Raw genomic sequence first — 55538 nt, forward strand, 5'->3', positions numbered from 1 at the left:
GCAGGCCGACCAGAGCGAGGTTGGCCCCGTTCAGGATCAGGAACATCCCGATGCAGTAGCCCACCGTGCCGGCATACCAAGTCGGCCAGGGCTGGAGATGGAACAGGCCGAAGGCAATGCTGAGGCCGCCGAGGGCCACCGACATCCGCCAGCCGGAAAACTTCAGCAGGCTCGCGATCGTGATTCGGACCAGTCCGTCGGCCACGAAGGCGATGCCGAAGATCATGGCGAGCAGGAAGGTGCTGTGCCGCGTGGCCATCATGATCAGCACGGCCATGACCGACAGTAGCGCCCCCTTGGCGAGGCGCAGGCGGCGTGCGGCGCCGATTGCGGATGCACCGACGGCGAGGGAACTCATGCCCTCGGCAAGCAGGATCAGGCCGAACCACCGGTCCGGCACGTGGAGCGCACCGTCAAGGGAATCGATCACCACGAGGATGCCGAGCGACGACCACAGCAGCCCCATGGCGACGATGAGGTGCCAGTGGCGGCGGACCGCGGACCGCCCGACGAGCAGCATCCAGAGGGGCGCCATCCGGCTGCCCGCCTCCGCGACGCCCGGTCCGGCCGCCTCAAGCGCCGAGAGCGTGCGCGGGATGGAGGTCGAACACGGTCCGGACATTTAGGGTCGCCCTCGAAAGCGTGCGCCGACGAGCCTCTCGCACAGATGCCGCCGTGCCGTCACGGCCGGAGGGAGGCTCCCGACAAGCGAGAGTTTCGCGAAGCGCCCGGGCCGCACGATCCACGACTTGCCTGATGACTTTGTTAATCGCGGCCTTGGCCAGGCGCCAGCGCCGGCGCGCCGGCCGCGGATAACTTTGACGAGGCCCGGGATCCTGCCGCGCCCCGCCTCCCGAAAGCTCGCAGGCCGCAGCGCAACCCTCTCGCGGCGGGGCAGCATCCCTGATCGACCCATATCGCCACGACTGATTCGCACGATCGCAGCCTGTCATCGCGCGCTCGTTCGAAGTCATCGCCGACAGGACGCCGAACCAAATTCCAACGCTGCACAATATTTGCGACGACGTCGAAGCAGGACAACCTCATGTTGCTTCAGAAGAACAGAAAACGTTCAAAGAACATCTTGAGATAAACTCTGGACGAATTGACAAGTCTTTGTATAGTTACGTGCCAATCTTGGCAGACTCGAAGCAGTTTGGCGCATGATTGGGCGATAAATGCCGATCAAACCCTCGGCTTTATCGATGCGTCAACCTCTGTACCTCGACTCTCTGTATTGGGGGATCCATGAATACGATCGATTTGAATGAAAAGACTTCAGATCTGAATACAGACCTGATCAAGTGCACGGCATCACTGGTTGCGGCCTACGTGTCCCGCACTGTGGTGGGTGTGGGCGATCTTCCGGTTCTGATCGACCAGGTACACACGGCCATCTCGGTGCTTCAGGGAAGCGCCTCGGGATCTGGTCCGGGCTGGACCGGTCCAACCGCGGCACAGATCGAGTCCTCGATCCAGCAGGATGGCCTGATCAGCTTCATCGACGGCCGGTCCTACAAGACGCTGAAGCGTCACCTCACGGCACACGGCCTCACGCCGGAGCGTTACCGGGCCAAGTACGGCCTGCCCGCCGACTACCCGATGGTCGCCCCGGGCTACGCCGCCAAGCGCTCGGAGATCGCCAAGGCGATCCAACTCGGCCACAAGGCGGCCTGAGGTGAAGCGGCCTGCCCCGCCCTCCGTCGGCGGCCCGGCCGGGGCGCCATCGGAAGCGGGCGCGGGAGCGCATGACGGCGGATCGCCTGATCCGCCCGTCCCGGTCTCCGCGCTGGGGCTGGGGGCCCCTCACGGCGGCCCACGCGCGGAGTCGGGCTCCGGTGCGGCGCGACAGGACGGATCCCGCGCATTCGCCGGTCGGGCGCGGGTGTCGCTCAGATCCGGGCGACCGCCAGGGTCCCATCGTCGATGGCAATGAAGCGGACACCCGCCCGGCGCAGCGCCTCGACCGCCTGCAAGCGGGAGCGGCTTCCCCGATGCTCGCTGTCCTCCTCCAGACGCCGCACCGTGGAATGCGACAGGCCGCTGGCCTGGGCGAGATTCATCATCGACCAGTCGAGGAGAGCCCGCGGCCCGCAGGTGATGCCCCGTCACGGACTGCTCAAGGCCCTCCTGCAGGGCGACCGTGGGCGGGACGTGGTTGCGGACAGGATATTTGAGTCCGCAGCGGCCCAGATAGGTCCCGTCCGGATCCCAGACCGGCATCGTCAGGATCCGGAAGTGCCAGAGATCGCCGTTGGCGAGGCGCTCGTGGGCCGTCCGCTGGAAGAAGGCCCGGCGCTCGATCTGCTCCAGAGCCGCCGCCCGGAAGGCCTCGCGCTCTTCAGGAACGATCAGGAGATACGGCTCGGCGCAGATCTCCTCGATCGGGAGGCCGTGGACCTGGGAGACGGCGATCGGGATGTCCCGGATGAGGTCGAGCCCCATCGAGAAGGTCGTGATGTGCTCCGTGAGATAGAGCGCGCCCTGCCGGCGGCGCTCCTCGTGCCGCAGACGGGCCATCTGCTCGCGGTCGCTCACGTCGAGCGCCGTGCCATTGAGCGCGACAGGTCGCCCTTCCGCCGAGAACCGCACCTCCATCGTCAGGGAGAGGGTGCGCACCGTGCCGTTCGTTCGGATCACCCGGACGATGACCTCGCGCGGGACGTGTCCCTGCCGGATATCGGCCATCGCCGGCATCAGGTGCCGGTCCTCCGGATGGATCAGGCTCAGCAACAGGTCATAGCGCGCCTTCGCGGCATTCGGAGCGAGCCCGAGCAGCCGGTAGAACCCCGGAGACCAGACCTGCTCCCCGCCGGCGAAAACCCAGCTCCAGGCACCGCTCATTCCCCGACTTTCCGTGAGAGTCAGGAACTCTCCCGAAGAAAACGTCAGAGCACTCAAAGCACTATGGAACATCTCGGCACCGCATAATCTGTGTCATCATATTTTCTGTTCCAACACAAGAACTTTCCGGCATAAAATTCAAAATAATTTCAAACATGTTACGCAAAGTTAGACACATCTTTGCTCACATCATCGTTCCATGCGATAAATCCCAAATATAACAATTGCGAATATTATCTATTTTCGCGCGCATACACTTTTCTTCCATACTCGACGACAAGGGCGGAGCGACGTCCCGGATCTCCCCCTGAAACTCGGGCGAGCGCGGCCGGACACCGCCCAGCAGCGGCGCGACCAACACCCGCTCGAAATCAGCCGCACGTGCGAACACCGCTTTGGCCGATTTCGTGTTTCAGATTTATGATTGTTCACGAAATTTTTTAATATATCGAACAGCACACGACTTCATAATCTGAGTTTTCGATTTCTCTTATGCCGATTTATTGTTCATGATTATTGCTGAATACATCTTAATGACAGAAATTTAACCAGCAAAAAAGCTATGATCATACCCATTCGTGAGCGACATATCATTTCTCATTGCATTCCGCTCCCGAGCGCGCCTATCGGCTCACCTGCTTGCCGGACGGCGCGGACAAGTGCGGATCCGGAATCCAGGCGCCCGCCTGGGACCCGCTCCTTGCCGGATCGACCCGGCGAGACCGGGACCGGCGGGCAATTGACAGGTCGGGCCGAACAATGCGGGGAGACAGGGTCGCGCACCGGGAGGAACCGCATGAGGGTCGCCTGCATCGGCGAGTGCATGGTCGAACTGTCCGAGCGCCCGGACGGAAATCTGGTCCGGGGCTTCGGCGGCGACACGCTGAACACCGCGCTCTACCTCGCGCGCCTCGGCGTCGCGGTCGATTACGTGACGGCGCTGGGCGACGATATCTGGAGCGACGAGATGGCGGCCGCTTGGGCGCGCGAGGGCATCGGGCTCGAGCAGGTCCGGCGGCTGCCGGGCCGGATGCCGGGCCTCTACATCATCCGCACGGATGCCGACGGCGAGCGCAGCTTCCACTACTGGCGCGACCGCGCCGCCGCCCGGGACCTCTTCACCGAACCGCGCGCCGCCGAGACCGAGGCGGAACTCGCACGCTACGACCTCGTCTACCTGTCCGGCATCAGCCTCTCGCTCTACGGCGAGGACGGGCGCGCCGCCCTGTTCGAGACCCTGTCACGCCTGCGGGACCGGGGCGGCCGGGTCGCCTTCGACACCAACTACCGCCCCCGCGGCTGGCCCAACCGGGACGAGGCCTGGGCGGCCTTCCGCACGGCCCTGGCTCTGGCCGACCTGATCTTCGCCTCGGCGGAGGATCTGGACTGGCTCTTCGGCCCGACAGGCGAGGACGAGGTCCTGCGCCACCGTAGCCGGGCGGAGATCGTGCTCAAGACCTCGGACGGATCCGGCCCCGCCGCCCGGGTTCTGCACGACACAGGTGACACCTCCGTGCCGGCCGGGCGGGCGGCGCAGGTCGTCGACACGACGGCCGCGGGCGACAGTTTCGCTGCGGGCTACCTCGCCGCGCGTCTCGCCGGGCTGGCACCGGAGGCCGCCGCCGCCGAGGCGCATCGCCTGGCCGGGGCGGTCATCGGGCATCGCGGTGCCGTGATTCCGCGGGAGGCGATGCCGGTTCTCGCCTTTCGGAAGCCTGGCCCAGGCGCCTGAGGGTCGCCGGGCCAGGGGAGCCCACCCTTGAGGCGGACAAGCGCAACCGCTACCTCTGCCATCGGGGGAGGATCCCCGCAGCTTCATCGCCGCGCGTGGTGCGGCCGAGAGGGCACCCGTGGCGCTGAGTCCCCCGCCGATCCAGGTCCCCGAGCCCGACGCCGCTGCGGCGGGCGGCGCCCCGAAAACGCGGGTCAGTGCACGCGGCCGGCTGCGCACCTACTTCCTCACCGGCATCATCGTGGCCGGCCCGCTGGCGATCACCGCCTACATCACGTGGTGGTTCATCGCGCTGATCGATTCCTTCGTGAAGCCGCTCGTGCCGACGAGCTACCTGCCGGACCATTACCTGCCGTTCTCGATCCCGGGGCTGGGCCTCGTCATCGCGTTCCTGGCGGTGACGCTGCTCGGCTTCCTCACGGCCAACCTCGTGGGTCGGTCGGTGATCGAGTTCGGCGAGGTCCTGCTGGCGCGGACGCCGGTGATCTCGGGCCTCTACAAGGGGCTGCGGCAGATCTTCGAGACGCTGTTCTCGGCCAACGGCACCTCGTTCCGCACGGTGGGGCTGGTGGAGTTCCCGGTGAAGGGTACGTGGTCGGTGGTGTTCCTGTCCGCCCCCGCGGCGCCGGACATCGAGGGCGCGCTGCGCGCCCGGGGCGCCGCCGCGGACGAACTCGTCGGCGTCTTCCTGCCCTGCGCACCCAATCCGACCACGGGTTTCTTCTTCTACCTGCCGCGGGCCGAGGTGGTGGAACTCCACATCAGCGTCGACGACGCGGCCAAGCTGGTGATGTCGGCGGGAGTGATCCAGCCGGAGGACCCGCAAGGGCGCCTCAACGCCATGGCGGCGTCCCTGCGGGCGGCTCATCAGGCGGGCGGCCCGGCACCGCGACGGGAGCCCCAGGACGCGTGAGGGCGTCCCAGCCGGAGACAACAGGTGGGTCTGTCCCATCCTCCAGCTCATCCGGACGCGCCGCGTTGCGAAGGCCCCCAGGATGAGGTTGCGGGTTGGACGAACGTTGTTCAAGCCGTTGCGTCCCGTGATCGGGAAGCACGATCGGCTATGAAAAAAGGCCGCCTCGCGCGAGCGAGGCGACCCTCAAGCCTTCACACTGCCGGAAGCGGCTCAGCGCTGCAGCGAGGCCGTCTGCGGCGCGATGGTCGGCGGGGTTGCCTGCGCAACCGTCACGGCATTGCGGGGCGCCGTCGGGCCCCAGCCTGCGGCGCATTGCAAGGTGAGGGCGAGGCCCAGCGCGATGCAGAGCCCGTTTGCGGCCAGCCAGAAGGGGCGGGCGGCCCGGCGCACGGCGGCCTGCAGCTCGTCCGCGGTCTTGCTCGCCGCCTCGGCGGCCCCATCCGAGATCGGCAGAAGCCAGGGCTCAGTCGGCAGGGCGTGGGCACCGGCCATCTCGTGGGAGCCCGGCAGGCCTTGGAACAGTCCGTTCGACATGTCCGTCCTCCAGATTCGTCCGTGATGTCCCGGCTTACCGGGCCATTCGTTCATCTCCAGTTAAGGGAAGAATGTGGCTGATGCAAGGTCACGAGGCCTGTCCGGAGCCGGCCGGACCGCCCGCACGGCGCTGCCAAGCTTCAGAGGGCCCAGGCTAAGCGCCTGATCATCTTCATCTTTTCAGGAAGTCTGTGACATCGCCGCATCGAACTACCGATCTGGCTGGTCGGGCCCGATGCCGGGTCCAGCCATTCAGGAACGCCGGACTTTCCTGAACGACTCCGTTCATCCGGCCCCGATCAGCCGGATCGCAGCCTCCCGCTCGAACAGGTAGAGTAGGGCTCGGAGCGCCTGCCCCCGCGGGCTCTTCAGCCCAGGATCGCGCTCCACGATCATCCGCGCGTCGTCGCGGGCCGCCTCCAGAAGGGCGGCGTCGCTCTCCAGCCGCGCCAGCCGGAACGCAGCCATGCCGGATTGCCGCGTGCCGAGCACCTCGCCCTCGCCGCGCAGCTTCAGGTCGGCCTCGGCGATGCGGAAACCGTCCTCGCTCGCGCGCATCATCTCCAGCCGGGCCCGGGACACCTGCCCGAGTGGGCCCCGGTAGAGCAGCAGGCAGGAGGAGGCCTTGGAGCCGCGCCCGACCCGGCCGCGGAGCTGGTGCAGCTGCGCCAGACCGAACCGCTCCGCATGCTCGATCACCATGATGGTGGCCTCGGGCACGTCGACCCCGACCTCCACCACCGTTGTCGAGACCAGGAGCTTGGTCTCACCGGCGGCGAACCGTCCCATGGCGGCGTCCTTCTCGGGACCCGGCATCTTGCCGTGGATCAGCCCGACGGCATCGCCGAAATGCTTCCGCAGGTCGTTGAAGCGCTCGGCCGCAGCGGCGAGGTCGACGAACTCCGATTCCTCGACCAGCGGGCAGATCCAGTAGACCCGCTCGCCACCGGCGATCGCCCGGGCGAGGCCGGCCACGACCTCGTCGATCCGCTCGGTCGGCAGCGTGATCGTGCGGATCGGCTGCCGGCCGGCGGGCTTTTCGTCGAGGATCGACACGTCCATGTCGCCGAAGAAGGTCAGCGCCAGGGTGCGGGGGATCGGCGTCGCGGTCATGACCAGGAAGTCCACCGCCTCGCCCTTGGCGCCGAGCGCCAGGCGCTGGTGGACGCCGAACCGGTGCTGCTCGTCCACCACCGCGAGGCCGAGATCGCGGAAGGTCACCGCCTCCTGGAAGAGGGCGTGGGTGCCGACCAGGATGTCGATCTCGCCGGCGGCGAGGTCGGCGAGCGTGCTCTTGCGCTCGGCGGCGCGGTCGCGCCCGGTCATGAGGCGCAGGCGCAGGGACCCCGCCAGCGGCTTCAGCCGCTCGAAATGCTGCCGCGCCAGGATCTCCGTGGGCGCCATCAAGGCGGCCTGGCGCCCGGCCTCCACGGCCGAGGCCATGGCGAGCAGCGCCACCGCGGTCTTGCCCGAGCCGACATCGCCCTGGAGCAGGCGCAGCATCCGCCGGGGCGCGGCGAGGTCGGCGCGAATCTCCGCCACCGCCCGGGCCTGGGCGCCGGTCAGCGCGAAGGGGAGGGTGGATTCGATGCGTGCGCTCAAGGCCCCGTCCCCGGCATTGATGCGGCCGGCCTTGCGCCGCTGGCGGGCGCGCAGGAGCGCCAGGGCCAGCTGCGAGGCGAGGAGTTCGTCGTAGGCGAGCCGCTTCCGGGACGGCGTCGCGGGCGGCGGCTGGAGCGGATCCTCGGCCTTCGGGGGCGCCTCCTCGGGGCGGTGCTCGAGGCGGAGCGCGTCCGCGAAGGCGGGCAGGCGGTTCCGCTCCAGCCAGGCCGGGTCCTGCCATTCCGGCAGGACCGGCAGCCGGTCGAGGGCCGCGACCGCGAGCTTGTTGATCGCCCGCGAGGTCAGCCCCTCGGTGGCGCCGTACACCGGCTCGACGGCGGGCAGCTCGGCGAGCCCCGCCTCGTCGACGATCCGCGACGGGTGGACCATCTGGCGGGTGCCGTCCCACAGGTCGATCCGGCCGGTGATGTAGCGATGCGCGCCGAGCGGCAGCATCTTCTCAACCCGGCCGCGGGGCATGCCGAAGAAGACCAGTGATATGTCGCCGGAGGCATCCTCCACCTGCACCCGGTGCGGGCGCTTGCCCGATCCGATCTGGGCCGGGCGGTGCGCCACCACGGTGACGCCGATCGTCACCGGCTCGCCGGTCGGCGCCTCGCTGATCGAGCCCATGAGCTTCCGCGCCACGCCGCCCTGGGGCAGGTGGAAGAGCAGGTCCACGACCCGCGCCTCGCGCTCGGGGGTGCCGAGCAGCTTCTCGATGAGTGGCGCCATCTTCGGCCCGATCCCCGGAAGGGCCCGGGCCGGCGCGAAGAGCGGATCGAGGATGCTCGGCCGCAGGGCAGGCGCGGGGGCGGCCTCCCCGCCCGGCTCGTCGGCCGCGTCGGGGTCGTTCAAGGCCGGATCCTGAGGCGCGCGTGCATCTGTCATGACGGTTCGGCGGACATGGTGCCGGAGGCGCCTTATCATCCGGTGCATCCCGGCGCGCCAGTGCGTCAGGATGGAGACCGACCCCGGAGATCGATCCCATGGCCCGCGACCTCCTGCCGGGTTTCGACCGGCACCGGATCGAGACCGCACCCGGCGTGACGATCAACGCCCGCTCGGCCGGATCCGGGCCGCCGTTGCTGCTGCTGCACGGCCATCCGCAGACCCTGTCGACGTGGCTCCACGTCGCGCCGCGCCTCGCGGAGCACCGCACGGTGGTGGCGATGGATCTGCGCGGCTACGGCGATTCGGCCAAGCCGCCGGGGGGCGAGCGCCACGCCGCCTATGCCAAGCGCGCCATGGCGGCGGACGCGGTGGCGGTGATGCGGACGCTCGGTCACGAACGCTTCGCTGTCGTCGGCCATGACAGGGGCGGGCGCGTCGCCCATCGCCTCGCCCTCGACCACCGCCAAGCGGTCGAGCGGATCGCGGTGTTCGATATCGCGCCCACCGCGACCATGTACGCGCGCACCGACAAGGATTTCGCCACCCGCTATTTCTGGTGGTTCTTCTTCATCCAGCCACATCCCCTGCCGGAGACGCTGATCGGGGCCGATCCGGAATACTTTCTGCGCCACCATGTCGAGGGCCAATCCAAGACCCCCGGCTCGACCCCGCCGGACCTCTTCGCCGAGTATCTGCGCTGCTATGCCGACCCGGCCTGCCGCCACGCGATCTGCGAGGATTACCGGGCGGCGGCCGGGATCGACCTCGAGCACGACGCCGCCGATTCGGAGGCCCGGATCACGGCGCCGCTGCTGGCGCTCTGGGGAGCGAAGGGCGTGGTCGGCCAGACCTACGACGTGCTGGAGACGTGGCGTGAGAAGGCGGTCGATGTCTCGGGCCGGGCCCTTGATTGCGGCCACACCCTCCAGGAGGAGCGGCCGGACGCGGTTTTCTCGGAGCTGGCGGCGTTCCTGCGCTGAGGCAGCCGCCGGCCCGGAACAGGTCGACCGCGAGATGGGCCGTCATGGTCTCGCCCGGGGCTGCCGCGCCGACGGAACCTGGCCCCGCACAGCACTCGGCGAAGAGCCACTCGCTCAGGGAACAGTTCGGCGGCGATCGACTGTAGCAGGTGCGCCGCCGAGCTGCGGCGCTGTGGCCTTCGCGGATCGGGCTTGGCAGAGATACCCGAAAGCTCAGATACGGGCACGGGCCGCGCGGATGCCGGACCGCGAGCCCGGCCTGTTCGAGGGCCGCGGCGATGCGGGTCGGCGGCCCGACGAGCGGATGGAGAGCGTGCGGGGCAGCATGTCCGAAGGAGCCAAGTTCGAGGGAACCGGGGCCGCAGGGCCCGAGGCCGGAGCGGCCGGCACACCCTTCGCGGTCGCCGTCGTCGGGGCCGGGGCGGCGGGGCTCGCCGCCGCGCTGGCGGTCGCGCGCGAAGGAATCCCCACGGCGCTGGTCGGCCGCCACGCCCCGGTGGCGGACGGGCGGACCGTGGCGCTTCTCGACGGGTCGGTGCGCTTCCTGGGGGCGCTCGGCGCCTGGGCCGCGGTGGCGCCGCAGGCGAGCCCGCTCTGCGAGCTCCAGATCGTCGACGACACCGGCAGCCTGTTCCGGCCGCCGCCGGCGCGCTTCCGCGCCGCCGAGATCGGCCTCGACGCCTTCGGCTGGAATGTCGAGAGCGCCCGCCTGGTCGAGAGCCTGCGCGCCTGCGCCCGGGCGCAGGACAACCTCACCCTGGTCGAGGCGGATGCCGCCAGGGCCGTGCCCGGTGAGACGGCCGCGTGCATCGCGCTGGCAGATGGGGGCGCGGTCGAGGCCCGGTTGGTGGTGGGGGCCGACGGGGCGCACTCGCCGCTGCGGGCCGCCAGCGGCGTCCGCGTGCGCAGCTGGGCCTATCCACAGAGCGCGATCACCACGATCCTCGCCCATGAGCGCCCGCATCGCGACGTCTCCACCGAGTTCCACACCCGGTCCGGACCCTTCACCCTGGTGCCGCTCCCGGGCGGCCACCGATCCAGTCTGGTCTGGGTGACCGGGGAGGGGGCGGCCCGGCGGCTCGCCGCCCTCGACGACGCGGCGCTGGCGCAGGCCGTGGAGCGGCAAGCCCGGGCGATGCTCGGCGCCATGCGGGTCGACGGCCCCCGGGGCCTTGTGCCGATGCGCGGCCTCGCAGTGGCGACCCCCGTGGCACCGCGGCTGGCGCTGATCGGGGAGGCGGCCCATGTCTTCCCTCCGATCGGCGCGCAGGGGCTCAATCTCGGCCTGCGCGACGCCGCGACCCTGCGCGACGCGGTGCTGGCCGCCACCCGCGACCGCCGCGATCCCGGATCACGCCCGGTGCTCGACGGCTACGCGCGGTCGCGCCGCATCGACACGGCGGCGCGCACCGCCGCGGTGGATCTCCTCAACCGCAGCCTGCTCACCGACCTGCTGCCCGTGGATGCATTGCGCGGCTTCGGGCTTCTCGCGATGACGCAGCTCGGGCCGCTGCGGCGCCTGGTGATGCGGGAGGGCGTGCTGCCCCGAATCGGCGCGCCGGGATTGATGCGCGCGGCGCGCTAGCGGACTCCGCCCGCAGGGTCGCCGTCCTTGTGAGTGGAGAGAAGCAATCCAGGCGGCGCTACGATGCCGGATGTCGCTGTGCCCGTCATTCCTTCGTTCGCGCGCAGAACCGAAGCGCCGTCACGGCGGACGCTCTGCCGAGAACCGAAAGGAGAACGTCAGAGGTCCGGCTGGGCGGCCACGTAGGCGCCGAGGCGGGTCGCGAGATCAACCGGGCCGCCGGCTCGGGCCTCGCTCGAATCACCGATGAGAATCACCGGGATGCCGCGGTCGCGCAGATGACCGCGCAGGCGGGCGGCGCGGCGAGCATAGGCGGGATCGCGGCGGGTGGGCGCCTGCAGCAGCACGGCAGCCGGGCGGGCGATCACGGCAAGGACGTCGTCCGCCGCCTCCATCGAGGCGGTTACGCTCGCATATCCGAGGCTGGCCAGCTCGCCCGAAAGGGACCGGTCCACGGCGCGGACGCCGTCGTCGACCACGAGCACTTGTTGCAGCGCACCCATAAGCTTGAGCGGTACTCCATCCGGGCCGGCTTGGAAAGATAGCCGTCACGACAATCCGATGCAGAACCCGCGAACAGGCGGATCGGATCCGTCGGCCCGTGTGCAGATGCGAGATTATCTGCGCAGCCTGAGCGCCGGATGAACCGGCGGCCGGCCGCCGTTCAGGCTTCCGCAATGGACACGGCCGTTCCACCCGACAGGAGCGGCCTGTAGCCCGTGCTCCGCCACGCCAGTGGATCCGTCCGAGGGGTCTCGCCGCGGGGGAGCGCGGTCGCCGCGCAGGCAAGCCCGCGACAGGCGAGGTCGCCGTCCACCCCGCGCGCAAGGTCCAGAAGCTCGCGGGGCAGGAGGGCCTGCTCCGGATCGGCCAGGGTCGCGGCGACGTCGTCCAGACCGGGGCGCGTCAGCACCGCCGCCTCGCCCAGCACCAGGGAATCCAGGCGCTGCGGCCCCGCGAGCCCGATGGTCCGCAGGGTCAGCCGCGCGGGCGCGCGGTGGACCACGTCGAGGACGCGGACAGTCCAGGGCAGCGGCAGGGTGGCGAGGGCCGATTCGAACAGGGCCGGAACCACGAGCCGGGTCGGCACCGGCCGCAGCAGGGCGGCACGGAACCCGGCCTCGTCGAAGGGCAGCACGCTCTCCAGGCCGGCGCCGGCCGCCAGGACGGCGCCGAGGCCGGTCACGAGGCCGCGCAGGTCGTGGCCGGGCAGGAGCGTCAGGACCCGCTCGTCCGCAGTCAGGGGCAGCGCGTCGAGATGGGCGGCGACCGCCGCCGCGAACGCCGCGGCGGTGCGGTAGACCGGCCGACCGGGGTCACCGCCCGCGAAGGTGACGAGCCCGCGGCTCGCCGCCGGCTCGACCACGCCCCGCTCCAGGGCCATGGCATCGAGGCTGATCACGCCGTCCGGCACGCTCGGACCGAAAGCCGCAAGGTAGCGCAGGCCGAAATGGCGCATGGCCGCGCGGGTGAGGTCCTCCGCGGGCCGGCGCGCGCCGCGGCGGCCCTCCGTCAGCACGGCCACGAGGCCTGCCGCCTCGATCCCGGCGGAGAGTTGCGCGCAGTCCCAGAGGGCAGGCATCGCACAGGGCAGATGGCCCGCCGCCTCGACGGCGAGGTGGGCGAGGGCCGATTCGGCGCCTCCGGAGAACCACAGGCCGATCCGGCTGCCGGCCGGAAGCCGCCATGCACCGATTCCGCGGGCGAGCCGCCCGACGATCTCGGCGGCGGCCGCGTAGGTCCAGGTGATGGACGGGCGCCCGCACCATGCGACGCGGTCGCCCGAATCACGCAGGATCGTGCGCTGCGGGCCCGCAAGCGCCGCCGCGAACAGGCCGGTCGCGAGACCGTCGGACAAGCCGCCGAACAGGCTGCCGGACGGATTCCCGGATCGCGCGGGTGCGTCCGATGTGGCGTCGGCCGCCCACTCCGCCACCGCCAACGCGCTCACCCCGCCCCCGCCATCCTGCAGAACTCCCACCATGGTCGACCCGGCAGGGTTAACCGACCGCTAAGAGGGCCGCGGCCGGAGGGCGCCGACGGTGCGGTCCGATCACGCGCTCGTGCCTCGCGCCGGCACAACGTCGTGCTTGCGGCGGGGCGGATGGGAGCCTATCGGGGGCCGGGCGCGGCCAGGACGGTTCTGACAGCCTCCTCGGCCGCGGTGTCATGCCTTCGCCTCATTCGAGGGGAAAGGCAGGCCGCCCGGTCGCCGGGGTGAGGGATGCGCGCAGACGGGCGCCCGTCCCGCCCGATGGCCGGACCGATTCATCCGGAGTTCCGGGCGGCACGCCAACGCGGCGGGCATCCGGACGCTCCGGCGGACCTGCCGCCAGGCCGGATCCGCATCCTGCCAGCCACACCACGTCTCTTCCAAGGGGTCAGAGCCGATGTCCTTCACCCGCACCGCGACGCTCGCGCGCGCCGCCCTCCTCGGCCTCGCGGGCCTCGGCCTCGCGGCCGCGCCGGCCCTGGCGCAGCCGAAGAAGCCCGCCGCTCCCGCACCGGCCGCCCCGGCGCCGACCGCCCCGGGCACCCCGGCGGCCAACACCCCGGCCGCCCAGACCGGCCCGCAGATCGTCGCCGTCAAGTCCGAGCCAAGCCAGGCCGACTGGACCAAGGTCTGCGGCAAGGATCAGGGTTCGGGTACCGACATCTGCTACACGACCCGCGACTTCGTGTCCGACCAGGGCCAGCCGGTGCTGGCCGTGGCGGTCTACGAGATGAAGAACGCCGCCCAGAAGCAGGAGGTGCGCGTGGTGCGCTACCTGCTGCCGCTGGGCCTGCTGCTGCAGCCGGGCATCCGCTTCAGCGTCGACGGCCAGGCGGCGACCGCCGGCCGCTTCGCCGTCTGCTTCCCGAACGGCTGCTTCGCCGAGGCCGGCGGCGTCGATGCCGGCGTGATCGCCGCGATGAAGAAGGGCACGACCCTCAACGTCTCGGTTCAGAACCAGACCCAGCGCGAGGTCACCTTCGCGGTGCCGCTGGCCGGCTTCGGCAAGGCCTTCGACGGCCCGGCCATCGACCCGAAGGTGCTCGAGGAGCAGCAGAAGAAGCTCCAGGCCGAGTTGGAGAAGCGCTCCGAGGATATGCGCAAGAAGCTCGAGCAGCAGCAGGGCGCCGCTCCGGCCGCCGGTGCCGCGGCTCCCGCCCCGGCCGCCAAGTAAGCGCTTCGCACCCGCGTTCCTCCGGGATCGCCATCGACCCGCCGCGCGGCGGGTCCGTATCCGGGGCCGGGCCGCGAGGTCCGGCCCTTCGCGTTTGATCCGCCCGGCGGCGGGATCTACCGCTTCACCAAGGTTCCCGGATCCGGCTGGACGAACAGCACGCGCAGGTCTTGATCGGGAACGTAGTCCCGGGCCTCCCAGCGGAACGTGGTCGGCCCGGTCTTCCGGATGTCCGTGCGGCAGAAGCTCACGACCGCCTCCGGACTGCCCCTGTCGACCGTGAGGGTGAAGCCGACGAAGCCCGGGCTGTCGGGCTGCGGCAGCGCGAGGGCCGAGAAGCTGAGTTCCCGCCCCTCGATCGGCAGCAGCGGGAAGGCGATCCGGACCGTGCGCGGCTCCTCCACCTGATTGCGGAACAGGCACGTCACGCTGATCCGGTCGCTGGCGATCGACAGGTCCGCGCTCACCAGCACGATCCCAGGCTCGCGCCGCAGGACCAGGCCGCCGGCACCGCGTTCGGCAGCGCTGTCATTGGCGCGGGCCAGGCTCGTGAGCAAGCCGGCAGCCAGAAATGCGGCGGCGCAACGGGTCTTGGCGGCCATCGAGCGGGCTCGTCGAGCGGCACCAGCCGCCGCCTCGGCCTAGCGCACTGCGCTTGCCAGGCTCTTGATGAGTTCCGGACCGCTCAGTTCGTGGCGCGGTCGCGCATCCGGTAGGCGCCCGCGGCGTCGCGCTCGAACATCTCGGCGATGCCGGCGTGGCGCAGGGCCTCGCCCGACGTGTCGGGCAGAAGGTTCTGCTCCGACACGTAGGCGACGTATTCCGTCTCGGCGTTCTCGGCGAGCAGGTGATAGAATGGCTGATCCTTGCGCGGCCGGACCTCCTCGGGGATCGCCAGCCACCATTCCTCGGTGTTGTCGAACACCGGGTCGACGTCGAACACGACCCCTCGGAACGGGTAGATCCGGTGGCGCACCACGGCGCCGATCGCGAATTTCGCGGTTCTGAGTGTTACGTCCGACATGGTTCAACCCGTCCAGATCGGACAGATAGGTCTGATGACGGATCGTGTCACCCGGTCGCCGCGGAAGTCGGCGCTTCCGCGGTGCGTGCCAGGCGGTCCCGGACGGCGATCGCCTCCGGCAGCGGCCGCCACAGGACGGTCATCTCGGCGATGCGCCCGGCCGCGTCGAGGCGCCAGTAATCCATCCCGTCGAGCCGGTGGGGGCCGGCCGTCGCGCCGAAGAAGGCGGCGGCGTGCGCGGGGCCTTCCAGGATCTCGCGGATCTCGAAGGCGTCGACCGCCGCCAGCAGGGCGTCGACCACCGGCCGGATCGCCGCCTTCCCGCGCACGGGCTCGGCGGCGAGCGGGGTGTTGAGCACCACCCCCTCGGCCATCTGCGCCAGCATGGCGTCCCGGTCCTTCGCCGCCAGCGCGGCCGCGAAGGCGCGAACGTGGGTGAGATCCATGGGAAGTCTCCTACGGGATCCGGATACCGAGCTCGGTCGCGATCGCCCGGGCGGTCGCCTCGCGCCGGACCGTGATGTCGGCCGCCGCCGCCCGCGCCTGCGCCACGATGGCCGGGGAGGCCGTGCGCGGCGTGCCACTGTCGAACGGGGGCTCGGGGGCGTACTGCATGCCGAGCTGAATGGTCCGGCCGGCCTCCTCGCCGCGCAGCGCGGCGGCAAGTTGCAGCGCCCCGTCGATGCCCGCGGTGACGCCGGCCGCGAACACCCAGGTGCGGTCGTCTGCATCGCGGTCGATCACCACGCGTGCGTCCACCGGCTCGGCGCCGAAGAACGGGAGCAGGTGCACGGCGTTCCAGTACGTCGTAGCCCGCCGCCCCACCAGCAGGCCGGCCGCGCCGAGGATGAGGGCGCCGGTGCAGACCGAGAGGACGTGGCCGGCCCCGGCCACCTGGTCGCGGATCCAGCCGAGCACGGCCGCGTCCCGCATCAGGGCCTCCTGGCCCGTGCCGCCCGGGACGTGCAGCACGTCGAGCCGCGGGGCCTCCGCGAGCGTGGCATCCGGCAGTATCCGGAGGCCGCGGACGTCGCGGACGGGTTCCGGGCCCGGCGCGTAGACCCGGTAGGTGCTGTTGGGCACCCGGGACAGGACCTCGAACGGTCCGGTGAGGTCGATCTGGTCCAGCCCCTCGAACAGGAGCGAGCCGATCTGCAGGTGGGTGTCGGGCGGGATCATGCCGGGCCTCCATGGTGGACAGGGAGATCCTAGCGCGTCAGGATCTGGCCGAAATGCCAAAGAGCCCTCGTTTTTCGCCAGATCCGCCGCGACCGGTCGAGGTGCTGGCCTTCCCGTCGGTGCAGCTCCTCGACGTGGCCGGGCCGCTCCAGGTCTTCGCCACCGCCAACGAGCACGGCGGCGCCGGAACGCCCTACGCGCCGCGGGTGATCGCGGCCGGCGACCCGGGGCTCACCGCCTCGGCGGGCCTGCGGCTGGTGGCCGACCCGCTGCCGGATCCCGACGCGCCGGTGGACACGCTGGTGATCGCGGGCGGCCCCGGCGTCGTCGCGGCCTGCGACGACGCCGCCCTGGTGGCCTGGGTGCGGGCCCGGGCGGGCCGGGCTCGCCGGGTCGCCTCGGTCTGCACCGGAGCGTTCCTGCTCGGGGCGGCGGGGCTCCTCGACGGGCGGCGAGCCGTGACCCACTGGACGCAGTGCGGGGCGCTCGCCGCGCGCTACCGGCGCGCCCGGATCGAGCCTGACCCGATCTTCGTGCGCGACGGCCCGGTCTGGTCCTCAGCGGGGGTCACGGCGGGCATCGACCTGACCCTGGCGCTCGTCGAGGAGGACCTCGGCCGCGCGACCGCCCTTGCGGTGGCGCGCCACCTCGTGATGTTCCTCAAGCGCCCCGGCGGGCAGGCGCAGTTCAGCGCAGCGCTGGCCCTGCAGGCGGGCGAGGAGCGGTTCGGGCGGCTCCACGCCTTCATCGCGGAGAACCTGTCCGGCGACCTGTCGCTCCCGACGCTGGCCGCGGCGGCCGGGATGAGCGCGCGCAGCCTGAGCCGGCACTATCTGGAGGCGACCGGCCTGACCCCCGCGAAGGCCGTGGAGCGCCTGCGGGTCGAGGCCGCCCGGTGCGCGCTCGCCGAGACGGCGCAGCCGGTGAAGCGCGTCGCCCGGACCTGCGGCTTCGGGTCCGAGGAGACGATGCGGCGCAGCTTCCTGCGGCACGTCGCGGCGACGCCGCAGGAGTACCGGGCGCGGTTCGGCGGGTGAGGGGCCTAGACCGTGTCGCGCCGTCGCGATGGTCGTGGATGTCCGCGTTCGGGATGCGGAGCAGGGCGAAGCCGAGCGATTCGAGGATCTCGGTCCGCGCCGCATCCCGGGCGATCTCGCTGGCGGTCGCGTGGGTTGCCCCGTCGACTTCGACGATCAGCCTCGCCTCGAGGCAGGCGAAATCGACGACGAACCGGTCCGCCGGGTGCTGGCGGCTGAACTTCCAGCCGTTCAGGGCACGGTTTCGCAGAACGCGCCAGAACTTGGCCTCGGCCGACGTCTAGCTGCGGCGCAGCGTGCGGGCTCTCGGGATCGATCTGCTCACCGCTCAGTTCCGGCAGCGCGGTCGCGGATGATGCGGATGCCTCGCTTGCGCGGGGCTGCCCCGATGAAGCGCACGGGTTCAGCGACGACACCGGTCCAGACCGGCGCGACGCGACCCCTCTCCCGTGCGGGAGAGGGTGGGGGTGAGGGGCGAGAACGCTCAGGATCAAGCACGCGATCGACGCGCCGACAGGGCGCGCCTCTTCCGGACAGACCTGATCCCTCACCCTGTCCCTCTCCCGCACGGGAGAGGGGCCTCGCGATTCGTCCTGTCGCCGCAGGAGCGCACACGACGCCTGACCGGCAGCCCGCTCACCCCAGCTTGTAGACCGCCGCCAGCTCCGGATCCTTCGCGGCCACCAGCTTGGCGAGGTCCACGATGACCTTGGCCTGCTTCCAGGTGGCGTCGTCCTGCATCTTGCCGTCGAGCATCACGGCGCCGGTGCCGTCCGGCATGGCCTCGACGATCCGGGCCGCGAAGGCCACCTCGGCGGGGTCCGGCGCGAAGACCCGCTTGGCGATCGCCACCTGGCTCGGATGCAGCGTCCAGGCGCCGGCGCAGCCCATCAGGAAGGCGTTGCGGAACTGCGCCTCGCAGGCCTCGCCGTCGGAGAAATCGCCGAACGGGCCGTAGAATGCCTTGATGCCGTTGGCCATGCAGGCGTCGACCATCCTGGCGATGGTGTAGTGCCAGAGGTCCTGCTGGGCGCTCGCCCGGGGCGCGTCGCCCGCCGGGTCCGCGATCACCCGGTAATCCGGGTGGCCGCCGCCGACCCGGGTGGTCTTCATGCCGCGGGACGCCGCGAGATCCGCCGGCCCGAGGCTCATGCCGTGCATCCGCGGCGAGGCCGACGCGATGGCGTCGACGTTGGCGACGCCCTCGGCGGTCTCCAGGATCGCGTGGACCAGGATCGGCTTCGTGACGCCGTGGCGCGCCTCGAGCTGGGCGAGCAGCTGGTCAATGTAGTGGATGTCCCACGGCCCCTCGACCTTGGGCACCATCACGACGTCGAGCTTGTCCCCGACCTCGGCCACGATCGTGAACAGGTCGTCGAGAATCCAGGGCGAGTTGAGGGCGTTGATCCGGGTCCAGAGGCCTGTGCCGGTGGCGGCGAAGTCGGTGGCCTGGGCCATGGCGACGAAGCCCTTGCGGGCCGCCTCCTTCTGGTCGGCCGGGACTGCGTCCTCCAAGTTGCCCAGCACCACGTCGACCGTGCCGGCGAGCTCCGGCACCCGGGCGCGGACCTTGTCGTTGTGGGGCGGCACGAAGTGGATCATCCGCTCCAGCCGCACCGGCAGCTCGCGGAACGGAGCCGGCGCGCCGGTGGCGAGGGGCTGGAAGAAGCGGCGGGGCAGTTTCATCGGGTGCCTCTTGTCAGGGCTGGCGTCTGAGCCCCGTTAAGGCAGCTTGGGCGGGCGCGTAAAGCCGCGCCGCGCCAAAGTGATCTCGGACTTTAGTGATCTCGGACTTTCGGCCCCGCGCGCCGCCGGGGCCGCCGATCCTCAGCCCCGGCCGCCGCGGCGGCCGATCATGCCGATCCGGTTGAGGATGCCGCCGGCCTCGCTGCCGGCGACCACCACGAGGCGCCGGACCTCGCCCCGCAGGAAAGCCTGCAGGAAGCGATTGTAGTCGCGGAACGAGACGCAGCCGTTCGAGGCGCCGGGCTGCCGCAGCATGTAGGTGTGGGCCAGCAGACCGTCGCGGCCGTGGATCGCGGCGCTGCCGCCCACGGGGTTGAGGCGAATCGCCCGGACCCCGTGGAACAGGCGCTCACGCTCGGTCAGCGTGTAGGTGCCGGGCGGGGTCGAGCCGCGCATGCGCAGGTGGACGTAGCGCGGGTTGTCCATGGCCTCGCCGAGGCCGGAATGGGCCTCCAGCACCTCGCCGGAGGGCAGCGTCACCGTGCGGGCGCTGATGTCGTACACGGCCGTGCCGGCCACCGAATCGGGCTCCGGGCTGATCCGGGTGCGCGGCGCCTCCTGCGGCAGGGCGTCCGGGCTCGCATAGGCCAGCACCTGACGGGGCTCCTGGCGGTTATCCTGAGACGGCGCGGCGGCGCCGACCCCGAACAGCTTCTCGAAGAAGGACGGCTCCTCGGCCATCGCGGCGCGGAACACGTCGCGGGTCCGGGGCAGGGCGCGGCTCGCCACCCGCGCGGGCGGCGCCGCCGGCGTGCGCCGCAGCTCGGGCGGGCGCGCCACCGGCAGCGGCACGAGGGCGGGGGTCGGGGCGAGGGCGGCGGGGGTGGGCTCGGCCGCGGCCATTCGAACCGGCACCCCCGCGCCCCTCTCGCCGGCCTTCTCGGCGGCCTTGTCCGCCGATTTCTCCACGGCCCTGGCCTGGGCCATCCGGACCTGGGCGGCCCGCGCCTGCTCGGCCCGGGCGACCTGCCGGGCGATCTCCCGGACCGCCGGGGACGGCGCGGCGGCGGCGATCTGGAAGGTGGCAACCGGCAGGGACTCGCCCCCGAAGGCGGTGGCGGAGCCGGAGCCCAGCGTCGGACTCCGGTCGAGCATCCAGGCGAGGCTCGGCCGCGGCGCCGCCACGGCCTGCGGGACCGGGGCGGCGGTCGGCGCGGTCGCGGCGACGGTCTGCGCGTCGGTGCGGGCCGGCCCCTGCGGGTGGCTGAACACAGCCCAGCCGGCCAGGGTCATGCCGGTGAGGGAGATGAGCGCCGTCAGCCGGGCGCGGCGGCGGGCGCGCCGCATGGCGCTCGGGTAGGGCGCCCGGGTGCGGACGACCGGGTCGTAGGCGGTCTCGACGTAGGTGAGGCGCGGGGGCGCCGGTCGCACCGGATCCGCGCTCGCATAGGCGGACTGGAAAGCGGCTTGGGACAACGCAGCCTGGGCCATTCGGGAACTCGCGTACGCGCTTCCCCTAAGCAGCCGCCGCCATTCGCCCGCGAGAGCCGTTCTCGCGCACGTGGCCTGGGTCGCCCGTCTGGGGAGGACATCAACCGTCCGCCCCATTAAGCCGCGGTGTGGTTAATCCCCGCTAAAGAGACACTTTCCGCGCGCGTTCCCGTGTTGGGACACAGCTTCAGGTGGCCTGACCGGGCGCGTCCACAGGCGCCTCCATCGGCCCGTGGCGGCGCGCGACCAGCAGGCAGAGCAGGGCTACCGGCACGCCGATCAGGGAAGTGCCGACGAAGAACCATGCGAAGCCGGTCCGCTCGATCACGAAGCCCGAGAACCCGGCGAGCAGGCTGCCGGGCAGGGCGCAGAGCGAGGTGAGCAGGGCGTACTGGCTCGCTGCGTGGGCGGTGGCCGAGAGCCGCGACATGTAGGTGATCAGCACGATCGACGCGAAGGCGTAGGCGAAGCCGTCGATGCCCACGGTCAGCGCGAAGGTCCAGAACGCCGCCCCGCCATGGCCGCCGTGCCACGCGAGGTAGGCCAGCGCGAGGTGCGAGGCCGAGGCCGTCACGGTGCCGATGAGCAGGCTCGCCATCATGCCGATCCGCGGGATGATGGCGCTGGCCAGGAAGGTGCCGCCGAGCGCGATCCAGAAGCCGAACAGCTTGGTCACCGTGGCGATGTCGGTGTTGGAATAGCCGAGCGTCTTGAACAGCGGGATCGCCATGGCGTTCGAGACGTAGCCCGGCATCCGGAAGCCCGCGACCAGCGCCAGCACCGGCACGGCGAGCGGCCCGAGCCGCGCGAGGAGGTCGCGGATCGGCGCCCAGACGGTCTCGACGAAGCCGCCGGTCGCCGGAGTCTCGGGGGCAGGGGGCTCGGGCGCCAGCAGGGCCGCGACCGTGCCCGGCGCCATCAGCGCCGCCATGCACAGGTAAGCGGCGCGCCAGCCATAGGCGTCGGAGAGGTAGAGGGCGCCCGCACCCGCCGCGAGGTTGCCGATCCGGTAGCCAATCTCCGACCACGACGACATCAGCGCCTGCTGCTCGGGGGGCGCGGCGGTGATGCGCCAACCGTCGATGACCACGTCCTGGGTGGCGCCCGCGACCCCGAGCGCCAGGGAGAACGCCACCGTCCAGGCGAGCCAGTGGGCCGGGTCGCCGAAGGCGACGCCCGCGAGCGCCAGGGCGACGAGGATCTGCGTGGCGACGATCCAGCCGCGGCGGCGCCCGAGCCAGCGGCCGATGAGCGGCGCATCGTGGCGGTCGAGGAACGGCGCCCAAAGGAACTTGAGCTTGTACGCAATGGTGAGCTCGCTCATCAGCCCGATCGTGGCGAGCGGCACCTTCGCCTGGACCAGCCACGCCGACTGGGTCGCGTAGACGAGCAGGAACGGGATGCCCTGTGCGAAGCCGAGCCCGAGCACCGCGGCGATGCGCCGGTCGGTGAACAGGGGCGTGAGGAATGCGCCTGTCGCGGCCTTCACCGGCTCGGGCGCGCCGGTGACCTGCGCCGGGTTTGCCATCCACGCGTCTCCTGGGTTCCGCGGTCGGTGAGAGCAGAGAGGCGCTGTCGGCGCAACGATCAGGCGACCGTCCCAACCGCCCCCTCATCCTGAGGTGCCGGAGCGCAGCGGAGGCCTCGAAGGAGACCTCCGGAAGCCTGTGTGATCCCTGAAGCCCACCTTCGAGGCCCGCTTCGCGGTCACCTCAGGATGAGGAGGCCTGCCGAGAGGATCGTCACGCCGCCTTCTTCCCCCGCCCGGCGATCGTGACGAGGCTGCGCAGCACCTCGGTGGCAGTCTTGAGCCGGGCCGGAACCGTGTTCAGCTCGCGCACGAACACGACGCTCATGTCCGGCCGCACCTTCGCGAAAGACGCCTGCTCGGCCACGTAGGCCACCAGCCCCTGCGGGTTGGCGTAGGACCGGTCGCGGAAATGGACCACCACGCCCTTCGGCCCGGCCTCGACCTTCTCGACATTGGCCTTGAGGCAGAGGATCTTGATCGTGCCGATCTTGAGCAGCTGCTCCACCTCCGGCGGCAGCGGCCCGAACCGGTCGATCATCTCGGCGCCGAAACTCTCCATCTCGGCGTCGTCCTGGAGGGTGGCGAGGCGCCGGTAGAGCGCGAGCCGCACCCCGAGATCCTCGACGTAATCCTCCGGGATCGTGACCGGCGCGCCCAGCGCGATGGTCGGCGACCACGCCTCCTCGGGCACGTCCTCGATGCCGGCCTTGAGCGCCGTCACCGCGTCCTCCAGCATCTGTTGGTAGAGTTCGTAGCCGACCTCCTTGATGTGGCCCGACTGGGCGTCGCCCAGGAGATTGCCGGCGCCGCGGATGTCGAGGTCGTGGGAGGCGAGCTGGAAGCCCGCGCCCAGCGTGTCGAGGCTCTGGAGGACCTTGAGCCGCTGCTCGGCCTGGGCGGTGAGCTGGCGGTTCGCCGGGGTCGTGAACAGCGCGTAGGCCCGCGCCTTCGAGCGCCCGACCCGGCCGCGCAGCTGGTAGAGCTGGGCCAGCCCGAACATGTCGGCCCGGTGGACGATCAGCGTGTTGGCGGTGGGGATGTCGAGGCCCGATTCCACGATCGTGGTCGAGAGCAGGACGTCGAACTTGCCCTCGTAGAAGGCGGTCATCACGTCCTCGAGCTGGCCCGCCGCCATCTGACCGTGGGCCACCGCGACCTTGATCTCTGGCATCTCGGCGTCGAGGAATTTCTTGACCTCCGCCAGATCCTCGATGCGCGGGACGACGTAGAAGGCTTGTCCGCCGCGGTAGCGCTCCCGCAGCAGAGCCTCCCGGATGGTCAGCGGGTCGAACGGCGTCACGAAGGTGCGCACCACCAGCCGGTCGACCGGCGGCGTCGCGATGATCGAGAGCTCGCGCACGCCCGTCATGGCGAGCTGGAGCGTGCGCGGGATCGGGGTCGCCGACAGCGTCAGCACGTGGACATCCGCCTGGAGCGCCTTCAGCCGCTCCTTGTGGGCCACGCCGAAATGCTGCTCCTCGTCCACGATGATCAGGCCGAGATCCTTGAAGGCGATGTTCTTCGCCAAGAGCGCATGGGTGCCGACCACGATGTCGACCGTGCCGGCGGCAAGGCCGGCGCGGGTCTGCTTCATCTCGGCCGCGGAGGCGAAGCGGGAGAGCTGCGCGACCTGAACCGGCAGGCCCTTGAAGCGCTCGGCGAAGGTCCGGAAATGCTGGCGGGCCAGCAGCGTCGTGGGAACGATCACCGCCACCTGCTTGCCCGAGATCGCCGCCGCGAAGGCGGCGCGGAGCGCCACCTCGGTCTTGCCGAAGCCGACATCGCCGCAGACCAGCCGGTCCATGGGCCGGCCGGCATTGAGGTCGTCCAGCACCGCGTCGATGGCGTTGGCCTGGTCCTCGGTCTCCTCGAAGGGGAAGCGGGCGGCGAACTCCCCGTAGAGGCCCTCGGGCGCCTTCAGGGCCGGAGCCTTCCGGACGAAGCGCTGGGCCGCGACCTTGATCAGCTCGCCCGCCATCTCGAGGATGCGGCGCTTCATCTTGGCCTTGCGGGCCTGCCACGCGCCGCCGCCGAGCCGGTCCAGCGCGACCTCGGCATCCTCCGAGCCGTAGCGGGTCAGGAGCTCGATATTCTCCACCGGCAGCAGCAGCAGGCCGCCGGTATATTGCAGCTCCAGGCAGTCGTGCGGGGCGCCCGCGGCGTGGATCGTCTTCAGGCCGACGAATCGACCGATTCCGTGGTCGGCATGAACCACGATGTCGCCGGGCTGGAGCGCCTGCACCTCCAGGATCACGTCCTGGGGCCGCTTGGCCTTTCGCTTCTGGCGGACCAGCCGGTCGCCCAGGATGTCGCCCTCGGAGACGACGGCGAGCTCGCCCGCGGTGAAGCCCGCCTCCAGGCCCCAGACCGCCACCGCCGCGTCGGTGCCGCGCTTGAGCGCGTAGACGTCGGTGAGCCGGGTGATCGCCACGGGCTTCTTCAGGCCGTGGTCGGTGAGCACGCCGCAGAGGCGGTCCCGGGATCCGTCGGACCAGGCTCCCAGGATCACGTGATGCCCGGATCCCTGGAGGTCGCGGATATGCGCCACCGCGGCGTCGAACACGCTGGTATTCTCGTCGGCCCGCTCCGGCGCGAAGTTCCGTCCGGCTTTGGCGCCGCAATCGATCACCGCGCGCTCGGACGATTCGGGCTGCGCGAACGGCGTCAGCCGCGCCACCGTGGCGGCGGCGATCCGTTCCTTCAGCTCGTTCGGCATCAGGTAGAGGGCGCGCGGGGGCAGGGGCTTGTAGGGGGCGACGCCGGCCTGCGGCGTCTTCATCGCGCCCTCGCGCGCCTGGTAGTAGTCCTGGACGAGGCTGATCCGCTCGGCGGCGGCGTCCTCGACCTGCGGGTCGAAGACCAGCGGCACGCCGCCGAGATAGTCGAACAGCGTGTCGAGGTGGTCGTAGAACAGCGGCATCCAGTGCTCGAGGCCGGCGTAGCGCCGCCCCTCGCTCACCGTCTCGTAGAGCCGGTCGTCCCGGGTCGCCGCCCCGAAGCTCTGGATGTAGCCCTGGCGGAAGCGCCGGATCGTCTCGGTGGTGAGCTGGACCTCGCTCATCGGCATCAGGTCGAGGGAGCGGAGCTGCCCGGTGGTGCGCTGCGTCTCCGGGTCGAAAGCGCGGATCGATTCCAGCGTGTCGCCGAAGAAGTCGAGGCGGATCGGCGCCGGCAGGCCCGGGGGCGACATGTCGAGGATGCCGCCGCGGACCGCGTACTCGCCGGTGTCGCGCACCGTCCCGGTGCGCAGGAAGCCGTTGGCCTCCAGCCACGCGACCACGTCGTCCATCGCCACGACGTTGCCGATCGCCGCCGAGAACGCCTCCTTGGCGATGTGGGCGCGGGGCGGGACCCGCTGCACCAGAGCGTTGACGGTGGTGCAGAGGATGCGCGGGCGGTCCTCGGCGGAGCGGGTGCGGGCCAGACGGGCGAGCGCCGTCATCCGGGCGGCGGCGACCGCCGTGGTGGGCGAGACCCGGTCGTAGGGCTGGCAGTCCCAGGCCGGCAGGCTCATCACGTCCATCTCGGGCGCGACGAAGCTCAAGGCCGCCTGGAACGACGCCGAGCGCCCGGAATCGCGCGCCACGTGGACCAGCACGGCCGGCGCGTCGACGGTGGGCGCCAGGGCGCGAGCGAGGTCGGCGAGCGCCAGCGCGTCGAAGCCCTCCGGGGCGTTCGCCAGCACCGGGCTGTCGCCGCGCTTCAGGGCGTCGACAGCCCGGGCGAGCGCGGAGGATTTCGGCAGCGCGAAGCGCGCGACCGGCGGCTTGGCAGCGGGGGCGGGGGGCTTCGGCTGAGGCTTGGCCATCGGGTCTTTCGCGGGAAATCCCGCCGGGCGCGTCAGGGGTGGTGATCAGGTGGCGTTAGCCGATCGGGCCGCCGCGATAAAGCACGGCGCCGGCGGCCGGGTGGCGGGACAGAGCCTATATGGAAGCTCCGTCGCGGCAGGGAACGGCCCTGCGCCGATGTGCGGCCGATCGTCGGTCAGGGCGTCGGTCAGGGAGCGCGGGTCCCCTCCCCCTTGCGGGAGAGGGACAGGGTGAGGGGCGTGCCCAATCCGGAGATGGCGGATCCCTCACCCCAACCCTCTCCCGCACGGGAGAGGGGGCGTGTCGCGCCGCGTCGGAGGCCGGAGCGTGAGGATTTCCGGGCCCGCGCCCCTCACGCGTCCGGCCCGACGATCTCCGCCAGCGCCGCCTCGACCCGGCCGCGGAAGAAGTCCGCGTTGGGCATGTGCTCGGTCATCGCGGCGGCGCGGACCGTCGCCTGCCGCAGGATCTCTCCGCGGAGCGCCGGGTCGGAGCGCTCCATCATCTCCAGCATGATCCGCACCACCAGCTCGGTGGCGATCGACCGGGCGGGGTGATCGTAATTGGGCTTGGGCTCGTCCATCGCGGGCTCTCTCGACCGGTCGCTCTCAGGAATGGATCGGCGCGTCGTGCCGGTGGAACGCCCGCACCCGCCGCCAGACCGCCGTGTCGTAGTTCGAGGGCGTCTCGACCTCTCCGGTGAGCCACTTGAACAGGTCGCGGTCCGGCACCTCGATCAGCGCCTCGAACTGGTCGAGCTCCGCCTCCGACAGGTCGCCGATCGCGGCATCGGCGAAGCGGCCCATGATCAGGTCCATCTCGCGGATGCCCCGGTGCCAGGCGCGGTAGAGGAGGCGGCGGCGGCGCGGATCGAGGTCGGCGCTCGTGCGGGTGGTGCCGGACATGGCGGTCGGACCTCGGCTCGAACAGGGGCAGGGCCTAGATAGGCGCGCGGCGCCGGCGGATCCAGAATGGGGCTGTCGCCGGGCGAGTTACAACTGGAGCGCGAGAGAGCAAAAAGAAATTGCCTCCCGCGGGCGCTCCGTTATCTCGAAGGCCAACGCCCCCGGGTGGGGCGGCGAGCGGGAGTACGACGATGCCGAAGGCGATCCGGGTCTACGAGTACGGCGGCCCCGAGGTGATGCGCTTCGAGGACGTGCCCCTGGCCGAGCCCGGCCCCGGGCAGATCCGCGTCAAGCAGGCCGCCATCGGCGTCAACTTCATCGACATCTACTTCCGCACCGGCGCCTACAAGTCCCCGCACCTGCCCTACACCCCCGGCAAGGAGGGGGCCGGCACCGTCACGGCGGTGGGCGAGGGCGTCAGCCAGTTCAAGCCGGGCGACCGGGTCGCCTACGGCTCGGTGGCGGACGGCTGCTACGCCGAGGAGCCGGTGATCCCGGCCTCCGCGGCCGTGCCAATCCCCGACGGCGTCGACGAGAAGACCGCCGCCGCCATGATGCTCAAGGGCCTGACCGTCGAGTACCTGCTGCACCGGACCTACGCGGTGAAGCCCGGCGACACGATCCTGTGGCAGGCGGCCGCCGGCGGCGTCGGCCTGATCGCCTGCCAATGGGCCAAGCACCTCGGCGCCACCGTGATCGGCACCGCCGGCAGCCCCGAGAAGGCGGAGCTCGCCAGGAAGAACGGCTGCGACCACGTCATCCTCTACCGCGAGGAGGACGTGGCCAAGCGCGTGCGCGAGATCACCGGCGGCAAGGGCGTGCCGGTGGTCTATGACGGCGTCGGGCAGGCGACCCTGATGGGCTCGCTGGACAGCCTCGCGCCGCTCGGCCTGCTGGCGAGCTTCGGCTCGGCCTCCGGGGCGATCACCGGGCTCGACCTCGGGCTGCTCGCCCCGCGCGGCTCGCTCTACGTGACGCGCCCGACGCTCGCGACCTTCTCGTCGAACCGCGCCACCCTGGAGGAGGCGGCCGCCCGCCTGTTCAAGGTGGTCCGCGACGGCGCGGTGAAGATCGCCGTCAACGCCACCTACCCACTGGCCGAGGCGCAGCAGGTCCACCGCGACCTCGCGGGCCGGGAAACCACCGGCTCGATCGTGATGCTGCCGTAGGGACCGACCGTGACGCCCGGCAACGCCGATCTGCTCCTCGTCGTCGACGTGCAGGTCGATTTCCTGCCGGGCGGGGCGCTCCCCGTCCCGGGGGGCGACGCGGTGATCGGCCCGATCAACGCGCTCCAGCACCGGTTCCGGCACGTGGTGCTGATGCAGGACTGGCATCCGGCCGATCACGTCTCCTTCGCCGAGACCCATCCGGGGCGGGCCCCGTTCGAGACCGTGGCGCTGCCCTACGGGCCGCAGGTGCTGTGGCCGCGCCACTGCGTCCAGGGCAGCCGGGGGGCCGCCTTCGCGCCGGGCCTCGCCACCGACCGGGCGAGCCTGGTGGTGCGCAAGGGGCTCGATCCGCGGGTCGACAGCTACTCGGCCTTCCTGGAAGCCGACCGGGCTACCCGTACGGGGCTCGCGGGCGCGCTCCGGGAGCGCGGCATCGCCCGCGTCGCCGTGTGCGGCCTCGCCACCGATTTCTGCGTCGCCTGGAGCGCGCTCGACGCGCGCGACGCGGGCTTCGAGGTTCTCGTGGTGGAGGATGCGGTGCGCGGGATCGACGTGGACGGGTCGCTCGCGCGGGCCTGGGCGGAGATGGAGGCGGCGGGCATCCGCCGGATCGCGGCGGCGGAGATCGGCTGAGGGCGCGCGGGGGCCGGGAGGCGAACCGCCGCACGAGGCGCGGGAGACCGTCTCCGCCCCGGTGCGTTGGCCCGCCATCAGCATCCGACAGGAGCCTGCATGTCCTCCAAGCATCTGAAGACCGACACCCCGACCGACGCCGACCTCAAGGGCAATCCCGGCATCGGCACCTCGAAGGGCATGAGCGGCGCCGATCCTGCCGATCTGCAGGCGGATTCGACCTTCGAGGGTGACGTGGACAACGAGACGAAGCTCGACGGCGGCATCGACCCCGATCACCGGCCGCGCAAGAACGCGTGACGGGATGCCCGGGCCGGCAAGGCCCGGGCCGATTTCTCAGCGGCCGCGGGCCGGTGCCTTCGGCCGCTGCGGCGCGGGTACGGCAGCGGCAGGCCGGGCGGCTGGGCCGCCCGCCGGGATGGAGATCTGCGCCGGACTCGCGGTGTAACCCCGCAGCTGCGCGGCGTTGGCGGCGCCGAAGGCGGATGTGCCATCCGCGCGGGCGACATCCATTGGGGCCGTCAGCACGAGCGCGGCGGCCAGCGCCGGGGAGACGTGCTTCGTCATGGGCGGGGTCCTTCGGCGTGCGCGTATCCGGCCAACCCCGATCCGCGCTGAATCGCTCCGATCCGGGATGTGTCGAGCCGGCTCGACGTGCGGGACCGCACCGGCGAACCGCTCAGCATGGCCGGCACCAGCGCAGAGGCGCGTGTCTCTCGGTCTGGGTTGAACGCTTCGGCTGCTCACCCGCTCCGTCATCCCGTGCGCAGCGACGGCGGCGAGGCGGCCTCACAGCGCCAGCCCGAGCTGGAGCGGCGCCTCCGGCGCGTCCTGCGCGAAACCCGACAGCGACACCCCGATCAGCCGCGCGCTGCGCCGCAGGGGAAACAGGCCGGCGAGCAGGTCGAGGCCGACCCGCTCCAGATTAGCCCGGTCGGCGACGGGGACGGGCAGCGACCGCGCCCGGGTGACCTGGGCGAAGTCCGAGAACTTGAGCTTCAGGGTCACGGTCCGGGCGCGCATGCTCTTGGCGTCGGCCCCGGCCCAGACCTTGTCGAACAGCGGCGCCAGCCGGGCGGCCAGGACCTCGAAGGCGGCCGTGTCGTCCGAGAAGGTGGTCTCGGCGCCGATCGACTTGCGCACCCGGTGGGCGCGCACCGGCCGCGCGTCGATGCCCCGGGCGACCGCGTGGTAGTAGGCGCCCGCGGAGCCGAAGGTCTCGCGCAGGCGCTCCAGAGGCCAGGCGCGGAGATCCGCCCCTGTCTCGATCCCGAGCCGCTTCATCTTCGCCTCGGTGACCGGGCCGACCCCGTGGAACCGGCCGATCGGCAGCGCGGCCACGAAGTCCGGCCCCATGGCGGGGGTGATGACGAACAGGGCGTCGGGCTTCCTGTGGTCGGACGCCACCTTGGCGAGGAACTTGTTGTACGAGACCCCCGCCGAGGCGACGAGCCCGGTGCGCTCCAAGATCTCGGCCCGGATCGCCTTCGCCACGGCCGTGGCGGTCGGGAGACCCAGGAGGTTCTCGGTGACGTCGAGATAGGCCTCGTCGAGCGCCACCGGCTCGATGACGGCCGTGTGCCGGGCGAAGACCGCGCGGATCTCCTCCGAGACCGCCCGGTAGACCTCGAAGCGCGGCTTCACGAACAGCAGGTCCGGGCAGAGCCGGCGGGCGGTGGCCGACGGCATGGCCGAGCGGACGCCGAACTTCCGCGCCTCGTAGCTCGCCGCCGCCACGACCCCCCGCTCCCGCGAGCCGCCCACCGCCAGCGGCAGGCCGCGCAGGGACGGGTCGTCGCGCTGCTCCACGGAGGCGTAGAACGCGTCCATGTCGATGTGGATGATCTTGCGGAGCGCGACCTCCGGATCCATCGCCGCCTCGGAGGTCCGCCGTGGGTTCCTGCTCTGTTCTGAATGATCGCGGCGACCTAGCGGGGTCAAGCAGGGCCGGTCGCGCCTTCAACAGGGATATCCCGCCCGTGCCCTCATCCTGAGGTGCCCGCGTCAGCGGGCCTCGAAGGAGGCCTCCGCTGCGCTCCGGCGCCTCAGGATGAGGATGTAGGTTGGAGGCCCGTCAGGGTCAGCCGCAGCCCGTTCAGGCGACGCTGCCGTAAAGGTCGTAGGCCTCGGCCCGGTCGATCTTCACGGTGACGATGTCGCCGACCCGGACCGGGCGCCGGAAGGCGGCGTGGACGGTGCCGTCGATCTCCGGCGCGTCGGCCTTGGACCGGCCCCGCGCGACCCCGCCCTCGACGGCGTCGACGATCACGGGCAGCCGCTTGCCGACCTTGGCCCGCTGAAGCCGGAGCGCGATGCCGTTCTGGGTCTCCATGAACCGGCGCTTGCGCTCGGCCTTGACCGCCGGCGGCACGAGGTCGCCGAGCGCGTTGGCGGTGGCCCCCGCCACCGGCTCGTACTCGAAGCAGCCGACGCGATCGAGCTTGGCCTCCTGCAGCCAGGCCAGCAATTCCTCGAACTCGGCCTCGGTCTCGCCGGGGAAGCCGACGATGAAGGTCGAGCGGATCGCGAGGTCCGGGCAGGTCTGCCGCCAGCTGCGGATCCGGTCGAGCTGCCGCTCTTGATTGCCGGGGCGGCGCATGCGCTTGAGCACCGACGGGCTCGCGTGCTGGAGCGGCATGTCGAGATAGGGGAGCACCTTGCCCTCGGCCATCAGCGGGATGACCTCGTCCACGTGCGGGTAGGGGTAGACGTAGTGCAGCCGGACCCAGGCGCCGAGCGCGCCGAGCTCCCGGGTCAGGTCGTAGAACTTCGCCCGGACCTGCCGGTCCTGCCACGGGCTCTCGGCGTAGCGGATATCGACGCCGTAGGCGCTGGTGTCCTGGCTGACCACCAGCAGCTCCTTCACGCCGGCTTTGACCAGCTTCTCGGCCTCGCGCAGCACGTCGGCGGCCGGGCGGCTGACGAGATTCCCGCGCAGGGACGGGATGATGCAGAAGCTGCAGCGGTTGCTGCACCCTTCCGAGATCTTCAGGTAGGCGTAGTGGCGCGGGGTGAGCTTGATACCCTGCGGCGGCACGAGGTCGAGGAACGGGTCGTGGGCCGGCGGCACCGCCTCGTGGACGGCCGCCACGACCGACTCGTAGGCCTGGGGCCCGGTCACCGCCAGGAGGTCCGGGTACTTCTCGCGGATCTCCTCCGGCTGCGCGCCCATGCAGCCGGTGACGATGACGCGGCCGTTCTCCGCCATGGCCTCGCCGATCGCCGAGAGCGACTCCGCCTTGGCCGAATCGAGGAAGCCGCAGGTGTTGACGATCACCACGTCGGCGCCGTCGTGCCGGCGGGCCAGCTCGTAGCCCTCGGCGCGGAGATGGGTCAGGATCCGCTCGGAATCGACCAGCGCCTTCGGGCAGCCCAGCGAGACGAACGAGATTTTCGGGGCGGCGCCGGGAGCGGGGCCGCGGGGGGCGGGCGTGGCGGTCATGGCATTCGGGTCGGACAGTCCGGCAGGGCAACCGGTGATCGGCCGCCCGGAGCGCAAGACCAAGAATTCGGGGTCGGGCTCCTATACAGGCTCCCGCGCCTTCGCGCGAGGCCGGCCGCCGCAGGGGTGACCGGCCCTGAGCGCGAGACTGCCGCCGTCAGCTGATCCTGTCGTTATGGCAAAGCTTTACGACAGGCTCCTCAGACCCCACATCAGGCCTGGACGGCGCTGCCCTGCGCCCCGGACACGGCCCGCCCTCACGAAGCGGCGGGCCCTGCGTGGAACTGCCGCTTCCCCCGCGGCATCGCCTGTGCGACGGCAGCGGACGACGCAAAGCCCGAGGATAATGGCCCCGAACCCGGTCATGTGGACCCGAGAGATCCCCTTCATCGATCCCGTCGCGGCGGCAGCCCGGCTGCGCGCCCTGCCCGGGCTCGCCTTCCTCGACAGCGCCATGCGGCACGATCCGCTGGGGCGGCACTCGATCGTGGCCGCCGATCCGTTCGCGCGTTTCCGCTATCGCGACGGACGCGCGACCCTCGACGGGAATCCGGTCGCGGGCGGCCCGATGGCGGCGCTCCGGGCCTGCCTCGAACCCTACCGGCTCGAGCCCGGGTCGGAGCCGTTCCCCGGCGGGGCGATCGGGTACCTGGCCTACGACCTCGGCGCGGCGCTGGAGCGGGTGGCGGCGCCGGTCCGGCGGGCGGGGCTCACCGACGACATCGCGCTGAACCTCTACGACACGGTGCTGGTCGTCGACCACGCCGTCGGCACGTGCCGGCTCGTCGCCACGGGTTTCCCGGAGATCGCGCCGGAGGCGCGGCGGGCTCGCGCGGACGCGCGGCTCGCCCGCTTCGCCGACCTGCTCGGCGGCGCGGAGCCGCTGGTCCCGGCCCCCGCCCGGCCGGCCCAGCCGCTCGCGTGGCGCTCGAACTTCGACCGCCAAAGCTATGAGGAGGCGGTCGAAAAGGTCCGCGCCTATATCCGGGCCGGCGACATCTACCAGGCCAACATCGCCCAGCGCTTCACCGCCGACCTGCCAGCTGGATTCGACCCGTTCGCCCTCTACCGGCGGCTGCGCGAGACCAACCCGGCGACCTTCGGCGCCTATCTGGAACTGGAGGGCCTGACCGTCGCCTCGTCCTCGCCGGAGCGGTTCATCCGCCTCGACGGACGGCACGTGGAGACGCGCCCGATCAAGGGCACCGCGCGCCGCCTCGACGACCCGGCGGCCGACCGGGCAGCGGCCGAGGCGCTGCAGGCCAGCGTCAAGGAGCGGGCCGAGAACGTCATGATCGTCGACCTGCTGCGCAACGACCTGTCCCGGGTCTGCGCGCCGGGCAGCGTCGCCGTGCCCACCCTGTGCGGCCTGGAGACCTACGCCAACGTCCACCATCTGGTGTCGGTGGTGACCGGGAAGCTCCGCGACGGGCTCGACGCCCTCGACCTGCTGGAAGGGACGTTTCCCGGCGGCTCGATCACCGGCGCGCCGAAGATCCGCGCCATGGACATCATCACCGAGATCGAGGGCGACGCCCGCGAGCTCTACTGCGGCGCCATCGGCCGGATCGGCTTCGACGGGGCGCTCGACACCGCGATCGCGATCCGCACCGTGTTCATGGACGACAGGCAGGCGGTCCTGCAGGCCGGGGGCGGGGTGACCCTGCTGTCGGAGCCCGGCCCCGAATACGACGAGACCCTGGCCAAGGCCGCCCGCGTCTTCGAGGCCTTCGCATGATCCTCGTCCTCGACAATTACGACTCGTTCGTCTTCAACGTCGTCCGCTACCTGGAGGAGCTCGGCGAAACGATCCGGGTCGTGCGCAACGATGCGCTGGACGTGGCCGGCATCCGGGCGCTCGCCCCCGAGGCGCTGGTGGTGTCGCCCGGCCCCTGCACCCCCGCGGAAGCCGGGATCTCCCTGCCGGCGATCCGGGACCTGTCGGGGGAGGTGCCGATCCTCGGCGTCTGCCTCGGCCACCAGGCGATCGGCGCAGCCTTCGGCGGCACGGTCGAGCGGGCTCAGCGGCCCCTGCACGGGCAGATGACGCCGATCGCCCATGCGGGCGCCCGGCTGTTCGCAGGGCTGCCGGCGCCGATGCCGGTGGGGCGCTACCACTCGCTGGTGGTCGCCCCCGGGCCCGACATGGAGAAGCACCTCTCCGTCGACGCGGTCTCGCAGGAGGGGGAAGTGATGGCGCTGTCGCACCGGACCCACCCGACCTACGGCATCCAGTTTCATCCGGAATCGGTCCTGACCGAGGGCGGGCACGCCCTGTTCGCCAATTTTCTGGGGCTGGCCCGCGCGTGGCGGGAGGGGCAGCGCGATGCTGTGGCGTGACGGCGCCGTCGTCCCGGGGACGATCACACCGCTGGACCTCACCGACCGCGGCCTGACGCTCGGCGACGGCCTGTTCGACACGGCGCTGGCGCTCGGCGGCCGCGTCGCCTTCGAGGAGGCACACATCGCCCGGCTCGTGACCTCCGCGGACGCGCTGGGGATCCCCGCCGCGCCAGGCCGGATTCGGGACGCCCTGCGGGCTCTGGCCGGCGCGGGTGGCAGGACCGGCGACCGGCTCGCGATCCGCACCACCCTCACCCGCGGCTCCGGCCCGCGCGGCCTGAAGCCGCCCGACGCCCCGAACCCGACCCTGTTCGCCACCGCGGCCGCGAGCGCCAGGGCTGCCGCGTTCGCGCCCCTGCGCCTGTGGCCGACGCCGATCGCCCGCAACGACACGTCCCCGGCCGCCCGGCTGAAGACGCTGGGCTACGGCGACGCGGTGCTGGCCGCCCGCGACGCCGCCGCGGCGGGGTTCGACGAGGCGCTGTTCCGCAACACCCGGGGCCGCGTCGCCTGCGCGGGCACCGGCAATCTGTTCGCCCTGTTCGGCACCACCCTGGTGACGCCGCCGCTCGCCGACGGCGTCCTCGCGGGGATCGTGCGGGCGGAGATCCTGGCGCTCGCCGCCGGATGCGGGCTCAGGGCGGAGGAACGGTCGCTGGGCCTGCCCGACCTCTTGGGCGCCGAGGCGGTGTTCCTGACCAACTCCCTCCGGCTCCTGGCGCCCGTGACGGCGATCGGCGACACAGCCTTCCCGGCGGCGGCCGGGCACCCGGCGGTGGCCCGCCTCGTGGCGGCGCTCCGGGCCCGCGTGGCCCAATCCTGCGGCGTGGCGGAGGACGTGGTCGCGTGACCGGCCGCGCCGCGGAGACGGGCCGCCGCCGGCTGCGCTACGGGCTCGCGGCGCTCTACGGGTTCATCGGGATCGTGCATCTCGTGGCGGCCAATGCAATGCTGCCGCTGATGCCCGGCTGGGTGCCGGAGCCGCGGCTCGTCATCCTGGCGACCGGCCTGTGCGAGATTGCCGGCGCCGTCGGACTCCTGACGGACCGGTTCCGCCGAGCGGCCGGAATCGGCCTCGCCCTCTACGCGGTCTGCGTCTTCCCGGCGAACCTCAAGCATGCCTTCGACCATGTCCATGTCGACGGCATCCCGGATTCCTGGTGGTATCACGGCCCGCGCCTGGCGTTTCAGCCGGTCCTCGTCTGGGCGGCGCTCTGGGCCGGCGGGCTAATCGACGGGCCGTTCGGCGGACGAAGCCGATCTGACGGGGCCACAGGCGAGACCTCCGGTGATCCGTCACGGCTGCCGGCAGCTCTGGAAGCGCACGCGCCAGCAACCATCCGGGAACCTTGATCACAGGATCCCGGGATCCTGCGCTCACGGCATGCTTTGATCAGAGGATCCCGGCCGACAGACTGGCCGTCAGCTGCCGTGCGGGTCGAGAGATGGGACCGCCCGGCCCCGATAGGGGCGGACGACATGCCGAAGCGCCGCGACCCGAGCCGATCGCCCCCGCCTCCGACGGATACCGTGCCGGACCGCGACGCGGTGGAGCGCGCCCTCGAAACCGCCCTCGACCGCCTGCGCCCGAAGCCGGGCGGCACCCGGCATCCCGGGCCGCCGCGCGCGGGCTCCGATCGGAAGACGCGCCCCGACGGGGCGGGCCGCTGAGCCCGAAAAGGTTCCTCCACAGGGCGAAGATATTGCCCGGATACAGCCGGCCGGACCGGCGTTCCCCGTGCGGATGCCGCGGACACAGACAGCGGCCCTCAACGGAGACAGAGCGCCATGGCCAAGCAGAAGACGCTGCAGGACGCCTTCTACGAGACCCTGAAGGACGTCTACTACGCCGAGAAGCAGTCGGTGAAAGCGCTCAAGAAATCCGCCAAGGCGGCGGAGCACGACGAGCTGCGCCAAGCCTTCGAGACCCATGCCGAGGAGAGCGCCCAGCAGGTGGAGCGCCTGACGCAGGTCTTCGAGATCATCGGCAAGCCGGCCCGGGCCAAGACCTGCGAGGCGATGCAGGGCATCGTCTCCGAGATGGAGGAGGATCTCGACGACTTCGCCGACAGCCCGGCCGCCGACGCGGTGCTGGCCGCCTGCGCCCAGGCGGTGGAGCATTACGAGATCGCCCGCTACGGCACCCTGAAGACCTGGGCCAGCCAGCTTGGCTACGCGGATGCCGCCAAGCTCCTGGACGAGACCCTGCAGGAGGAGAAGAAGACCGACGCGCTGCTCTCCAAGATCGCCGAGTCGATCAACGTCGCGGGCGATCCCCAGGATGGCGGGCAGTCCGCCGAGGCTGCGAGGGGCAAGGGGAAGAAGGCCGCCTGATCACGGGGCGGTCCGGCGCCCCGGAGGGCGCCGGACCGCCTCCGGGGGCCGTCATTTCGCCGTCTCGATGGCGCTGAGCGGCGTCCAGTAGCAGCGGTCCTGTGTGTCCTTCAGGGCGAGGCAGCCGTAGCTCATCGTCCGGGATTCGAGCCGGACTTCCTCGCCGGCCTTGAAGGACCGGCACTCGCCGCTGGCGAGGCTGCCCTGCAGCAGCTGCCCGAAGCCGGATTCGTCGCCGGCCATGACCAGCTTGAACAGGCGGTCCGTGACCTCCTGGCTGTGGCAGCCGAACCGCTCCTGAGCGATCGTCTCGGCCTCGGCGGGCCGGGACAGGGCGGCGGTGACGGCGAGGGCGGCGAGGGCGGGCAGGGCGAGGCGCATGCGCGGAACATATCCGCGCGCCGCCCCGTGTCGAGCCCTCGGCGTGCGGGGATCGCGGCGCAGTCGGTCGTACGGTACGGGTGCACCCGCTCAGGCCGCGAGGACCCGGGCGGGGCTGAGGCTCCGCCAGCGCGGGCCGGCCCGGCCAAACGTTCCCGCGAAACTTTTCCTCCCCAGCCCCCGTAAGGGCACGCGCTGCCCCGCTCATCGGGGTTGGGACCGAAGGAAACACGATGCTCACCCTGAACACCGGCCGCCGCGCGGCCAAGGCGCTCGCCCTGACCCTCGCGCTCGGCCTCGGAGCGAGCGGCACGGCCTATGCCAAGAATCCCATGGTCGGCGGCGCGCCGATGTACGCCCAGAAGACCATCGTCGAGAACGCGGTCAACTCGAAGGATCACACCACCCTGGTGGCCGCCGTGAAGGCCGCCGGCCTGGTCGACACGCTGAACGGCCCGGGCCCGTTCACGGTCTTCGCGCCCACGAACGGCGCCTTCGCCAAGCTGCCGCCGGGCACGGTGGAGAGCCTCGTGCAGCCGCAGAACAAGGCGACGCTGACGAAGATCCTGACCTACCACGTGGTCCCGGGCGTCTACACCGCCAAGGACCTGACGGCGCTGGCCCGCAAGGGCGGCGGGCAGGGCACGCTCACCACGGTCGCGGGCGAGCCGCTCGCCGTCGAGGTGCAGGGCAAGAAGGTCCTGGTCACCGACGTGAAGGGCAACACCGCCACGGTGACCATCCCGAACGTCATGCAGTCGAACGGCGTCATCCACGTCGTCAACGCCGTCCTGATGCCCTGATCGGCCCGAGCGGTGCGGTGCCCGCGGCCCCGGCAGGGTTGCGGGCGCCGTCCCGGCGCGGGCGCCGTCAGGCACACCGCCGCGATCGCGTCATTCCGCCAGGAGCTTGCCGGTGTAGACCACCGGCCCGGTGGGCTGGCCGCTGGGCGAGCCCCCGGGCGGCTCCACCGAGACGGCGATCATCCCGTCCGGAGCGGCCCCGGCCGGCAGCCTCACCTGGCTCTGCCCGGCGCCGACGAGGCCGAGCGGCCTCGGTCCCTGCGCGCCGACATACCACAGCTCGAGGCTTCGATCCGCCGGCGCCTGGGCGCCGACGGGTCGCACCTGGGCGATGCCGGTGCGCGTGTCGACGCGCACGATCAGCGCGGGCAGCGTACCGCCGCCCTGGACCACGGCGAGGTAGCGGCCGCCCGGCGGTTCGAGGGTCGGTCCGACCGCCAGAAACAGCGCGAGCCCGGCCGCCAGCAGCCCGGCACTCCCGGCGGCCATCCGCCAGCGCCGGACCTGGCCGCGGAGACTCGCGATCTGACGCGCATCCGCGCCGCCCGGCAGCGCCCGCAACAGCGCGGCGCGGACACGCGGCGGCGGCGCCGCGGCGGGGATCGTCTCCGCCAGCGGGAAGAGGCGCCGCTCCCAGGCCTCGATCCGCGCGTGCGCGGCCGGATCCCGCGCCGCCGCCCGCGCGACGGCCTCGCGCTCCCGGGCGTCCAGCGTTCCCAGCACGTACTCCGCCGCGCGCAGGTCGGGATCGCCGGGATCCGCGGCTGGGTCCGGTGCGCCCGTCCCGGTCACGACACGGTCTCCAGGCAGGTCTTCAGGGCAGCCAGCGCGCGATGCAGCCAGGTCTTGATCGTGTTGACCGGGCGATCGAAATGGCCCGCCAACTCCTCGCGCGAGCGACCCTCGCAGTAGGCCAGCACGACGCAATCCCTGTGCAGCGGCTCGAGCCGGCCGAGGCACGCCGCGAGGGCGTCGCGGTCCTGGAAGGCGGCCGCCGCGTCGTGCGGATCGATGATCCGTGCCACCCAATCCTCGCCGCTCTCCAGTTCCGGACCCTGCACCTCGGTCTTGCGACGCACGCTGTCGATCGCGCGATTGCGCGCGATGGTCACCAGCCAGGGCATCGGCGGGCCGGCATCCGGCCTGTAGGCGCCGGCGGCCTGCCAGATCCGCATGTAGACGTCCTGAAGCACGTCCTCGGCCAAGCCCCGATCGCGCTGGATACGCAGGATCAACCCGTAAAGTTTCGGGCTGGAGAGATCGTAGAGTTCGGCGAGCCGGTCCGCCTCACCCCGCGCGATTCCGGCCAGCAGCCGGCGCAGCGTCGCGTCGTCGGCCACCATGAGTCCCCGCGAACCCCGAGGCGCCGCCGATCGGACGCCCCCTCGGACACAGCTTTAGACCAAGCCCCGCCCCCGGACGACATCTTCCTTGCCGCGGCCGCTCAGGATCGGACGCGACGCGCGGGCGGGCGGGCCGTTCGTCCGGGCGCGTCCCGATCCGCGCTACGCGGCGACGGGCCTGACCACGACGTCCTCGGCGTAGACGAGGGTCGCCATGACGCCGGACTGGATCTGGGCGAAGACCGCGTCGAGGTCCCCGACGCTCTGCATCAGCACGGCGCACGACAGGGCGACGATCTGCGGGGTGCACGCGGCCCCCTCGGCGAGGAACGCCCGGATCGCGTCGGCGAGGGATTCGGTCGCCTGCCCCGCCGCGGAGGCGCTGAGGACCTGCGCGCAGTCTTGGCGCAGGGACGCAAGGCTGCCGTCCACGACCGAGACCCATTGCCGGTCGTGATCGTAGATGAGCCAGCGCACCGACCCCGTCGCCACCGGCGCCAGTCCCGCGAGATAGCGCCGAGCGGCCGCGTCATCGAACATGGCGTGGGTTTAACGCCCGTCCACCGGAACGCCAACGTGCCGGGTGCCCCGTTCTGGAGGCCGCCCGATCGGCCGCGCGACGTCCGCGACGTGCCATCGCCGCGCGGAGGTGGATCGGCGAAGACCGCCCGTCGCGGGCTGCGCGGGGATGCCGGGTGTCCGGTCCGCGCCGCGCGCCGCTACGACCGTCCCGCCGCCTCGTCGCGCTTGGCCGCCTGCCACGCGGCCTCCATGGCGGCGAGGTCGGAGCGGCCGAGGGCGCCGCCGGAGGCCGCGAGATGCCGCGCCATGGCGGCGAAGCGGCGCTCGAACTTGGCGGTCCCGTCGCGCAGGGCGGTCTCCGGGTCGGTCCCGGCATGCCGCGCGAGGTTCGCCACCGAGAACAGGAGGTCGCCGATCTCCTCGGACAGGGCCTCCGGATCGCCCGCCGCCAGGGCCTCGGCGACCTCGTCGGTCTCCTCGCGGACCTTGTCGACGACCTGGACGGCATCGTCCCAGTCGAAGCCGTAGGCGGCCGCCCGCCGGGAGATCTTCTCGGCCCGGGCGAGGGCCGGCAGCGCCCGCGCGACGCCGCCGAGCGGGTCCGGCGCCGGGTCCGGCGTCGGGGCCGAGTTGCCGGCCTCGCGCCGCTCCGCCTGCCGGGCCGCCCGTTCCTGCGCCTTGATCGCCGCCCACTGCGCCTCGACCGCCGCGGGGTCGCGCAGGGGCGAGCCGGCGGGCAGGGGCGCGCCGTCCGGGGTGAAGACATGGGGGTGGCGCCGGACCAGCTTGTCGCCGATGGCGCGGGCCACGTCGTCGAACGCGAAGGCGCCCTGCTCCTCGGCCATGCGGGCGTGGAACACCACCTGGAGCAGCAGGTCGCCGAGTTCGTCGCGCAGGTCGCCGAGGTCGCCGCGCGCCACCGCGTCGGCGACTTCGTAAGCCTCCTCGATCGTGTAGGGCACGATGGTGGCGAAGCTCTGCGCCACGTCCCAGGGGCAGCCGGCGACGGGATCGCGCAGCGTCGCCATCAGGCGCAGGAGCCGGCCCAGGGGCGCCTCCGCCGCAGGGTTATCGTCTCGCACCCCGTTCGGTCCGGGCTGGCCCGCATCGCGTGTCTCGCTCATGCGGATGGCGTTAGAGCATGGCGCGGCGCAGGGAAATCCGTTCCGGGAGACCGGCCGCGCCTCAGACCCGGCGGGCGTCGCGCTCGCGCACCTGCTCGGCCTGCAGCCCGTTGAGATAGCCAGTGAGGCGGCCGCTGACCGCCGGATCGGCGCATTGCACCCAGAGGGGCGCCGGAAGGGCGCGAACGGGCAGGCGCAGCAGGAAGGCCTCGGCCGACAGGGCCGCCTCCCGTTCGGAGGCGGCGGCCAGCAGGCGCGCCCCCGCCTGCGTGCCGATCAGGATCGCGATCGTGGTCATGGCCTCTCTCACGGCCTCTCGCCTGGCCTTTCCAGCACGGGACAACGGCGCGCGTCCCGCAGGCGTTGCACGGCGCCCGGCGCGCCAATCCGCGCGGCCCTCAACGCGTCGCCCGGATGCAGAGGGGCTCCCGGGCCGGCGCCAGGGTGAAGGACCCCAGGATACGGCCGAACGAATCCGTCAGCACCGCCCCGGTCAGGAGCATGTTGGCGGCGCTCCGGCACAGGCCGCGGGCGATGCGGATCGCCGCCTCCACGTCGTCCGCCTCCAGGCAGTCGCTGGCGAAGGCGAGGCCGCAGCGGCCGTCCGCGTGCTCGCGGGTGCGTCGAAGGTGATAGGCCGGCATCGCTTGGGCTACCGCGAGGCGGATCACCGGCCGCACGGCCGGCAGCCGAAGCTAGCGGCCGCGCCAGGCGACGCGACTGTTCCAGATCAAGCGGCGCGCACGGGCCGTCTCCCAGGCGGCTCACGGTGTCGCAGGGTTTCGCGGGGCGCCGCAGGCTGCCGCGTGCCGCCGGCGGCGCCGGCCGCTGCGGGAGGTGCGCGCGAGGCCGTGCCGGGTCTTGTTCCAGCGCAGCGGGGCGCGGACCAGTTCGATCAGCGCCAGCCAGGCCGCCAGGCTGACCAGCAGGAAGTAGATCGGCATCCACGGGACCGACTGGGCGAGGTCCCCCCAGCCGCGCCGGGCGCAGCCGACGAGGGCGGGGAGGACCAGGGCGGCGAGCCCGGTCCCGAACAGCGTGATGGCGAGCCCGGTGGAGAGGTTGTCCAGGAAGACTGGTGCGGCCGGGATGTCCAGGACCAAGAAGGACCAGGCCGCCGCGACGAGGCAGACCGGGTAGGCGAGTGCCGACGCCACCGTGCCGGGGACCAAAGCGGCGGCGCAGAGCGCCTCCAGGCCGCCGAGGCTGCGCGCGTTGGCGAGGGGGCGCCGCCCGTGGGTGAGGCTCGTCTGGACCAGCCCCTTCAGCCAGCGGGTGCGCTGTCCGAGCCAGGGCCCGAGGCGGGCCGGGGCCTCCTCGAAGGTGGGGCTGGGCAGGTCGCCGACCGCGTAGCCCGCCAGCGCGAGGCGCAGGCCGAGATCGGCATCCTCGGTGACGTTGTGGGCATCCCAGCCGTGCAGCGCCCGCAGCACGCGGGTGCGCAGGTGCATCGAGGTGCCGCCCAGCGGGACCGGCAGGCCGCACCGGGCGAAGGCCGGATTCAGCACGTCGAACAGGCCGGAATATTCGAGGGCGAAGGCGCGGGCGAGGCGCGAATCGCCGGCATTGTCGATGACGAGCCGGCCCTGGAGGCAGGCGGTGCGCGCGGGCAGGCGCGCGAACAGGGCGGCCGCCAGGCGCAATTGCCCGGGATCGGGCACGTCCTCGGCGTCGTAGACCGTGAGCAGGGCGCCGCGGGCCAGCGGCAGCGCGGCGTTGAGCGCCCGGGGCTTGGTGCGCGGCTCGCCCGGCGGCACCGTGATCACCTCGAACCGGGCCGGCAGCGTGTCGCGGGGGAGGGCTGCCGCGGTCTCCGCGTCGTCGGCCTCGAGCAGCAGCTTGATGTCGAGCTTGGCGGCGGGATAGTCGAGGGCGGAGAGCGCCTTGAGCAGATCCGGCACCACCGCCGCCTCGCGGTGGAGGGGGGCGAGGATCGTGTAGACCGGCAGGTCCGCCTCGGCGAGGGGCGTCACCGCCTCCGGCGCCACCGGGGCCGCGATGGCGAGGGCCGCGATCCGGAGGGCCGCCATGGCCAGGAACAGGATCTGCCCGGCCATCATCATCGCGCGCGCCAACGGGTCCGGCAACGCCGCGCACAGGCAGAGCGCGGCGGTGAGGCCGAGGGCAAGGACCGCCAGCCAGCGGAGAGCCGGTTCGGGAGCCGTCGCCCGCTCGGGCGCGCGCCGCCGCAATTCGTGCGCCGCGTAATCCGCCACCTGCTCGGGGATGGCCGCGAACACGGCCTCGCGCAGGTGGGTGGGGCTGGCGATCGCCGGCACGGCGGCGCGGCCCGGCATGTCGAGGAGGTCCGCGATCGCCCGGCCGCGGGGCGCCAGCACCCAGGGCGCCACCGATCCCGGCACCAGGGGCGCGAGGCCGGCCACCAGAGTGTCGGGGAAGCGCAGGCCCAGGCCGAACGGGATCGGGCCGTCGAGATAGGGGGCGCCGAGCACCCGGGCCAGGGCCGCGTAATAGGCCGATTCCGCGATCAGGCCCGCATTCATCAGGGTGGTCGCCGCGTCGGTCCCGGCCTCGGCCGCCTCGGCAGCCGCCCGAATCAGCAGCCGGCCGTCGACGCCCTCGGCCAGCAGGAAGGCGATCTCCGGCGGCAGGGCCGCCGGCTCCACGGGCGGGCGCTGGAACGACACGCCACGCGCTCCCCCGGTGGCTCCAGGACGTGGTAGAGGAGGGGGGTGAGCCAGTCCCCGCCCCCGCGCTCCGAGAGGAGCACCACCCCTTCCCCGTCGTCAAGAGGCGATAGGACAGGCATCCCATTCCGGGTGGCGACGGCCGCGCTCGCTGCCGCGCTTCTCGGGGCGCTCCTCGGGGCGACCCCCGTCGGCGCCGCGGCGGCGACCGAGCCCCGGGCCGTCACCCCCGCCGTCACGGTGCCGGATTTCTGGAACCCGCGCAGCCGGGGCGAGCGGATCGAGGCGCCGCAGACCGGCCGGGCGGTCCGCTTCCTCACCGACGACGAGTTCCCGCCGCTGCACTTCGCCGGCCCCGACGGCAACCCGACGGGCTTCGTGGTCGAACTCGCCCGGGCCGTCTGCGAGAAGCTGACGATCCCCTGCACGGTGCAGGCGCGCCGCTTCGACACCCTGCTGGACGCCCTCGACGGCAAGCAAGGCGACGTGGTCGCGGCCGCCATCCCGCTGACCGCGTCCCTGCGGTCGAAATTCCTGGCGACGCGGCCCTATTTCCGCTGGCCGGCGCGCTTCGCCGCGCGGGCCGACAAGGGTCTGCCGGTGCCCTCGGCGGCGGCGCTCGCCGACCGCAGCGTCGGGGTCATCGCCGGCAGCGCGCATGCGGCCTACCTCAAGGCGTTCTTCCCGAAGGCCGTGCCGCGGGACTTCACCGACCTCGCGGCGGCCGAAGGCGCGCTCAAGCGCGGCGAGATCGACTACGTCTTCGCCGACGGCCTCAACCTCGCCCTCTTCGTCGGCGGCCAGGACGCGGAGAATTGCTGCGCGCTGACCGGCGGCGACTACCTGGAGAACCGGTATTTCGGAGAGGGGATCGGCCTGATCACGCGCCAGGAGGACGCGGCCCTCTCCCGGGCGCTGGACGACGCGCTCCAGCGGGTCTGGGACGACGGGAAATACACCGAATTGTACCTGCGGTTCTTCCCGGTGAGCCCGTTCTGAGGGGCGCGGCGCCTCAGGATGAGGTGGAGATCTGGACATCCGGGATGTCGTCCTGGCGCGTTCGCGAATCCGTTCGCATGCGGGGACGTGTCCGCTGAGCCGAAACCGAGATGCGCCGTCACAGGCCGCGAGGGCGGGCCCGCGATGGAACCCCGCATTGCGCTGTCGGGCGTTCCGCTCCGATGCGAACCGCTCTAGGGTGCGCGCTCCCAGATCGCATTCACCCCCGAAGACATGGCCGCCGCTCCCCCAGCCCTGACCCTCGACGCCGACACCATCGAGGCCGCCGCCAACGCCGCCGCCTGGCCCTTCGAGGAGGCCCGCAAGCTCGTGGCGCGGCTGGAGAAATCCGGCAAGAAGGAAGTGCTGTTCGAGACCGGCTACGGCCCCTCGGGCCTGCCGCATATCGGCACGTTCGGGGAGGTCGCCCGCACCTCCATGGTGCGGCACGCCTTCCGGGTGCTCACCCGCGACGCGGTGCCGACCCGGCTGATCGCCTTCTCGGACGACATGGACGGGCTGCGCAAGGTGCCCGACAACGTGCCGAACCGGGAGATACTGGCCGCGCATCTCAACCAGCCGCTCACCCGCGTGCCGGACCCGTTCGGCACCCATGACAGCTTCGGGGCGCACAACAACGCCGAATTGCGCCGCTTCCTCGACGCGTTCGGGTTCGCCTACGAGTTCCGCTCGGCGACGGAATGCTACCGCGCGGGCGTGTTCGACGCGACGCTGCTGCGCGTGCTCGAGCGCTACGATTCCGTGATGGAGATCATGCTCCCGTCGCTGCGGGCCGAGCGCTCGGCGAGCTACTCGCCGTTCCTGCCGCTCCACCCGGTCACCGGCCACGTGATGCAGGTGCCGATCGACGAGGTGAAGGCGGAGAGCGGCACGATCGTGTGGCGCGATCCCGCCACGGGCGAGCGCTACGAGACGCCGGTGACCGGCGGCCACGCCAAGCTGCAGTGGAAGCCCGACTGGGCGATGCGCTGGGTGGCGCTCGGCGTCGATTACGAGATGGCCGGCAAGGACCTGATCGACTCGGTCAAGCTCTCCGCCAGGATCGCCCGGGCGCTCGGCGGCGAGCCGCCGGAGGGCTTCAATTACGAGCTGTTCCTGGACGAGAAGGGCCAGAAGATCTCGAAGTCGAAGGGCAACGGGCTGACCATCGACGCGTGGCTCACCTACGGCACGCCGGAATCACTCGCCCTGTTCATGTACAACAAGCCGCGCGAGGCCAAGCGCCTGTTCTTCGACGTGATCCCCCGGCACGTCGACGAGTATATCGGCTTCCTCGACCGCTATGCCGGCCAGGACGCGAAGCTGCGCCTCGGCAACCCGGTCTGGCACCTCCATGCCGGCAACCCGCCGGAGCCCGAGAAGGTCGAGGGCGCGAGCCTGACCTTCGCGATGCTGCTCAATCTCGCCGCGGTGGCCAATACCGAGGATCCGGCGGTGCTGTGGGGCTTCATCCGCCGCTACGCGCCGCAGACCGGACCGGAGACCCATCCGGGCCTCGACCGGCTGGTCAGGCACGCGCTGAAGTACTTCTCGGACTTCGTGCGGCCCGCCAAGACCTACCGGGCGCCCACGCCCGAGGAGCGGGCGGCCCTGGAGGATCTGTCGGAGACGCTCGAGGCGCATGCCGGCTCCACCGATCCGGAGGCGCTGCAGGCGGCGGTCTACGAGGTCGGCCGGCGCCACTTCCCCGACACGTCCGGCAAGGCCAAGAGCCCGGACGGGCGGCCCGGCGTGTCGCAGGCGTGGTTCACGAGCCTCTACAACGTGCTGTTCGGCGAGGCGCGCGGGCCGCGGTTCGGTTCCTTCGTGGCCCTCTACGGCGTCGCCGAGACGCGGGGCCTGATCGCGTCGGCCCTGTCGGGGGCGCTGGTGGCCGAGCACGCGGGCTTCGCGGCCGGCAAGGCGACGCCGGTCGCGTCCCCGGTCGCGTGAGGGCGCGATGATCATCGACAGCCTCGCCGCGCTGGAGGCGATCTACCATGCGCCCCTGGCGCCCGCCTCAACGACGAAGGTGGCGGGCTCGATCACGCCGGACTACGCGGCGCTGATCGCGGCCTCGCCCTTCGCGGTGCTGGCGACCTCCGGCCCGGAAGGGCTCGATTGCAGCCCCCGCGGGGATCAGCCGGGCTTCGTGCGGGTCGCCGATCCGCGCACGCTGATCCTGCCGGACCGGCGGGGGAACAACCGGATCGACTCGCTCCGCAACATCGTGCGCGATCCGCGGGTGGCGCTGCTGTTCCTGATCCCGGGCTCGGGCACGACGCTGCGGGTGAACGGGCGGGCGGTGATCTCGGCTGATCCGGAGCTGCTCGCGACGTTCCGGGTCGACGGCCACGCGCCGCGCACCGCGGTCGTGATCACCGTCGCGGAGATCTACTTCCAGTGCGCAAGGGCGATCATCCGGGCCAGACTGTGGGATCCGGATTCCCGCGTCGACCCGGCGACCCTGCCGACCCCCGGCGCGATCCTGGCGGCGCTCACCGCGGGTGAGGTCGGCGGTGCGCGCTACGACGCGGAATGGCCGGAGCGGGCGGCCAAGACGATGTGGTGAGGGCCGGCGTCCACGAGACGCCGCGATCGTTGCAGGTGCGCCTCCGCGAAGCCGGGCCGGGGCGGGCCCCCGACACCACCGTCTCTGCGAGCGGAGCGGCCGAAGCCACCTCACCCCACCAGCGCGAGATCCTGCGTCTCGGTATCGGGGATGACGTCGACCTCGACCTTGAGGCGCTGCTTGCCCGAGCCGCTGACGATGCCGTCGACCGGGGCCACGTCGCCGTAGTCACGGCCGCGGGCCACCACGATGTGGTCGTCCCGCACCGCCACGCCGTTGGTCGGGTCGAGGCCCAGCCAGCCCTCGCCGCACCAGACGGCCACCCAGGCGTGGCTCGCATCCGCCCCGCGCAGGCGCGGGCGGCCCGGCGGCGGCACGGTGCGCAGGTAGCCGCTGACATAGGCCGCCGGCAGGCCCATGCCGCGTAAGCCCGCGATCATCACGTGGGCGAAGTCCTGGCAGACCCCGGCCCGGAGCGCGAAGGACTCGGCGAGCGGCGTGGCGACGGTGGTGGCCTTGGAATCGAAGCGGAAATCCCGGCCGATCCGCAGCATCAGGTCGTGGGCCGCCCCGTAGGCGCTCCGGCCGGGCGCGAAGCTGGGCCTCGCATAGTCGGTGAGTGCGGGCAGCAGCGGCACCCGGCCGCTCGGGAACAGGAAGTGCACAGGCGCCCGGCCGCCGAGGTCGCGCCCGGCCACCACGGCGTCGCGGACCCGCTCCCAGGGCATCCCGGATTCGGGCGGCGGCGGGGCGGGACGCTCGACCCGGACGGTGGAGAGCGCCTCGACGCTGAAGGTGGTGTGGGGCGCTTCCAGGGTGATCGCCACCGCGTCGATCCCGAAATAGTCGCGCCGCATCACCGCGCGGGTGGGGCTCGGATCGATGGTGACGGCGCTCGCCAGCACGCTCTGGCCCTCGCAATCCTGCGGCTTGAGCCGCAGGGTGCAGCGGGCGAAATGCACCGGCTTGCCGTAGCGGTAGGTGGTGCGGTGGCGCAGCGTATAGATCACGCCAGCCCCGTCAGCTTCTCGGGACGCAGCGCGTTCGGCCCGGTGGGGAAGTAGCGGACCGCGATCCCGTCGGCGAGCCGCTCCAGGTCGGTCGCGAGCGCGGTGAGGCGCACGGCATCGAAATCCGCGGCCTCGCCGCTGCGCAGCTCCGACAGGATCCGGGTGGCGAGGCGGCAATGCGGCTCGGGGATCCCGTCCGCGGCCAGAGCCGGCAGATCGGTGAGGTGGCGGGTGATCGCCTCCGCCTGGAAGGCGATCGAGCGCGGGTTGTAGGGATCGAGCAGGACCATGTCGCGGACCGGGTCGAGGGCCGCGCCCTGCATGTAGCGGCGCCCGTAGCTGATCTGCGAGTCGCAGAGGGACAGCATCACCCCGAGGCAACCCGGGGTCGCCTCGTCGTTGGCGAAGGCCAGCGCGAAGGTGCAGGTGTTGATCGCCCGCTCGACGCGCCGGCCGAGCTCGACGAAGTGCCAGCCCTCCGCCCGGCTCATGTTCTCATGCGTGAGCCCGGAGAGCGCCGCGAGGTGGCTCAGCGCCTGCTCGGCGCGACCGGCGAGCTGCGACTCGGTCAGCGCCCGCTCGGTGTCGAGGGACAGGAACTCGTCCAGGTCGGCGAGCACCCGCCAGGTCTCGCCGGACAGGCGGGCGCGGAGTGCGGCGGCGTTGCGGCGGGCCGAGACGGTGTGGGCGTGGGCCGAGCCCGGCCGCTGATGCCCGGCCAGCGCCTCCTGGGCGAGGCGGGCGGTGGGCAGGTCGGCCGCGCCGATGCTGCCCCATTCGTGCAGGAGGGTGCGCAGCGCCAGGGCCGCGGGCGTGTCGAGGGCGCCCGAGATGTCGGCCCCGACCGCGTCGCCGACGCTGCGCAGATGGGCGAGGACGAGCCGGATCACCGCCTCGGCGCGCTCGAGATAGCGGCCGAGCCAGAACAGGCCGTCGGCCGCCCGGGAGGGCAGGTGGCCTCCGACCCGCCGCACCCGCGGGGCCGCGTGCGAGCCGATCAGCGGCGCCGCGATCGGCTTCTCGGACAGGATCCAGACATCGGCGGAGCGGATGCCGAGCCGCATCTCGATCGGATCGACGTCCTCGCGCTCCGAGACGCGGCAGAAGCCGCCCGGCATGACCTGCCAGCCGAGCGGCGTCCGCGTGGCGAAGACGCGGACCACGAACGGGCGGGGCACCAGGACGAGGCCGGCCTCGCCGCGCTCCCAGCCCGGCATGGTCGAGAGCGGCGCGGCCTCCTGGGCGACGTAGTCGAGGGGCCGGTCGCGCAGGGCCGCCACGACCCGCTCGCGCTCGGCCGCCAGGACCGGCCCCGCCAGGATCGCGTCGCGCCCCGCACCGCGCTGGGGCGTGGCGGCCGGGCGCAGGGTCAGGCTGTCGAGATTGGCCTGCGCGTGCGCCAGGCCCTCGAGATCGCCGCACCACCACGTGCGCGGATGGCCGAGCCGCAGGGGCGCACCCAGCACCCGGCGGGCGATGCCGTCGAGATAGGGCGCGAGCGCCGCCGACTCGACGAGCCCCGCCCCCGGCATGTTGGCCATCACCAGGGAACCGTTGCGCAGGGCGTCGAGGATGCCGGGCACGCCGAGCCGCGAGGCCGGGTTCAGCTCCAGGGGATCGAGGAAGTCGGCGTCGATCCGCCGCCACAGGGCGTCGGCGCGCTTCAGGCCCGAGACGGTGCGCACGTGCAGGCACCCGTCCCGCATGACGAGGTCGTCGCCCTCCACCAGCATCAGGCCGAGATAGCGGGCGAGCGCCGCCTGCTCGACATAGGTGCTGCTGTAGGGGCCGGAGGTCAGCAGGCAGATCCGCGGGTCGGCGCGCTCGGCACCGAGCGCCAGCCCATCGCGAAAGGCCTGGAAGAAGGCCGGCAGGCGCTCGACGTGAAGGTCCTGGAAGAAGTCCGGGAAGGTCCGGGCCAGGACCATCCGGTTCTCCAGCGCCCAGCCGAGGCCCGAGGGCGCCTGCGTCCGGTCGGCGAGCACCTGCCAGCGCCCGTCCGGTCCCCGGCCCAGATCGGCGGCGTAGAGCTTCAGGTAGTGGCCGCCGGGGGGCGCGACGCCGTGGAGCGGGTGCAGGAATTCGGGGGTGCCGGCCACGATCGCGGCGGGCAGGAGCCCCTCGGCGACCAGGCGGCCCTCGCCGTAGGCGTCGGCGAGGATCGCCTCCATCAGCTCGGCGCGCTGGACGATCCCGGCGCTGAGCGCCTCCCATTCGGGCCCCTCGATCACCAGGGGCAGGCAGCCGAGCGGCCAGGGATGCTCGCGCTGGTCGCCGGCGATGCGGAACGAGATGCCGGCATCCCGGATGTGCCGCTCCGCCGCGACGAAGCGGGCCATGATCTCCGGCTCGGTGAGGCCGCCGAGACGGTCGAGCAGGCGCGGCCACGCCCCGCGGGGCCGACCGTCGGGTCCCAGGAACTCGTCCGGCCGGCCGGGGGCGGGCCGATAGCCCGCGCTCCAGCGGGCGACGCGCTCCCGCGGGCCCTCCGGCGGCTCGGCCCGGGCGGCGCCGGCCGCGAGCGCCGCCTCCATCACGGTCCCCCGGTCATTGCGGCGCCGGCATCCGCAGGTCGAGGGTCAGCGGGAACTCGGCGCTGGCCTCCGCCCGGGGCATCTCAACCCGGCCCGGCGTGTGGCCGTGCGGCTGGAACCGGGCGAGGCGGCGCCCCTCCGCCTCGTAGGCGTTGACCGGGTGGGTCTCGTAGTTGCGGCCGCCCGGATGGGCGACGTGGTAGCGGCAGCCGCCCAGCGACCGGCCGCTCCAGGCATCGAGGATGTCGAAGGTCAGCGGCGAGTGGGCGGGAATCGTCGGGTGCAGGGAGGAGGCCGGCTGCCACGCCTTGAAACGCAGGCCCGCCACGGCCTCGCCGCCGCGGCCGGTGGAGGTCATGGGCAGGCGTCGGCCGTTGCAGGCGATGACGTGCCGCTCGGGCACGAAGCCCTCGACCTTGACCTGCAGCCGTTCGACCGAGCTGTCGACGAAGCGCACGGTGCCCCCGCTGGTCCCTTCCTCGCCCATCACGTGCCAGGGCTCCAGCGCCTGGCGCAGTTCCATCCGGACCCCGCCCTGCTCGACCGTGCCGAACACGGGGAAGCGGAACAGGGCCTGCGCCTCGAAGGCAACCGGATCGAAAGCGTACCCCGCCTCCCGGAGATCCTCCAGCACCGAGAGGAAGTCGGACCAGAGGAAATGCGGCAGCATGAACCGATCGTGGAGGTTCGTGCCCCAGCGGACACAGCCGCCGGTCTGCGGCTCGCGCCACAGCCAGGCCACGAGGGCGCGCAGCAGCAATTGCTGCGCGAGGCTCATCCGGGCGTCCGGCGGCATCTCGAAGGCGCGGAACTCCAGCAGGCCGAGACGGCCGGTCGGCCCGTCCGGCGAGTAGAGCTTGTCGATGCAGATCTCGGACCGGTGGGTGTTGCCGGTGACGTCGACGAGGATGTTGCGGAAGATCCGGTCGACGACCCAGCGCGGGATGTTGGGCGCGTCGGGGGCGGGGACCTGGGCCAGCGCGATCTCCAGCTCGTAGAGCCCGTCGTGGCGGGCCTCGTCCATGCGCGGCGCCTGGCTCGTCGGGCCGATATAGAGGCCCGAGAACAGGTACGAGAGGGCCGGATGGCGCTGCCAGTAGAGCACGAGGCTCTTCAGGAGGTCGGGCCGGCGCAGGAACGGGGAATCGTCCGGCGTGACGCCGCCCATGACCACGTGGTTGCCGCCGCCGGTGCCGGTATGGCGCCCGTCGGTCATGAACTTCTCGGCGCCCAGCCGGGTCTGGCGGGCCTCGGCGTAGAGATCGGTGGTGATGGAAACCGCCTCGCGCCAGGAGGTGGCCGGGTGGACGTTGACCTCGATCACGCCCGGGTCGGGGGTGACCTTGATCAGGCCGATGCGCGGATCGTAGGGCGGCTCGTAGCCCTCGATGTGGATCGGCAGGTTCAGCTCGGCGGCGGCGGCCTCGAGATGGGCGGCGAGTTCGAGATACTCGTCGGCGCGCTGGGTCGGCGGCATGAACACCCGGACGACCCCGTCCCGGGGCTCGATCGCCAGCGCGGTGCGCACCGCGACGCCGGTGATACCGGCCCCATTGACGACGGTCTCGGCCATCGGGTCATCGGAGAGCGGCCCGCGCGGCTCCAGGGGATCCTGCGGCTGGTAGTAGGGATAGTGCTCGGGCGGCACGTAGGGCAGCGACGACAGGGGCAGGCGGAAGCCCAAGGGCGAGTCCCCCGGCACCAGGAAGGCGGCGCCGCGCCGAAAATCCCACTTTTCCGAGATCCAGACCCTTTCGGCATCGCCGTCCTTGCCGGTGGGCAGGCTCGCGAGCGGCAGGACGTAGCCCGCGGCCTCCCCGAGGCCCCGCGCGTAGACCCGCTTGATCCGGGCATCGAACTCCACCGAGCCCGACTTGGCGTCGGCCGGCGTGACGTTGACCGGCAGCTCCGCGATCTTCTTCTCCCAGAGTTCACCATCCTCGAAGGCCGGAAAGACATAGTCGGACAGGCCGAGGCGGCGGGCCAGCGCGTCGGCGAACGCCTTGGCCTGCGCGCTGGTGGCTTGGCCTTCCTGGACTGCGGCCGCCTCGGGGGCGATGAGGTCCGGGTTCCGCCAGATCGGCTTGCCGTCCTTGCGCCAGTAGAGCGCAAAGGCCCAGCGCGGCAGGCTCTCGCCGGGATACCACTTGCCCTGGCCGTAATGGAGCAGGCCGCCGGGCCCGAACCGGTCGCGCAGGCGCCGGATCAGCTGGTCGGCGAGTCCGCGCTTGGTCGGCCCGACTGCGGCGATGTTCCACTCGGGCGATTCGAAATCGTCCACCGACACGAAGGTCGGCTCGCCGCCCATGGTCAGGCGCACGTCCTGCGCGGCGAGGTCGGCGTCGACCCGCTCGCCCAGTGCGTCCATGGACGCCCAGACTTCCTCCGAGAACGGCTTGGTGATCCGCGGCGTCTCGGCGACGCGGGTGATGCTCATCCCGAAGTCGAAGGTGGTCTCGGCGGGCTCCATCGCCCCCGAGATCGGCGCGGCCGAATGGTAGTGGGGCGTTGCGGCCAGCGGGATGTGGCCCTCGCCAGTGAGCAGGCCCGAGGTGGCGTCCATGCCGACCCAGCCGGCGCCCGGCAGGTAGACCTCGGCCCAGGCGTGCAGGTCGGTAAAGTCCGCCGACGCGCCGATCGGCCCGTCGACCGCGGTCGTGTCGGGCACGAGCTGGATCAGGTAGCCGGAGACGAACCGGGCGGCGAGCCCGATCCGGCGCAGCACCTGCACGAGCAGCCACGCCGAGTCGCGGCAGGAGCCGCTCTTGAGCCGCAGGGTCTCGGCGGGCGTCTGGACGCCCGGCTCCATCCGCACCTCGTAGGCGGTCTCCCGGGCGATCAGGCCGTTGAGCGCCACGAGGAACTGGACGGTGCTGGGCTCCGCGGGGAGGCGGGCCAGCAGCGCCTCCATCTCCGGACAATCCGCATCGACGGGCATCAGATAGGGGGCCAGCTCCTCCGCCAGGTCGGCATGATAGGCGAAGGGCCGCGTCTGCGCGTAATCCTCCACGAAGAAGTCGAACGGGTTGATCACCGCCATGTCGGCGGTGAGATCGACCTCGATCTTCAACTCGTCGGTCTTCTCCGGGAAGACGAGGCGGGCGAGCCAGTTGCCGCTCGGATCCTGCTGCCAGTTCAGGAAATGGTTGGCGGGCGTCACCGTCAGCGCGTAGGCCGGGACCTTGGTGCGCGCGTGCGGGGCCGGGCGCAGGCGGATCACCTGGGGGCCGAGGCTGATCGGCCGGTCGTAGCGGTAATGCGTGACGTGGTGCAGGGCGGCTTTGATCGACACGATGGCTCCGTCGAAAGGATCGAACGCGGTCTCGTTGCCGGTACCGGGCGCCGGCGCCCACCGCGCGGTTATGCGCTACAGACCCCGTCACAAGCAATTTCCGTGCGGCGGGCGGCGCGGGCCCGAACGCGTGCGGGCAGCGGCACGCCCTGACACGCCGTCATTCCGGGACCGCGCAGCAGGGTCCGGAAGCCGGAACCGCACCGCGTGCCCCGCACGGCTCCGGCGGCGGATCTGGATTCCGGGCTCGCCTGTGCCGACCCGGGATGACGGCGGCGTTGTTCCCGGTCAGAGCCATGCCCCGGGCCATCATGGATCCGGAAAGGGGGGCCGCGAACCGCCTGGCAGGAACTTTGCCGCCCGGCCCCGCTTGACCGGCAGATGGGCCGGAGGCTGGCCCCGGACTGCGCGATGAAGATCTTCCAGTGCCAAGCCTGCGACCAGCCGGTCACCTTCGAGGCGACGGCCTGCGAGAGCTGCGCGCGGCAGCTGGGCTATGTCTGCGCGGTCCACGAGGTCTCGGCCCTGGAGCCGCAAGGGCTCTCGAGCCATCCGCTCATGGGCGGAGCGCAGATCTTCCACGCCTATGCGGATCCCGGCAGGCGCTACCGCCTGTGCAACAACGCCCTGTCGGCGGCCTGCAACTGGCTGGTGCCGGAGGACAGCCCCGACCTCTACTGCACCGCCTGCCGGCACAACCGCGTGGTGCCGGACCTGACGCAGAGCTGGAACCTCACCCGCTGGCGCCAGATCGAGGCCGCCAAGCACCGCCTGTTCTACTCGCTCCTACGCCTGGAGCTGCCGCTCGCCACCCGCGCCCAGTACACGGACGGGCTCGCCTTCGACTTCCTGGTCGACCCGTCGGAGAGCTTCTCCGGCGGGGCGCCGGTGCTGACCGGCCACATCAGCGGCCTGATCACCATGAACATCGCCGAAGCCGACGACGTCGAGCGGGAGCGCCGCCGGATCCTGTTCGGCGAGCATTACCGCACCCTGCTCGGCCATTTCCGGCACGAGATCGGGCATTACTTCTGGTATCTGCTGGTGATGAACAGCCCCACCATGGGTGCCTTCCGGGCGCTGTTCGGCGACGAGAGCCTGAACTACGTCCAGGCCCTGCAGGACCATTACGCGAAGGGCGCGCCGGCCGACTGGGACGAGGCCTACGTCTCGGCCTACGCCACCGCCCATCCGTGGGAGGACTTCGCCGAGACCTTCGCGCATTACCTGCACATCGTCGACACGGTGGAGACCGCCTCGACCTTCGAGCTGCACGTGCGCCCCCGCCTGCGCCACGGGCAGGCGGCGCCGACCGTGATCGATTTCGACCCGTACAACATCCCCGATCTCGACCGGCTGATCGCGGCGTGGCTGCCGCTCACCTACGCGATCAACTCGCTCTCCCACAGCATGGGCCAGCCGGCGCTGTACCCGTTCAAGCTGACGCCCACGGTGATCGCCAAGCTCGCC

The 55538-nt window shown here is 72.0% G+C and carries 51 protein-coding genes and 1 pseudogene (2 of these 52 running past the window's edge); 21 read left to right on the forward strand and 31 right to left on the reverse strand.

Going from position 1 to position 55538, the window contains the following annotated elements; translation table 11 throughout:
- Window positions 1-622, reverse strand: partial view of a DUF4105 domain-containing protein gene (locus CIW48_RS15720; RefSeq protein WP_149311616.1) — the start only. 788 nt of this gene lie to the left of the window's left edge; 622 of the gene's 1410 nt are visible here — the first part of the coding sequence; it begins with the start codon at window positions 620-622; the stop codon falls past the left edge of the window.
- Between the two features lie 626 nt (window positions 623-1248).
- Here CIW48_RS15720 and CIW48_RS15725 point away from each other — a divergent pair.
- Entirely contained in the window at window positions 1249-1677 is a 429-nt protein-coding gene (locus tag CIW48_RS15725) for a MucR family transcriptional regulator (protein ID WP_149311617.1), read from the forward strand.
- Between the two features lie 129 nt (window positions 1678-1806).
- Here CIW48_RS15725 and CIW48_RS15730 read toward each other — a convergent pair whose 3' ends face one another.
- Window positions 1807-2844, reverse strand: a complete 1038-nt coding sequence (locus CIW48_RS15730) for a PAS domain-containing protein (RefSeq protein WP_246695258.1) — start codon at window positions 2842-2844, stop codon at window positions 1807-1809.
- 796 nt (window positions 2845-3640) lie between these two features.
- Between CIW48_RS15730 and CIW48_RS15735 the strand changes: the two genes are divergently transcribed.
- Together CIW48_RS15735 and CIW48_RS15740 are read left to right on the forward strand one after the other, a co-directional pair.
- Entirely contained in the window at window positions 3641-4576 is a 936-nt protein-coding gene (locus CIW48_RS15735; RefSeq protein WP_149311618.1) for a sugar kinase, read from the forward strand.
- A gap of 118 nt (window positions 4577-4694) precedes the next feature.
- A complete protein-coding gene (locus CIW48_RS15740; RefSeq protein WP_173009277.1) occupies window positions 4695-5489 on the forward strand; it encodes a DUF502 domain-containing protein in 795 nt (264 codons plus the stop codon).
- Between the two features lie 213 nt (window positions 5490-5702).
- On the opposite strand, the gene CIW48_RS15745 is transcribed toward CIW48_RS15740, so the two are convergent.
- Window positions 5703-6026 (reverse strand): hypothetical protein, encoded by a 324-nt coding sequence (locus CIW48_RS15745; protein WP_149311619.1) that lies wholly within the window; start codon window positions 6024-6026, stop codon window positions 5703-5705.
- A 285-nt stretch (window positions 6027-6311) separates the two neighbouring features.
- On the reverse strand, window positions 6312-8519 hold the full coding sequence (gene recG, locus CIW48_RS15750) for an ATP-dependent DNA helicase RecG (RefSeq protein WP_246695259.1): 2208 nt from the start codon (window positions 8517-8519) through the stop codon (window positions 6312-6314).
- A gap of 98 nt (window positions 8520-8617) precedes the next feature.
- Here recG and CIW48_RS15755 point away from each other — a divergent pair, with 98 nt between their 5' ends.
- Both CIW48_RS15755 and CIW48_RS15760 read left to right on the forward strand, forming a co-directional pair.
- Window positions 8618-9502 (forward strand): alpha/beta hydrolase, encoded by an 885-nt coding sequence (locus CIW48_RS15755; protein WP_149311621.1) that lies wholly within the window; start codon window positions 8618-8620, stop codon window positions 9500-9502.
- A 238-nt stretch (window positions 9503-9740) separates the two neighbouring features.
- On the forward strand, window positions 9741-11087 hold the full coding sequence (locus tag CIW48_RS15760) for a UbiH/UbiF family hydroxylase (protein WP_246695260.1): 1347 nt from the start codon (window positions 9741-9743) through the stop codon (window positions 11085-11087).
- A 158-nt stretch (window positions 11088-11245) separates the two neighbouring features.
- Here CIW48_RS15760 and CIW48_RS15765 read toward each other — a convergent pair whose 3' ends face one another.
- Window positions 11246-11590, reverse strand: a complete 345-nt coding sequence (locus CIW48_RS15765) for a hypothetical protein (protein WP_091776444.1) — start codon at window positions 11588-11590, stop codon at window positions 11246-11248.
- A gap of 161 nt (window positions 11591-11751) precedes the next feature.
- Window positions 11752-13038 (reverse strand): acyl-CoA synthetase, encoded by a 1287-nt coding sequence (locus CIW48_RS15770; protein ID WP_246695261.1) that lies wholly within the window; start codon window positions 13036-13038, stop codon window positions 11752-11754.
- 439 nt (window positions 13039-13477) lie between these two features.
- Here CIW48_RS15770 and CIW48_RS15775 point away from each other — a divergent pair, with 439 nt between their 5' ends.
- Entirely contained in the window at window positions 13478-14254 is a 777-nt protein-coding gene (locus CIW48_RS15775; protein ID WP_149311622.1) for an invasion associated locus B family protein, read from the forward strand.
- A gap of 116 nt (window positions 14255-14370) precedes the next feature.
- Here CIW48_RS15775 and CIW48_RS15780 read toward each other — a convergent pair whose 3' ends face one another.
- From CIW48_RS15780 to CIW48_RS15795, 4 genes are all read right to left on the reverse strand, one after another.
- Complete coding sequence (locus CIW48_RS15780; protein ID WP_149311623.1) at window positions 14371-14856, reverse strand: DUF4424 family protein; 486 nt, start codon at window positions 14854-14856, stop codon at window positions 14371-14373.
- Window positions 14857-14939: 83 nt separating this feature from the next.
- Window positions 14940-15278 (reverse strand): heat shock protein HspQ, encoded by a 339-nt coding sequence (gene hspQ / locus CIW48_RS15785; protein ID WP_091776447.1) that lies wholly within the window; start codon window positions 15276-15278, stop codon window positions 14940-14942.
- Window positions 15279-15325: 47 nt separating this feature from the next.
- Entirely contained in the window at window positions 15326-15724 is a 399-nt protein-coding gene (locus tag CIW48_RS15790; protein WP_149311624.1) for a nuclear transport factor 2 family protein, read from the reverse strand.
- Window positions 15725-15734: 10 nt separating this feature from the next.
- Window positions 15735-16457 carry a DJ-1/PfpI family protein gene (locus tag CIW48_RS15795; RefSeq protein ID WP_149311625.1) on the reverse strand — a complete coding sequence of 241 codons (723 nt, stop codon included), beginning with the start codon at window positions 16455-16457 and terminating at the stop codon, window positions 15735-15737.
- A 53-nt stretch (window positions 16458-16510) separates the two neighbouring features.
- Between CIW48_RS15795 and CIW48_RS15800 the strand changes: the two genes are divergently transcribed.
- On the forward strand, window positions 16511-17494 hold the full coding sequence (locus CIW48_RS15800) for a helix-turn-helix domain-containing protein (RefSeq protein WP_149311626.1): 984 nt from the start codon (window positions 16511-16513) through the stop codon (window positions 17492-17494).
- 25 nt (window positions 17495-17519) lie between these two features.
- Here CIW48_RS15800 and CIW48_RS33980 read toward each other — a convergent pair.
- From CIW48_RS33980 to CIW48_RS15845, 7 genes and pseudogenes are all read right to left on the reverse strand, one after another.
- Window positions 17520-17762: pseudogene (locus CIW48_RS33980) on the reverse strand (endonuclease domain-containing protein); the annotation flags it as partial.
- 368 nt (window positions 17763-18130) lie between these two features.
- Complete coding sequence (locus tag CIW48_RS15815; protein ID WP_149311628.1) at window positions 18131-19180, reverse strand: CoA ester lyase; 1050 nt, start codon at window positions 19178-19180, stop codon at window positions 18131-18133.
- Between the two features lie 141 nt (window positions 19181-19321).
- Window positions 19322-20671 carry a tlde1 domain-containing protein gene (locus tag CIW48_RS15820; protein ID WP_149311629.1) on the reverse strand — a complete coding sequence of 450 codons (1350 nt, stop codon included), beginning with the start codon at window positions 20669-20671 and terminating at the stop codon, window positions 19322-19324.
- Window positions 20672-20858: 187 nt separating this feature from the next.
- Window positions 20859-22199 (reverse strand): MFS transporter, encoded by a 1341-nt coding sequence (locus CIW48_RS15825; RefSeq protein ID WP_149311630.1) that lies wholly within the window; start codon window positions 22197-22199, stop codon window positions 20859-20861.
- A gap of 214 nt (window positions 22200-22413) precedes the next feature.
- Window positions 22414-26010 carry a transcription-repair coupling factor gene (gene mfd, locus CIW48_RS15830; protein ID WP_149311631.1) on the reverse strand — a complete coding sequence of 1199 codons (3597 nt, stop codon included), beginning with the start codon at window positions 26008-26010 and terminating at the stop codon, window positions 22414-22416.
- A gap of 353 nt (window positions 26011-26363) precedes the next feature.
- Window positions 26364-26594, reverse strand: a complete 231-nt coding sequence (locus CIW48_RS15840) for a hypothetical protein (RefSeq protein ID WP_012318629.1) — start codon at window positions 26592-26594, stop codon at window positions 26364-26366.
- 25 nt (window positions 26595-26619) lie between these two features.
- Complete coding sequence (locus tag CIW48_RS15845; RefSeq protein WP_149311633.1) at window positions 26620-26916, reverse strand: succinate dehydrogenase assembly factor 2; 297 nt, start codon at window positions 26914-26916, stop codon at window positions 26620-26622.
- Between the two features lie 191 nt (window positions 26917-27107).
- Between CIW48_RS15845 and CIW48_RS15850 the strand changes: the two genes are divergently transcribed.
- The 3 genes from CIW48_RS15850 to CIW48_RS15860 all read left to right on the forward strand — a co-directional run bounded on the left by CIW48_RS15850 (window position 27108) and on the right by CIW48_RS15860 (window position 29021).
- Window positions 27108-28085 (forward strand): quinone oxidoreductase, encoded by a 978-nt coding sequence (locus tag CIW48_RS15850; RefSeq protein WP_149311634.1) that lies wholly within the window; start codon window positions 27108-27110, stop codon window positions 28083-28085.
- A gap of 9 nt (window positions 28086-28094) precedes the next feature.
- Window positions 28095-28721 (forward strand): bifunctional nicotinamidase/pyrazinamidase, encoded by a 627-nt coding sequence (pncA, locus tag CIW48_RS15855; protein ID WP_149311635.1) that lies wholly within the window; start codon window positions 28095-28097, stop codon window positions 28719-28721.
- A gap of 99 nt (window positions 28722-28820) precedes the next feature.
- Window positions 28821-29021 carry a hypothetical protein gene (locus CIW48_RS15860; RefSeq protein ID WP_091776472.1) on the forward strand — a complete coding sequence of 67 codons (201 nt, stop codon included), beginning with the start codon at window positions 28821-28823 and terminating at the stop codon, window positions 29019-29021.
- Between the two features lie 36 nt (window positions 29022-29057).
- Here CIW48_RS15860 and CIW48_RS15865 read toward each other — a convergent pair whose 3' ends face one another.
- From CIW48_RS15865 to rimO, 3 genes are all read right to left on the reverse strand, one after another.
- Window positions 29058-29288 carry a hypothetical protein gene (locus CIW48_RS15865; RefSeq protein WP_149311636.1) on the reverse strand — a complete coding sequence of 77 codons (231 nt, stop codon included), beginning with the start codon at window positions 29286-29288 and terminating at the stop codon, window positions 29058-29060.
- A gap of 222 nt (window positions 29289-29510) precedes the next feature.
- Window positions 29511-30593, reverse strand: a complete 1083-nt coding sequence (gene dinB / locus CIW48_RS15870; RefSeq protein ID WP_149311637.1) for a DNA polymerase IV — start codon at window positions 30591-30593, stop codon at window positions 29511-29513.
- 223 nt (window positions 30594-30816) lie between these two features.
- Window positions 30817-32163, reverse strand: coding sequence for a 30S ribosomal protein S12 methylthiotransferase RimO (gene rimO / locus CIW48_RS15875; protein ID WP_149311638.1), 1347 nt, complete (start codon window positions 32161-32163; stop codon window positions 30817-30819).
- A 364-nt stretch (window positions 32164-32527) separates the two neighbouring features.
- Here rimO and pabB point away from each other — a divergent pair, with 364 nt between their 5' ends.
- The 6 genes from pabB (at window position 32528) to CIW48_RS15905 (ending at window position 36840) form a co-directional block, all read left to right on the forward strand.
- Entirely contained in the window at window positions 32528-33901 is a 1374-nt protein-coding gene (pabB, locus tag CIW48_RS15880; protein WP_149311639.1) for an aminodeoxychorismate synthase component I, read from the forward strand.
- On the forward strand, window positions 33898-34503 hold the full coding sequence (locus CIW48_RS15885) for an aminodeoxychorismate/anthranilate synthase component II (RefSeq protein WP_149311640.1): 606 nt from the start codon (window positions 33898-33900) through the stop codon (window positions 34501-34503). Before pabB ends, CIW48_RS15885 begins: the two co-directional genes overlap by 4 nt.
- Window positions 34490-35356 (forward strand): aminotransferase class IV, encoded by an 867-nt coding sequence (locus CIW48_RS15890; RefSeq protein WP_149311641.1) that lies wholly within the window; start codon window positions 34490-34492, stop codon window positions 35354-35356. Before CIW48_RS15885 ends, CIW48_RS15890 begins: the two co-directional genes overlap by 14 nt.
- A complete protein-coding gene (locus CIW48_RS15895) occupies window positions 35353-35859 on the forward strand; it encodes a DoxX family protein (protein ID WP_149311642.1) in 507 nt (168 codons plus the stop codon). The genes CIW48_RS15890 and CIW48_RS15895 overlap by 4 nt, the downstream gene beginning before the upstream one ends.
- 177 nt (window positions 35860-36036) lie before the next feature.
- Entirely contained in the window at window positions 36037-36177 is a 141-nt protein-coding gene (locus CIW48_RS15900) for a hypothetical protein (protein WP_246695262.1), read from the forward strand.
- A gap of 117 nt (window positions 36178-36294) precedes the next feature.
- Window positions 36295-36840 (forward strand): ferritin-like domain-containing protein, encoded by a 546-nt coding sequence (locus CIW48_RS15905; RefSeq protein ID WP_149311644.1) that lies wholly within the window; start codon window positions 36295-36297, stop codon window positions 36838-36840.
- A gap of 51 nt (window positions 36841-36891) precedes the next feature.
- Here the strand turns inward: CIW48_RS15905 and CIW48_RS15910 are convergent, their stop codons facing one another.
- A complete protein-coding gene (locus CIW48_RS15910; RefSeq protein ID WP_149311645.1) occupies window positions 36892-37221 on the reverse strand; it encodes a hypothetical protein in 330 nt (109 codons plus the stop codon).
- A 233-nt stretch (window positions 37222-37454) separates the two neighbouring features.
- Between CIW48_RS15910 and CIW48_RS15915 the strand changes: the two genes are divergently transcribed.
- Window positions 37455-38024, forward strand: a complete 570-nt coding sequence (locus tag CIW48_RS15915) for a fasciclin domain-containing protein (protein WP_149311646.1) — start codon at window positions 37455-37457, stop codon at window positions 38022-38024.
- Window positions 38025-38114: 90 nt separating this feature from the next.
- Here CIW48_RS15915 and CIW48_RS15920 read toward each other — a convergent pair whose 3' ends face one another.
- The 7 genes from CIW48_RS15920 to CIW48_RS15950 all read right to left on the reverse strand — a co-directional run bounded on the left by CIW48_RS15920 (window position 38115) and on the right by CIW48_RS15950 (window position 43661).
- Window positions 38115-38816: an anti-sigma factor gene (locus tag CIW48_RS15920; RefSeq protein WP_246695263.1), complete on the reverse strand. Its 702-nt coding sequence runs from the start codon at window positions 38814-38816 to the stop codon at window positions 38115-38117.
- A complete protein-coding gene (locus tag CIW48_RS15925) occupies window positions 38813-39364 on the reverse strand; it encodes a sigma-70 family RNA polymerase sigma factor (protein ID WP_149311647.1) in 552 nt (183 codons plus the stop codon). The genes CIW48_RS15920 and CIW48_RS15925 overlap by 4 nt, the downstream gene beginning before the upstream one ends.
- Before the next feature lie 165 nt (window positions 39365-39529).
- Window positions 39530-39907, reverse strand: a complete 378-nt coding sequence (locus CIW48_RS15930; RefSeq protein ID WP_149311648.1) for a hypothetical protein — start codon at window positions 39905-39907, stop codon at window positions 39530-39532.
- Between the two features lie 179 nt (window positions 39908-40086).
- Window positions 40087-41013, reverse strand: a complete 927-nt coding sequence (gene mazG, locus CIW48_RS15935) for a nucleoside triphosphate pyrophosphohydrolase (protein ID WP_149311649.1) — start codon at window positions 41011-41013, stop codon at window positions 40087-40089.
- A 61-nt stretch (window positions 41014-41074) separates the two neighbouring features.
- Window positions 41075-41311: a hypothetical protein gene (locus CIW48_RS15940; protein ID WP_091776499.1), complete on the reverse strand. Its 237-nt coding sequence runs from the start codon at window positions 41309-41311 to the stop codon at window positions 41075-41077.
- A gap of 100 nt (window positions 41312-41411) precedes the next feature.
- Window positions 41412-41693 (reverse strand): hypothetical protein, encoded by a 282-nt coding sequence (locus tag CIW48_RS15945; RefSeq protein WP_246695264.1) that lies wholly within the window; start codon window positions 41691-41693, stop codon window positions 41412-41414.
- Window positions 41694-41777: 84 nt separating this feature from the next.
- Entirely contained in the window at window positions 41778-43661 is a 1884-nt protein-coding gene (locus CIW48_RS15950; protein ID WP_149311650.1) for a glycosyltransferase family 2 protein, read from the reverse strand.
- A 45-nt stretch (window positions 43662-43706) separates the two neighbouring features.
- On the opposite strand from CIW48_RS15950, the gene CIW48_RS15955 reads away from it, so the two are divergent.
- The 3 genes from CIW48_RS15955 to CIW48_RS15965 all read left to right on the forward strand — a co-directional run bounded on the left by CIW48_RS15955 (window position 43707) and on the right by CIW48_RS15965 (window position 47232).
- Complete coding sequence (locus tag CIW48_RS15955) at window positions 43707-44660, forward strand: transporter substrate-binding domain-containing protein (RefSeq protein WP_149311651.1); 954 nt, start codon at window positions 43707-43709, stop codon at window positions 44658-44660.
- A gap of 234 nt (window positions 44661-44894) precedes the next feature.
- Window positions 44895-46613 carry a lysine--tRNA ligase gene (locus CIW48_RS15960; protein WP_149311652.1) on the forward strand — a complete coding sequence of 573 codons (1719 nt, stop codon included), beginning with the start codon at window positions 44895-44897 and terminating at the stop codon, window positions 46611-46613.
- Between the two features lie 7 nt (window positions 46614-46620).
- Window positions 46621-47232, forward strand: coding sequence for a pyridoxamine 5'-phosphate oxidase family protein (locus CIW48_RS15965; RefSeq protein WP_149311653.1), 612 nt, complete (start codon window positions 46621-46623; stop codon window positions 47230-47232).
- Between the two features lie 110 nt (window positions 47233-47342).
- Here CIW48_RS15965 and CIW48_RS15970 read toward each other — a convergent pair whose 3' ends face one another.
- Genes CIW48_RS15970 through CIW48_RS15980 form a run of 3 tightly spaced genes read right to left on the reverse strand, consistent with a single transcriptional unit; the run spans window position 47343 to window position 54068 of the window.
- A complete protein-coding gene (locus tag CIW48_RS15970) occupies window positions 47343-48242 on the reverse strand; it encodes a transglutaminase family protein (RefSeq protein WP_149311654.1) in 900 nt (299 codons plus the stop codon).
- The gene (locus CIW48_RS15975; RefSeq protein ID WP_149311699.1) at window positions 48239-50776 is read right to left on the reverse strand and encodes a circularly permuted type 2 ATP-grasp protein; all 2538 of its coding nucleotides are present in this window, start codon (window positions 50774-50776) and stop codon (window positions 48239-48241) included. The genes CIW48_RS15970 and CIW48_RS15975 overlap by 4 nt, the downstream gene beginning before the upstream one ends.
- 13 nt (window positions 50777-50789) lie before the next feature.
- Window positions 50790-54068: a transglutaminase family protein gene (locus tag CIW48_RS15980; protein WP_149311655.1), complete on the reverse strand. Its 3279-nt coding sequence runs from the start codon at window positions 54066-54068 to the stop codon at window positions 50790-50792.
- 411 nt (window positions 54069-54479) lie between these two features.
- On the opposite strand from CIW48_RS15980, the gene CIW48_RS15985 reads away from it, so the two are divergent.
- On the forward strand, window positions 54480-55538 hold the 5' portion of the coding sequence (locus CIW48_RS15985) for a putative zinc-binding metallopeptidase (RefSeq protein WP_149311656.1). Its footprint extends 126 nt past the window's final position; only the first 1059 of its 1185 coding nucleotides appear in the window; it begins with the start codon at window positions 54480-54482; its stop codon lies off the right edge, out of view.

The sequence above is a fragment of the Methylobacterium sp. P1-11 genome (genome assembly GCF_008329595.1).
GTDB lineage: Bacteria > Pseudomonadota > Alphaproteobacteria > Rhizobiales > Beijerinckiaceae > Methylobacterium.

What these genes read in the sequence shown, in the direction of transcription:
- CIW48_RS15865 (WP_149311636.1), bottom strand. Translation starts at nt 29,288, where the DNA reads ATGACGAAGCACGTCTCCCCGGCGCTGGCCGCCGCGCTCGTGCTGACG.
- CIW48_RS15905 (WP_149311644.1), top strand. Translation starts at nt 36,295, where the DNA reads ATGGCCAAGCAGAAGACGCTGCAGGACGCCTTCTACGAGACCCTGAAG.
- CIW48_RS15755 (WP_149311621.1), top strand. Translation starts at nt 8,618, where the DNA reads ATGGCCCGCGACCTCCTGCCGGGTTTCGACCGGCACCGGATCGAGACC.
- CIW48_RS15860 (WP_091776472.1), top strand. Translation starts at nt 28,821, where the DNA reads ATGTCCTCCAAGCATCTGAAGACCGACACCCCGACCGACGCCGACCTC.
- CIW48_RS15915 (WP_149311646.1), top strand. Translation starts at nt 37,455, where the DNA reads ATGCTCACCCTGAACACCGGCCGCCGCGCGGCCAAGGCGCTCGCCCTG.
- CIW48_RS15850 (WP_149311634.1), top strand. Translation starts at nt 27,108, where the DNA reads ATGCCGAAGGCGATCCGGGTCTACGAGTACGGCGGCCCCGAGGTGATG.
- CIW48_RS15760 (WP_246695260.1), top strand. Translation starts at nt 9,741, where the DNA reads ATGCCGGACCGCGAGCCCGGCCTGTTCGAGGGCCGCGGCGATGCGGGT.
- CIW48_RS15795 (WP_149311625.1), bottom strand. Translation starts at nt 16,457, where the DNA reads ATGATCCCGCCCGACACCCACCTGCAGATCGGCTCGCTCCTGTTCGAG.
- CIW48_RS15940 (WP_091776499.1), bottom strand. Translation starts at nt 41,311, where the DNA reads ATGACCACGATCGCGATCCTGATCGGCACGCAGGCGGGGGCGCGCCTG.
- rimO (WP_149311638.1), bottom strand. Translation starts at nt 32,163, where the DNA reads ATGACCGCCACGCCCGCCCCCCGCGGCCCCGCTCCCGGCGCCGCCCCG.
- CIW48_RS15735 (WP_149311618.1), top strand. Translation starts at nt 3,641, where the DNA reads ATGAGGGTCGCCTGCATCGGCGAGTGCATGGTCGAACTGTCCGAGCGC.
- pabB (WP_149311639.1), top strand. Translation starts at nt 32,528, where the DNA reads ATGTGGACCCGAGAGATCCCCTTCATCGATCCCGTCGCGGCGGCAGCC.
- CIW48_RS15780 (WP_149311623.1), bottom strand. Translation starts at nt 14,856, where the DNA reads ATGGCCGCCAAGACCCGTTGCGCCGCCGCATTTCTGGCTGCCGGCTTG.
- CIW48_RS15885 (WP_149311640.1), top strand. Translation starts at nt 33,898, where the DNA reads ATGATCCTCGTCCTCGACAATTACGACTCGTTCGTCTTCAACGTCGTC.
- hspQ (WP_091776447.1), bottom strand. Translation starts at nt 15,278, where the DNA reads ATGTCGGACGTAACACTCAGAACCGCGAAATTCGCGATCGGCGCCGTG.
- CIW48_RS15840 (WP_012318629.1), bottom strand. Translation starts at nt 26,594, where the DNA reads ATGGACGAGCCCAAGCCCAATTACGATCACCCCGCCCGGTCGATCGCC.
- CIW48_RS15725 (WP_149311617.1), top strand. Translation starts at nt 1,249, where the DNA reads ATGAATACGATCGATTTGAATGAAAAGACTTCAGATCTGAATACAGAC.
- CIW48_RS15965 (WP_149311653.1), top strand. Translation starts at nt 46,621, where the DNA reads ATGATCATCGACAGCCTCGCCGCGCTGGAGGCGATCTACCATGCGCCC.
- CIW48_RS15930 (WP_149311648.1), bottom strand. Translation starts at nt 39,907, where the DNA reads ATGTTCGATGACGCGGCCGCTCGGCGCTATCTCGCGGGACTGGCGCCG.
- mfd (WP_149311631.1), bottom strand. Translation starts at nt 26,010, where the DNA reads ATGGCCAAGCCTCAGCCGAAGCCCCCCGCCCCCGCTGCCAAGCCGCCG.
- CIW48_RS15820 (WP_149311629.1), bottom strand. Translation starts at nt 20,671, where the DNA reads ATGGCCCAGGCTGCGTTGTCCCAAGCCGCTTTCCAGTCCGCCTATGCG.
- CIW48_RS15845 (WP_149311633.1), bottom strand. Translation starts at nt 26,916, where the DNA reads ATGTCCGGCACCACCCGCACGAGCGCCGACCTCGATCCGCGCCGCCGC.
- CIW48_RS15790 (WP_149311624.1), bottom strand. Translation starts at nt 15,724, where the DNA reads ATGGATCTCACCCACGTTCGCGCCTTCGCGGCCGCGCTGGCGGCGAAG.
- mazG (WP_149311649.1), bottom strand. Translation starts at nt 41,013, where the DNA reads ATGAGCGAGACACGCGATGCGGGCCAGCCCGGACCGAACGGGGTGCGA.
- CIW48_RS15800 (WP_149311626.1), top strand. Translation starts at nt 16,511, where the DNA reads ATGCCAAAGAGCCCTCGTTTTTCGCCAGATCCGCCGCGACCGGTCGAG.
- CIW48_RS15975 (WP_149311699.1), bottom strand. Translation starts at nt 50,776, where the DNA reads ATGGAGGCGGCGCTCGCGGCCGGCGCCGCCCGGGCCGAGCCGCCGGAG.
- CIW48_RS15745 (WP_149311619.1), bottom strand. Translation starts at nt 6,026, where the DNA reads ATGTCGAACGGACTGTTCCAAGGCCTGCCGGGCTCCCACGAGATGGCC.
- CIW48_RS15910 (WP_149311645.1), bottom strand. Translation starts at nt 37,221, where the DNA reads ATGCGCCTCGCCCTGCCCGCCCTCGCCGCCCTCGCCGTCACCGCCGCC.
- CIW48_RS15730 (WP_246695258.1), bottom strand. Translation starts at nt 2,844, where the DNA reads ATGAGCGGTGCCTGGAGCTGGGTTTTCGCCGGCGGGGAGCAGGTCTGG.
- recG (WP_246695259.1), bottom strand. Translation starts at nt 8,519, where the DNA reads ATGACAGATGCACGCGCGCCTCAGGATCCGGCCTTGAACGACCCCGAC.
- CIW48_RS15765 (WP_091776444.1), bottom strand. Translation starts at nt 11,590, where the DNA reads ATGGGTGCGCTGCAACAAGTGCTCGTGGTCGACGACGGCGTCCGCGCC.
- CIW48_RS15960 (WP_149311652.1), top strand. Translation starts at nt 44,895, where the DNA reads ATGGCCGCCGCTCCCCCAGCCCTGACCCTCGACGCCGACACCATCGAG.
- CIW48_RS15890 (WP_149311641.1), top strand. Translation starts at nt 34,490, where the DNA reads ATGCTGTGGCGTGACGGCGCCGTCGTCCCGGGGACGATCACACCGCTG.
- dinB (WP_149311637.1), bottom strand. Translation starts at nt 30,593, where the DNA reads ATGGATCCGGAGGTCGCGCTCCGCAAGATCATCCACATCGACATGGAC.
- CIW48_RS15775 (WP_149311622.1), top strand. Translation starts at nt 13,478, where the DNA reads ATGTCCTTCACCCGCACCGCGACGCTCGCGCGCGCCGCCCTCCTCGGC.
- CIW48_RS15815 (WP_149311628.1), bottom strand. Translation starts at nt 19,180, where the DNA reads ATGAAACTGCCCCGCCGCTTCTTCCAGCCCCTCGCCACCGGCGCGCCG.
- CIW48_RS15825 (WP_149311630.1), bottom strand. Translation starts at nt 22,199, where the DNA reads ATGGCAAACCCGGCGCAGGTCACCGGCGCGCCCGAGCCGGTGAAGGCC.